The organism is Ruegeria sp. CG8 (genome assembly GCF_056537165.1).
Map to the genome: position 1 here is coordinate 563,681 of NZ_JBQFRA010000003.1, position 40,680 is coordinate 604,360.

A 40,680-nucleotide genomic window follows, 5' to 3' on the forward strand; every position below is an offset into this window, starting at 1 on the left:
CGTTCTGGCGCGCGTCATCTACGGATTCCGCCTGTCGATCCTGTTCACCCTGATCGTCACCGGCGCGGCCAGCCTGATCGGTGTATTTGCCGGCGCGCTGCAGGGCTTTTTCGGCGGCTGGCTGGACCTGATCTTCCAGCGCATCATCGAGATCTGGTCGGCGACGCCCTCGCTTTACGTCATCATCATCATGTTCGCGGTGCTGGGGCGAAGTTTCTGGCTGCTGGTGTTCCTCATGATCCTGTTCTCTTGGACAGGTCTGGTGGGCGTGGTGCGGGCCGAGTTCCTGCGCGCCCGCAATCTGGAGTACGTGCGCGCGGCCAAGGCGCTGGGCGTGGGCAACCTGACCATCATGTTCCGCCACATGCTGCCCAACGCGATGGTGGCCACGCTGACGTTCATGCCCTTCATCGTGACCGGCACGATCGGGGGGCTGGCCAGCCTCGATTTTCTGGGCTTCGGCCTGCCGTCCTCGGCGCCCTCGCTGGGTGAACTGACCCTGCAGGCCAAGCAAAACCTGCAGGCCCCGTGGCTGGCCTTCACCGCCTTTTTCACCTTTGCCATCATGCTGTCGCTGCTGGTCTTCATCTTCGAAGGCGTGCGTGACGCGTTCGACCCGCGAAAGACCTTCTCATGAGCTTGCTGGATGTGAAAAACCTCAGGGTCTCGTTCCGTCAGGACGGGCAGGTGACCACGGCGGTTCGGGGCGTGTCGTTCCATGTCGATCGCGGGGAAACTGTGGCGCTGGTGGGTGAATCCGGGTCGGGAAAATCGGTCACCGCGCTGTCCACCGTGTCGCTGCTGGGCGACAGCGCGATCGTCGAAGGGTCGGTTACCTATGACGGTCAAGAGATGATCGGCGCATCCGAGCAGCGCCTGATGGAGGTGCGCGGCAACGACATCAGCTTCATCTTCCAGGAGCCGATGACCTCGCTGAACCCGCTGCACACGATCCAGAAGCAGATGGCGGAATCGCTGGCCCTGCACCAGGGTCTGACGGGCGACGCGGCGCGCGCCCGGATCGTCGAATTGTTGAACAAGGTCGGTATCCGCGACCCCGAGGAACGGCTGGACGCCTATCCCCATCAGCTGTCCGGCGGACAGCGGCAGCGGGTGATGATCGCCATGGCGCTGGCCAACAAGCCCGACATCCTGATCGCGGACGAGCCGACCACTGCGCTGGACGTGACGATTCAGGCGCAGATCCTCGAACTGCTGGCCGAACTGCAGAAATCGGAAAACATGGGGATGCTGTTCATCACCCATGATCTGGGCATCGTGCGACGCATCGCCGACCGGGTCTGCGTGATGAAGGATGGCGAGATCGTCGAGACCGGCCCCGTGGCCGAGATCTTCGACAACCCTCAGCACCCCTATACCCGCAAGCTGCTGGCGGCCGAACCCACGGGCATACCCGACCCGATCGACCCCGCCGCCGAAGAAGTGGCCCGGACCGAGCATCTGAAGGTCTGGTTTCCGATCCAGCGCGGGTTCCTGAAGCGCACGGTCGGCTATGTGAAGGCGGTGAACGACGCCACACTCAGCGTGCGGGCGGGCGAAACCATTGGGATCGTGGGCGAAAGCGGCTCGGGCAAGACCACGCTGGCGCTGGCGATCATGCGGCTGATCGCCTCCGAGGGCGGGATCACCTTCCGCGGGCAGGATGTGCGCCGCTGGTCCACGCGCGAGCTGCGCCGCTTGCGCAAGGACATGCAGATCGTGTTTCAGGACCCGTTCGGCAGCCTCAGCCCGCGGATGACCTGCCAGCAGATCATTGCCGAGGGTCTGGCGATCCACAAGGTCGACCCGCACCGGGCCCCGCGCGAACTGGTGGCCGAGGTGATGACCGAGGTGGGTCTGGACCCGGCGGCCATGGACCGCTATCCGCACGAGTTTTCGGGCGGGCAACGCCAGCGCATCGCGATTGCCCGCGCCATGGTGCTGCGGCCCAAGCTGCTGGTGCTGGATGAACCGACCAGTGCGCTGGACATGACGGTGCAGGTGCAGATCGTCGAATTGCTGCGCGACCTGCAGAAGAAATATGGACTGGCCTACCTGTTCATCAGCCACGACCTGAAGGTGGTGCGGGCGATGTCACACAAGGTGATCGTCATGCGCAACGGAGACGTGGTCGAGATGGGCGCTGCCGAAGATCTTTTCGTCAACGCCCAGGATGACTATACCCGCGAACTGATCGCTGCGGCAGGCTAGGCGTTGGCCGCTTCGCGCGCCGCCGATTTCGGCACCGGGCCGCGCAGCTCTTCATAGTGGTCGAACTGCAGCTTGACCCAGCCGGTGCCGCGCGTGGCGCTGGCCAGCGTCCGGTGCAGCTCGTCCTCGGCCACGGCGGGCAGCTGGGCGTTGAAGATCTCCCAGCCCGGCGCGTTCGGGTTGCCCTCGAACCCCAGAACCTGCCCCTGAAGCGAGCTGATCGTGGGCACCAGATCGCCCACGAAGGCCGAAGGAACATGGATCTCGGCGTTCAGGATCGGCTGCAAAACGACGGGCTTGGCCTGCGGCAAGGCCTCGCGCACAGCGTTCTTGCCGGCTGTCCGGAAGGCAAAATCGGAACTGTCTACGTTGTGATGCTTGCCGTCATGCAAGGTGACCTTCACATCCACCACCGGAAAGCCCTCGGGGCCCTGCGCCAACGCATCGACCGCGCCTTGTTCGACCGAGGGGATATAGTTCTTGGGCACGGCGCCGCCCTTGACCACCTCGTCGAATTGAAAACCCGATCCGCGCGGCAGCGGCGCGACCGAGATCACCACATCGGCGAACTGCCCCGCGCCGCCGGATTGCTTGCGGTGGCGGTGTCGGTGTTCGACCGTGGCGCGGATGGTCTCGCGATACGCGGTCTCGACCGGAGAGGTTTCGATCTCGATCCCGAAATCCTCGGCCAGCTTGGCGACCACCCGCCGCATGTGCTGCGGCCCTTGCGAGCCCAGAACGGCGTGGCCGCTCAGCTCGTCCTGTTCCAGCGTCAGGCCCGGGTCGATCTCGACCAGCCGGGACAGCGCGTTGGACAGGCGCACGTCGTCGCGTTCATGGGCCGGCGACACCACCTGCCGATAGGCGACCGGATGCGCCGTGGCCCAATCAGGCAGCGGCGTGGAGCCGCTGCTGTCATAGATATTGCCGGGGTTGAGGTGATCGGATTTCACCGCCAGCCCGATCTCGCCGGCCTTCAGCCCGTCGATCTGGGTCTTGGCGTCCAGCGCGGTCAGGTTGCCAACAGTTTCGCCGCCCAGCGGGTCATGCGCCTTGATCCCGTCGCCCAGCCCCCGCAGGACGATGATTTTGCCAATGTGCTTTTTGACGTCGGCGAACCCGGCGATGGCGCGGGCGGCCTCGGGCGCCGCGTCCCGGTCGGCGGCGATGTCGAACTCGGGCGCCTCGTGCCGCAGGGCCTTCATCAGGCGGGTCAGCCCGTTGCCATGGCTGGCCGCGCCCAGACAGGCCGGGATCAACTGATGGTTCTGCAACACCTGCGCGGCCAGGTCATAGATCTCGGCGCTTGGCGGCTGCTTGTCCTCGATCAGCTGCTCAAGCAGGTGGTCGTCGAAATCCGACAGGGTTTCGAGCAGTTCGGTGCGGGCTTCGGCCTCGCGATCGGCCACCGATTGCGGTAATTCGATCAGCGCCGAGGGCTGACCTTCCTGATATTTCCACGCGCGCTCCGAGATCAGGTCGACTGCGCCGACGATGGTTTCGCCTTCACGGATCGGCACCTGTCGCAGGGTGATGTGATGGCTGCAATAGGTCTGCAGCGCGGCGATGATGTCGCGGATGCGGCCGTTGGGGTTGTCCATCCGGTTGATGAACAGAAAGCAGGGAATTCCCGCCTCCTCGACCAGCCGCAGATAGGGGGCACACAGAACCGCCGCGTCCGGGTCCGGCGGGACCACCACCACGGCCGCGTCGGAAATGGCCATGGCGGGTCCGGCATAGGCCAGCGCATCGCCCCCGCCATCCACGTCGATCGCGCACCACGGTTCGTCCAGATAAGAAAAACCGTGCAGATGCACGGTTCCGGACAGGTCGAATGTGGTGGGCCGGCCATCAAGGCGACTGATGGCCTCGACCAGTGTTGTCTTGCCCGATTGGCTGGGGCCGAGGACGGTAAAAACGCGCATGGGTGCTGTCCCTTCGTCAAGTTGCAGAGTGGTTGCACGAAAGGAGCTGTCGAACGCGGATGCGCCGGCGAGTCTGTCTGAATGATGGCCTGCCTCGGCGTCGGGCGGCGTGCCGCCCGCCTTCCGAGTGTGGGGAAAACCCCCCGCGCGCGTCAACCCCCCGCTTTTTTGCATTGTGGCGACTGGCCGGCTTGCAGCATGTCGCCCGTCGTCAGATCGCCGAACTGTGGCCTGCCTTGCTCAGGTCATAAGCGTCGAAGGTCCGGGCGATCATCCGAGCCAAGGCGCGCGCTTCGGGCGGGATGAACAGCCCGTCATCGGTGATTTGCAACAACCCGTCGAAGGCGTCATTGGCGCGCTGGTACATCGCCTTCAGCTCGGCCGCCGAGATGTCGTGGTCGCGCAGGATCTCGGCCGTTTCGATGCGGAAGTCGCACATCAGGGCCTCGATCAGGCGGGCGCGCAGAATGTCCTGATCCTTGAACAGATGCCCGCGCGAGGTCGAGAACCGGCCATCGCGCACCGCTTTGGTATGGACCGACGTGGCTGGGGCGTTCTGCGCATAGCCCTGCGGGAAGCGCGAGATCGAGCTGGCGCCGACACCGATCAGAACCTCGGCCTGATCGTCGGTATAGCCCTGGAAGTTCCGCTTGAGCCGCCCGGCTTTCAGTGCATGGGTCAGCCCGTCATCCTTCGTGGCGAAATGGTCGATGCCGATTTCTTCGTAATTGTCCCACAGGAATAGACGGCGGGCGGTGTCGAACAGATCAAGCCGCTGTTCCGGCGTCGGCAAGGCGTCGGACGGGATCAGCTGCTGGCGTTTCGCCATCCACGGCACATGCGCGTAGCCATACAGGGCCACCCGGTCGGGGTTGAGGGACAGCAGCTTTTGTACGCTTTCGGTCATCCGCGCCTTGGTCTGGTGCGGCAGTCCGTACAGGATGTCGGCGTTCAGGCTGGGCACGCCGCGCTCGCGGATCATGTCGATCGCTTCGCGGGTGGTGTCATAGCTCTGGATGCGCCCGATGGTCTTCTGGATCTCGTCGTCGAAATCCTGAACTCCGATCGAGGCGCGGTTCATCCCGGCCTCGGCTAGCGCATCCAGACGGGCGGCGTCCACCTCGTTGGGGTCGATCTCGACCGAGAATTCCGCGTTGGGTCCAAGTGGGACGATCCCCAGAATATGCGCGGCCAGTTCGCGCATCAGGTCGGGGTTCAACAGCGTGGGCGTGCCCCCGCCCCAATGCAGGCGCGACAGGGTCACCCCGCTGGGCAGGCGCGCGGCCAGCAGGTCCAACTCGGCCTTGAGGACATCGACATAGGCGATGACGGGGTTGTCGGTCTGGGTGCCCTGGGTGCGGCAGGCGCAGAACCAGCACAGCCGGCGACAGAACGGCACATGGACATAGAGCGAGATCGAACTGCCCGGCCGGATGGCGGAGATCCAGTCGCTGAACATGTCGGGCCCCACGTCATTGCTGAAGTGGGGGGCGGTCGGATAGCTGGTATAACGCGGTACCTTCGCGTCAAATAGTCCGAGCTTTGCCAATTGAGGTTTTACTATCATGACGACACCGGTATAGGCTCGACGACCAGAAAACCTTGACCGAGATCAAGTGGACGCGCGCATGACTCTGAACACCCTCGTTGACCACTCCAATTGCGAAGATTGCCCAATTCGGCATCGAGCCGTCTGCGCGCGCTGCGATGCGGACGAGTTGGTCGCGTTGGAAGAGATCAAGTATTACCGCAGCTTCGAGGCCGGTCAGACGATCATCTGGTCGGGCGATCAGATGAATTTCGTGGGCTCGGTCGTGTCCGGGATCGCGTCTCTGACCCAAACCATGGAGGACGGGCGCACCCAGATGGTGGGCCTGCTGCTGCCCAGCGACTTCGTAGGGCGGCCGGGGCGCGACTCGGCGCCTTATGACGTGCAAGCGACCACTGACGTGGTCATGTGCTGTTTCCGCAAGAAACCGTTCGAGGACCTCATGGGCCGCACACCGCATATTGCCCACCGCTTGCTGCAGATGACGTTGGACGAGTTGGACGCGGCGCGTGAATGGATGCTGGTTCTTGGCCGCAAGACCGCGCGAGAGAAGATCGCCAGCCTGCTGTCGATTATCGCGCGCCGGGATGCGTCTGCCAGCCAGAAGGGTTCATCTGGCCCAATCGTCTTTGACCTGCCGCTGACCCGCGAGGCGATGGCCGACTACCTTGGTCTGACGCTCGAGACCGTCAGCCGTCAGATATCTGCGCTGAAAAAGGATGAAGTGATCCTGCTGCAGGGCAAGCGCCACGTGACCGTTCCGGATATCGGCCGCCTGATGGAAGAGGCCGGGGATGATTCGGACGGTGGATTTCTGGTCTAAGCGGTTTTTCTGAGCCACCCGACGACGCGCCCGACCGGTGTCTGCGGTCGGACGGCACGTGGCGACCACAGCTTGAGCCGGTCGGGAAGAGTGACCGTCGTTTCGAACGGAGCCACCAGTCGACCGCTGTCCAGATGCGGCTGGACCAGCGCTTTGTGTCCCATCAACACACCCGCACCGTTCAGCGCTTCTTCGACCGCCAGCGCGTACAAAGAGAAGACCGGTCCGCGGGGTGTGAACGCCCATCCGGGTCGCGCCGCCGCCACCCATGTTTGCCAATCGTCGAACCAGGTCGAATCGGACAGGCAGGTCACATTCGCCAAGTCCTCGGGCGTAGTCAGGCGATGCGCCAAGGCCGGCGCGCAAACCGGAAAGATGGCGTCTTCGGCGATGGGGTCCCCCAAGTCTCCGCCGAAAAACAGGTAGATGTCGAAGGGCGCGCGCTTGAGGTTGGGCGGGGTTTCCTCGGCCGTGAGTGAAACTTCGATCTCGGGCTCTGCGGCTCGAAGTTCGGGCAACCTTGGCGACAGCCACAGCTGTGCAATCGAGGGCAGCGTCACGATGTGCACCACTTGCGGCTGTGCCTGGGCGCGCATGGACAATGTGGCTTGTCCCAAAGTGTCGAAGGCCTTGGTCAGGTCCGGCAACGCCTTCTGTCCCAGCGCGGTCAGGGCAACGCCTCTTGCTGTGCGCTCGAAAAGGGGCGCACCCAGTTCGTCTTCCAACGTTTTGACATGGGCTGATACCGCGCCGGCGCTGACGCCAAGTTCCGTAGCCGCCGCCGAGAATCCGCCCAGGCGGGCTGCGGCCTCGAACGCACGCAGCGCGTTCAGAGGTAGGGGTTTGGGGCGCGGTGGAGCAACGGGCATGGATTTAGGCTCAATTTTTCTAACCCTAATTTTTCGCAAAACTGATTTGCGCGCAAGTCAGGATCTTTGCATCGTTGGCCGCAAAGACGGAGGATCAGATGCAGCACCTTGCTCACCGTGCCTGGGTTCCGGGCCACTGCGAAAACCTTGTTCAGACCATTGCCCGGAAGGTTGCCGACAGCAACTCGGAGGCGATCGAGGCCCGGATCGATGCGCTGATCGCGCGAAACTCGGATATTCATGATGCCGAGTGTTTCAATCTTAACCCGGCGACGAATGTCATGAATCCGAGGGCCGAGGCAGCACTGGCCGCGGGTCTGGGCAGTCGTCCATCTTTGGGCTATCCGGGCGACAAATACGAGATGGGTCTTGAGGCCATCGAGGAGATCGAGGTGATCGCGGCCGAGCTTGCGGCCCGCGTGTTCAACGCGCGATACGCCGAAATCCGAGTGGCATCCGGCGCCTTGGCTAATCTGTATGGCTTCATGGCTCTGACACGGCCGGGCGATACGATCATCGCGCCTCCGGCCGCGATCGGCGGGCATGTCACCCACCATGAGGGTGGCTGCGCAGGGCTTTATGGTCTGCAAACGGTCAATTCACCAGTGGATGCGGACGGGTACAGTCTGGATCTGGCCGCTCTGCGCGACATGGCCAGAACGCACCGGCCCCGGTTGATCACCGTCGGTGGCTCGCTGAACCTGTTTCCGCATCCTGTGTCGGCCGTGCGCGAAATTGCCGACGAAATCGGGGCCAAGGTTCTGTTCGATGCGGCCCACCAATGCGGGATCATCGCCAGCGGGGCTTGGGCGAATCCGTTGGATGAAGGCGCGCATCTGATGACGATGAGCACCTACAAAAGCCTGGGCGGCCCGGCGGGTGGGCTGATCGTCACCAACGACGCCGAAATTGCCGAACGGCTGGACGCCATTGCATTTCCCGGAATGACGGCCAATTTCGATGCCGCGAAATCGGCGGCTCTGGCAATCTCATTGCTGGACTGGGTCGACTTCGGGCCGGCCTATGGACAAGCGATGATCGATCTTGCGCAGGCAATGGCCAGCAAGATGGAAGATCAGGGATTGCCAGTGTTCAAAGGGGCTGGTGGAGCCACCACCTCGCACCAATTCGCGCTGAAGGCCGCCGACTATGGGGGCGGGCAGGCGGTGTCAAAACACCTGCGGCGGGCTGGGTTCCTGGCATGTGGTATCGGTTTGCCGATCGCCCCGGTTGCGGGTGACATGAACGGATTGCGGATCGGAACGCCCGAATTGGTCCGGCGGGGCGTGACGCCCGAACATGCCAGCGAACTTGTGGCCCTGTTCGCCGAGGCGCTGTCTGCGGATGATCCCGCATCGGTCGCGCCCAAGGTGCGGGATCTGCGATCCGGGTTCCAGGGGATGCACTACGTTCGTGCGTGACCCAACGGCCCGGCCGTGTTCTAATGCCTTTGCGTGAAACAATATTCAGGAGCAAGGCATGGAATTCAGTAGCCTATTGGCAATGCTGATCATCGGCGCGATCGCGGGCTGGTTGTCGGGCAGGATCATGAAGGGCCGCGGCTTTGGCGTGATCGGGAACATCATCGTCGGGATCGTTGGCGCTTTTCTCGCCGGAACGATTTTTCCCGCACTCGGGTTTTCCGTCGGCGGCGGTATGGTGTCGTCGATTTTCTTTGCAACGATCGGAGCCGTCATCCTTCTGTTCCTGATCGGTTTGGTCAAAAAGGTCTGACGAAATAACCGCCCCGTCTGGGGCGGATATTCCTTTTGCCGTGCCCGCAGTTCAGTGGGCCAGGAAAACCGGAACCGAGGACTGTTCCAACATGTTCCGGGTCGCACCGCCCAGAATGGCCTCGCGGAACCGCGAGTGACCATAGGCGCCCATCACGATCATGTCGGCTTCGACGTCTGCGGCGTGACGGTTCAGAATGTCGGACACACGTGTCATCGTCTTGCTCAGCACGTCGATTTCGCATTTCACGCCATGGCGGGACAGCATTTGCGACAGCATACCGCCCGGGTCCGAGCGATCAGGGCCGTGACGCGGCGGATCGATCACAACGATCCGGGTCAGTTCGGCCGCTCGCAGGAACGGCAGCGCGCGCCGAATGGCATTCATCGCCTCGACACTCTCATTCCAGCCGATCAGCACTGTCCGAGGGCTTGCGAATGGTTTCGCGTCATCCGGGACCACCAGAACCGGGGCGTGACCCTCGAACATGGCGGCTTCGATGATCGGTTCGGCCTCGGCGCCGCGATCTTTGCCATAGGGCTGCGGCAGAACGACAAGGTCCGAGAAACGGGCCCGATGTGCGACGTGCCGACCCAAGTCGGCGATCTGCGCCACGCCGTTTTCAGCGGACCAGCGTACGCCTGACTTGCCCAGGAAATCCTCGGCAAAGGCAAGCACTTCATCGGCCTCGGCATTTGCACGCTTCAAGGTCTCCTGAAGGATCAGGGCGTTTGCGCCCGCGTAGTAGTAGCCGGTCTGGCTACGGTCGACACCGAGGCACAGCGCTTCGGCATGGCCGTCCTGCGCTTCGGCCAAGGCGACCAACTGGGCCAGAGCCGGCTTGGCAAATTTGGTTTCCGTCATGACGGCGAGAAGAGATTTATAAGCCATTTCGACCTCGTGTTTCGGGTTCTGAAACCTGTGCGACCAGGTAACCCATTCATTTGCTTATGCCTGTCACAGTTTTCAGGCTATTGTCTTGATGCAGATCAAAGCAGCATTGGTTGTGCATGGATCATACAGCAACCAGTCAACGAAAGCTCTATGCGGCACAAGAATCGCCCGGAGCATGGCAAAGGGACGCAATATGTCGAATTACATCAAGCTGATCGCGCTTGGTCTGGTCGTGCTGTTCGCAGCGATCGGATCCAACTATGCGCGGGATTTGGCGTATCAGGTGCACGCGATACTGGTGATGCTCATCGCCGGTGGCCTGTTCATCTGGACGCTGCGAAACACGGATGAGCCGGATATTCTTGTCGATCGTTCGGGTGAGTACATGGATAGCGTGATCCGCTATGGCGTGATCGCAACCGCTTTTTGGGGTGTCGTAGGGTTCTTGGTGGGAACCTTCATCGCGTTCCAGCTGGCCTTTCCGGTGCTGAACTTCGAATGGGCGCAAGGGCTTCTGAACTTTGGCCGGTTGCGCCCGCTGCACACATCAGCGGTCATTTTCGCGTTCGGCGGCAACGCCCTGATCGCCACATCCTTCTATGTCGTGCAGCGCACAAGCGCCGCGCGTCTGTGGGGCGGCAACCTGGCCTGGTTCGTGTTCTGGGGCTATCAGCTGTTCATCGTTCTTGCCGCGACCGGCTATGTGCTGGGCGGAACCCAGTCCAAGGAATATGCCGAGCCTGAATGGTATGTGGACCTGTGGCTGACCATCGTCTGGGTGGCCTATCTGGCCGTGTTCCTGGGGACGATCGTCAAGCGGAAAGAGCCCCACATCTATGTGGCGAACTGGTTCTATCTGGCCTTCATTGTCACCGTAGCGATGCTGCACCTGGTCAACAACATGACCATTCCGGTCAGCATCTGGGGTTCGAAATCGGTCATCGTCTGGTCTGGTGTGCAGGATGCCATGATCCAGTGGTGGTACGGTCACAACGCCGTGGGCTTCTTCCTGACCGCGGGCTTCCTGGGCATGATGTACTACTTCATTCCCAAGCAGGCCGAACGCCCGGTCTTCAGCTACAAGCTGTCGATCATCCACTTCTGGGCGCTGATCTTCCTGTATATCTGGGCTGGTCCGCACCACCTGCACTATACCGCGCTGCCTGACTGGGCCTCGACGCTGGGCATGGTGTTCTCGGTCGTGCTGTGGATGCCTTCGTGGGGTGGCATGATCAACGGCCTGATGACCCTGTCGGGCGCTTGGGACAAGCTGCGTACCGACCCGGTCATCCGCATGATGGTGATCTCGGTCGGCTTCTACGGCATGTCCACCTTCGAAGGTCCGATGATGTCGATCCGCGCGGTGAACTCGCTGTCGCACTACACCGACTGGACCATTGGTCACGTACATTCCGGCGCGCTGGGCTGGAACGGCATGATCACCTTTGGTGCCCTGTACTTCCTGGTTCCGGTTCTTTGGAAACGTGAACGTCTGTACTCGCTGCAGATGGTCAGCTGGCACTTCTGGCTCGCCACCATCGGTATCGTGCTCTACGCCGCGTCGATGTGGGTCACCGGTATCATGGAAGGCCTGATGTGGCGCGAAGTGGATGCCAACGGCTTCCTGGTGAACTCGTTCGCCGACACCGTGGCGGCCAAGTTCCCGATGTATGTGGTGCGTGCGCTGGGCGGTGTTCTGTTCGTCGCTGGTGCGCTGATCATGTGCTACAACCTGTGGATGACCGTCCGGCGGGCTCCGGCCAAAGAGGCCAGCCTGACCGTCGCGGTCCCGGCTGAATAAGGAGGGCCGGAGCAATGGCAATTCTCGACAAACACAAGATCCTCGAGACCAACGCGACCCTCCTGCTGATCTTCAGCTTCCTGGTCGTGACTATCGGTGGCATCGTTCAGATCACCCCGCTGTTCTACCTTGAGAACACAATCGAGAAGGTGGAGGGCATGCGCCCTTACACCCCTCTCGAGATGGCGGGGCGTGAGATCTACATCCGCGAAGGCTGTTATGTCTGCCACAGTCAGATGATCCGCCCGATGCGGGACGAAGTCGAACGCTATGGCCACTACTCGCTGGCGGCCGAGTCGATGTACGACCACCCGTTCCAGTGGGGGTCCAAGCGCACCGGGCCGGATCTGGCCCGTGTGGGTGGCCGCTACTCGGATCAATGGCACGTGGACCATCTGCGTGATCCGCAATCGGTGGTGCCGGAATCCGTGATGCCGAAATACGGCTTCCTGGAAAACCGCAAGATCGACGGCCGGTATATCGGTGACATCATGGCCACCAATGCGGTTCTGGGCACGCCTTATACGGACGAGATGCTGGAAAACGCAGTTGCCGATTTCCGGGCGCAGGCCGATCCGGACAGCGACTATGACGGGCTGCTGGAGCGTTATGGCGAAAACGTCAACGTGCGCAACTTCGATGGTCAGCCGGAACTGACCGAAGCCGATGCGTTGGTTGCATATCTGCAGATGCTGGGAACGCTGGTCGACTTCTCGACCTTCACCCCGGATGCAAGCCGCTAAAGGAGGGTGTGATGGAAGAATACACGATCCTGAGGCAATTCGCGGATAGCTGGATGCTGCTTCTGTTGTTCGCCTTCTTTGTCGGCATCGTCATCTGGGTGTTCCGCCCCGGTGCCAGCAAGGAATACAAGGACACCGCAAACATCCCGTTCCGGCATCAAGACAAACCCGCCACATCCGAGGAGGCGCGGAAATGAGCAAGACACCTGAAAAACAGCCGGGTGATCCCAAGACGACCGGTCACAGCTGGGATGGCATCGAGGAATTCGACAATCCGATGCCGCGTTGGTGGTTGTGGACCTTCTACGCGACCATCTTCTGGGGTGTGATCTACACGATCATGTATCCGGCGTGGCCGCTGGTGCAATCTGCAACCGCCGGTGTGCTTGGCTGGTCCTCGCGCGAGCTGGTTCAGAAGGAGATGGTTTCGTTTGAAGAGGCCAACGCTCCGTGGAACGCCAAGCTGGTCGAGACACCGCTGGATGATATCGCCAAGGATGCCGAGCTGCAGCAATATGCGGTCAACGCCGGTGGTGCAGTGTTCCGCACCTGGTGCGCTCAGTGCCACGGATCGGGCGCGCAGGGCGCAAAGGGTTTCCCGAACCTTCTGGACGACGCCTGGCTGTGGGGCGGCACCTTGGATGACATCGTCACCACGGTCAGCTACGGCATTCGCAACGAAGAAAGCGACGACGCGCGCTACTCCGAAATGCCGGCATTCGGCGAGATCCTCGAGCCCGAGGAAATCACCCAGGTCGTGCAATATGTGATGTCGCTGACCAACGCCCAAACCGACGATGCTGCGGCGCAGGCGGGCAAGGTTGTCTACGACGACAATTGCGCGGCCTGTCACGGCGAAGACGGCAAGGGCGATATCGCGCAGGGCGCACCGAACCTGACGGATGCGATCTGGTTGTATGGCGGCGATGAGAAAACGCTGACCGAAACGGTGGCCTACAGCCGCTTTGGCGTCATGCCCCCCTGGGATACGCGTTTGACCGAGGCGCAGATCCGCGCCGTGTCGGCCTATGTCCACCAGTTGGGTGGCGGTCAATAAGATCCAGGAACACCTTCGGGCGGCGTGCCGCCCGAAGGCCTAGGTGCCGGCTGTTCCATCTGTTCGCGCGTTTCCTGAACAGCCGGCACCGCATTTTCCGAAAATAGTGCTGACAATGGCCCCGGTCCAGCGCGGGCACGCAAACTGATCCTAAAGGTTGCGCGGATCCAACTCGCGGCTCTTGCTGACCCACCAGTGTCCGGCGGGCAGCCATCTTTTCCTTTTTGGCGCATTCGGTTTGGGCGCGTCGCGTAGCTTGGGGGCGTTCAACCGCGTGGCGGTCATGAAGGAAGCAGCGTAGATGTTCAGCATGGTCTTTCTCCTGATGCGATGAACTCGGGTTCCAGCATCGGCTCTTGACCGGATATTTGCGACTCAATTACCGTGTTCAGATGTAAGCAGAGGTTACATATGGACTGGCTGAACCTTCCGCCACTATCGGCGCTACGGGCTTTCGCTGCATTTGCCGAGCACAGAAATATCGTCAAGGCCGGCGATGCGTTGAATGTAAGTCATGCCGCCATAAGCCAGCAGTTGCGGGCGCTTGAGGCGCATATGGGCGTGACCCTGTTGGACCGGTCGGGCAAGACGCTGGTCCTGACGTCGGATGGCGAACACCTGGCGCGCAGCGTTCAGCTGGGGTTTGGCGCCATCCATGCGGCGGTCTCGGACCTGGTGAACGCGGGCGAGGATCGGCCGGTGCACGTTTCGCTGACCTCCTCATTTGCTGCTTCATGGCTGATGCCGCGGTTGCCGATTTTCCGGTCGGATCACCCTGGGATCGATCTGACCTTGGATCCGTCACCGGAACTGGTCGATCTGCGCCCCGGCGGGGTGGATGTCGCGATTCGATACGGGGCAGGCGGTTGGCCGGGCGTCCGATCCGAGATGTTGTTGAAAACCCCGATGGTCATCGTTGCCGCGCCCAGTCTCTTAGGGTCCAGGTCCGAGTGGTCGCCGGCTGATCTGGCCCGTTTGCCGTGGCTGGAAGAGGTGGGCACGACCGAAGCCAGCACATGGCTGGCACAACATGGGGCGGCTATGGACCCCGGCGCCGGACGGACCAGTTTGCCGGGCAATCTGGTCCTTGAGGGCGTGCGCGCGGGGCAGGGGGTCACGGTGACGGTGCGACATTTCGTCGAACGTGATATCGTGGCCGGAAGACTAGTTGAACTTCATGTCGCACCGGACGCCCGAGGCTACCACATTGTGACGGCGCAAACGCCGCAAAGAAAGGCGGTGAAGACATTCGTCGGGTGGTTGAAACGCCAAGCGAACCAGGTGTGACAAAAGGTGTCTGTGCGATGCGCTTTTGACCCATGTCAAAGTTGTCCGGTGTATGATCTGGAACAAGTCGCCCGACCAACAGCAAGATCCGGAGCCATGCCGTGAGCGATCACACCCCAGCCCCCAGCCTTTACGCCGCAAGGGAACCGATCTTTCCACGGCGCGTTTCCGGCAAGTTTCGGAACCTCAAATGGATCATAATGGCCGTCACGCTTGGCATCTACTATGTGACGCCGTGGATCCGATGGGATAGGGGCCCCAGCCTTCCGGATCAGGCGGTGCTGCTGGATCTTGCGAACCGCCGCTTTTACTTCTTCTGGATCGAGATCTGGCCACACGAATTCTACTTTGTGGCCGGTCTGCTGATCATGGCCGGCTTGGGCCTGTTCCTGTTTACGTCGGCCTTGGGGCGGGTGTGGTGCGGCTATGCCTGCCCACAGACGGTTTGGACCGACCTTTTCATTCTGGTCGAGCGCTGGATCGAAGGCGATCGAAACGCCCGCCTGCGCCTTCATCGTCAGAAGAAGCTGGATTTCCGCAAGGCCCGCCTGCGATTGACCAAATGGGTGGTCTGGTTCCTGATCGGTCTGGCGACCGGCGGGGCCTGGGTGTTCTATTTCGCGGATGCGCCGACCCTGGCGCGGGACCTTGTGACCGGCAACGCGCATCCGATCGCCTATACCACCATGCTGGTTCTGACCGGCACGACCTTTTTCTTCGGCGGGTTCGCGCGCGAGCAGATCTGCATCTATGCCTGTCCGTGGCCGCGAATTCAGGCGGCGATGATGGACGAGGACACTCTGGTGGTTGGCTACCGAGAGTGGCGGGGCGAGCCGCGCGGCAAGGGCAAACGGACGGCCGACTCTGAACTGGGCGACTGCATCGATTGCATGGCCTGCGTCAATGTCTGCCCGGTCGGGATCGACATCCGTGATGGCCAACAGCTGGAGTGCATAACCTGCGCGCTGTGCATCGATGCCTGCGACGACATGATGGCCAAGATCGGCAAGCCGCGCGGTCTGATCGACTATATGGCGCTCAGCGACGAAACGCGTGAACGCGCGGGCCAGCCTCCCAAGAACGTGTGGAAGCACATCTTGCGGCCTCGGACGATCATGTATACCGCGCTTTGGTCGCTGGTGGGTTTTGGCCTGCTGTTTGCGTTGTTCATCCGGTCGGATATCGATCTGACGGTTGCGCCGGTGCGCAATCCGACATTCGTGACCATGTCCGACGGTTCGATCCGCAACACCTACGACGTGCGGTTGCGGAACAAACATGGCGAAGACCGCCTGTTCAAACTGTCTCTGGTCGGTGACCCAAGCCTGCAGGTTCAGATTGAAGGAACGGAACTGGATACGGTAAACGTAACTGCGGACACGGCACAGTTGACCCGGGTCTACATCGTGGCTGCGAAAGATACAGCGCCCGCAACGGCGGAAACGACACCGGTCCGGATCTGGGTCGAAGACCTGCAAAGCGGCGAGCGCGCCTACAAGGACACCACGTTCAACGGGCGGGGGAACTGAACCATGGCCGAGCGCAAATTCACCGGAAAGCACGCTCTTGCGGTTTTTGTCGGGGCCTTCGGGGTCATCATCGCCGTCAATCTGGTGCTGGCCTACAAAGCAGTCGCGACATTTCCCGGGCTCGAGGTCAAGAACTCCTACGTTGCCAGTCAGGAGTTCAATGAAAAGCTGCAGGAGCAGCAGTCTCTGGGCTGGGATGCAGACGTGGAAACCAAGGGCGGCCTGCTGATCCTTCGCATCACGGATGCGCAAGGCGTGCCTGTGCGGGTGGCCGAACTGCAGGCCGTGGTCGGCCGCGCAACTCATATGCGCGAGGATTTTTCGCCGGACTTCACCTTTGACGGTGTGGCGTATTCCACCCCGGCGACACTTGGAAAAGGCAACTGGAATGTCCGTATCGTCGCGCGCGATGCGGACGGCGCGGAATTCAGTCGGCGCATTCCGTTGTACATCAAGGGTTAGGCTGATGTCGTCGCAGGTGACATCCGGGACCGCAGCCTGTCCGGGCTGCATCGCGGCTCCGGCGGAACCGGCCAGGCCGGTTCCGGTCGACGTTCAGATCGCGCTGTCACTGCCGGGCATTCATTGCTCGGCCTGTATTGCCAATGTCGAACGTGCGTTGAACGCGCACCCCGGCGTACAGGACGCGCGGGTCAACCTGACGCTCAAGCGCGCTCTGATCAAGGCGGGGCCCGAGGTTCGGGCAACGGATCTGATCCCGGTCCTCGATCGGGCCGGGTACGAGGCGCATGAGCTGGATCCGGGTGCCCTGTCAGCCACGCAATCGGACAAGGCAGGGCGGGACCTTCTGATGCGGCTCGCGGTCGCCGGCTTTGCATCCATGAACGTGATGCTGCTGTCAGTGTCCGTCTGGTCCGGCGCCACCGACGCGACGCGCGACATGTTTCACTGGATTTCGGCGGCCATCGCCCTCCCGGCCATTGCGTTCTCGGCCCAACCGTTTTTTGCCAACGCGTGGAGCGCGCTGCGTGTTCGCCGCCTGAACATGGACGTGCCGATCGTTCTGGCAATCCTGCTGGCCTTGGTCACTTCGCTTTGGGAAACGGCGCTGAGCGGTGAGCACGCCTATTTCGATGCGGCTTTGACGCTGACGTTCTTTCTGCTGGCGGGGCGCTATCTGGATTACCGCACCCGTGCCGCGGCCCGCTCGGCCGCGGAAGAGCTGACAGCCCTCGAGGTGCCGCGCGCCATCCGTTTTGTTGACGGGGCCGAGCGCGAGGTCGCTGTTGCCGAACTGGCCGTCGGTGACCTGATCCTGGTGCGACCAGGGGGGCGGATGCCGGTGGACGGCAAGATCGCGACCGGTGAATCCGAGTTGGACCGGTCTTTGCTGACCGGTGAAACCCTGCCGGTATTCGCCCAGCCGGGAACACAGGTCAGCGCGGGTGAGGTCAACCTGACCGGGCCGCTGACCATTCAGGCAACGGCGGTGGGCGAAGAGACTTCGCTGCACCGCATGGCCGATCTTGTGGCCATCGCGGAATCCGGGCGGTCGCGCTATACGTCCTTGGCGGACAAGGCGGCCAAGCTTTATGCCCCCGGGGTTCATATCCTGTCCGCACTCAGTTTCGTTGGCTGGTACATCTATTCTGGCGATCTGCGCACAGCGCTGAACATCGCCGCCGCGGTGCTGATCATCACCTGCCCCTGTGCTTTGGGGTTGGCGGTTCCTGCGGTCACCACCGCAGCCTCAGGGCGGCTGTTCCGCAAGGGGATGCTGATCAAGGACGCCACGGCGTTAGAGCGGTTGGCCGAGGTCGACACCGTGGTGTTCGACAAGACCGGAACGCTCACATCAGGCGCGCCCCAACTGGTCAACGGTGGCGAACACACATGCCGTGAGATCGAGATCGCTCTGGCCTTGGCACAGGCTTCGGCGCATCCGCTGGCGGTCGCCCTGACCCGGGCCGCTCGGGCCGAGGGGTATACCCCGGCCGAGGTTGAAAACGTCACCGAAATTCCCGGTCACGGGACCGAGGGCCAGTTTCAGGGGCAACTCGTGCGGCTGGGCCGAGCCGAATGGGTGGGCGCGACGGAAGGTGATCACACCGCGGCCTGGTTGGCGGTCGGGGACGATCGCCCGGTCGAATTCCGCTTTGCAGACTCATTGCGCCCCGGCGCTTCCGATGCGGTCGCGGCTTTGCGCGATGCGGGCAAGGACGTCATCCTCATGTCCGGGGACACGACCAACGCCGTGAAAGCTCTGGCCGAGAAGCTGGGGATCGAGACTTGGATCGCGCGGGCGCTGCCGCAGGACAAGGCGCGACACATTCAGAAGCTGGCAGACCAAGGCCGCCGGGTTTTGATGGTCGGTGACGGGTTGAACGACACAGCCGCGCTGGCGGCGGCCCATGCGTCGATCTCTCCGGCATCGGCACTGGATGCGGCCCGCGTGGCTTCGGACATCGTCCTGCTGGGCAATGACCTGTCGCCGATCGCCGATGCCTGCCATACTGCTGTCCGGGCGACGAAGCGCATCCGCGAGAATTTTCAGATTGCGACGATCTACAATGTCATCGCGGTGCCTTTGGCCGTTGCCGGCCTTGCGACGCCCTTGATCGCGGCCTTGGCGATGTCCACATCGTCGATTACCGTATCCCTGAACGCTCTGCGCCTGAGGTGATCCGAATGGAAGTTCTGGCCTATCTGATACCGATTTCGCTGCTGTTGGGCGGTGTTGGGCTGGTGGCGTTCATCTACACGGTCCGCAGCAACCAATATGACGACCCCGAAGGCGATGCCCGACGGATTCTGAGCAACGAGTGGGATGATCGCCCCAAGTCCTGACCGGGTGCAATCGTGATGTCGACGGCCCTTGAAATTGCCGCAATGCCCGGCTATGTCCGGCCCATCCGCTAGCAGAGAGACCAAGCCTAATGGCCACCACAAACCCGATCCAGTTCATTCAGCAAGTCCGTGCCGAAGTTGCAAAGGTCGTCTGGCCGACGCGGCGCGAGGTTCTGCTGACCACGGTCATGGTGTTCATCATGGCGGCTCTGACTGCCGTGTTCTTTGCTCTGGTGGATTTGGGCATTCGCGGCGGTCTGCAACTGATCCTGGGTATGTTCAGCTAAAGCCGACTGCCGGGTCCCGTCGGGTCGCGCCGAGACGCGCCCGCTTCGGGCGCCCGACCGGCACTGCCCCCTTGCACAGCAGGCAATGTCAGAGTAGTTGACGCGGGACCTTTCGGGATGGGCGTGCGGCGATTCGGACTGCGCGCCGCTTTTTATTCCGGAACACGCGGCCGGACCGCGACAAAATTTCAATTCAGGTGCGTCCGCCCGACGCGGCGCGCCAAAGGCAAACAAGGACGACAGGTTCATGGCGAAACGGTGGTACTCGGTCAGCGTTCTTTCGAATTTCGAAAAGAAGATCGCAGAGCAGATCCGCACGTCGGTGGCCGAGCACGGCCTTGAGGACGAGATCGACGAGGTTCTGGTTCCCACCGAAGAGGTGATCGAGGTGCGCCGGGGCAAGAAGGTCACGACTGAACGCCGTTTCATGCCCGGCTACGTACTGGTGCACATGGAAATGTCGGATCAAGGCTATCACCTGATCAACTCGATCAACCGGGTCACCGGTTTCCTGGGTCCGCAGGGCCGCCCAATGCCGATGCGCGACGCCGAGGTGAACCAGATCCTCAACCGTGTTCAGGAAGGTGAGGAAGCACCCAAGCTGATGATCAGCTTCGAGGTTGGCGAGAAGGTCAAAGTCAACGACGGCCCGTTCGAGGATTTCGACGGTATGGTCGAGGGCGTGGACGACGAGAACCAGAAGCTGAAGGTTACCGTCTCGATCTTCGGGCGCGAAACTCCGGTCGAGTTGGACTTTACGCAGGTCACCAAGCAGAGCTGATCATTCCTGCAGGAACTGATCGTGCAGGAATCGAACGCGCCGCCGTAACAGGCGGCGCAACTGTTTCTGGTGCTTGCCGGTAAGGTTTCGCCACAGCCTTGGCCGCTTGCCCTAACTCCTTGCCTGATGCACACTTATGCTTGGTACAGGTATGACCGTTGCGCAGCCGGGCTCATGGGCCAGAGGATTTGCGCGCAGTGATGCTTTGGGAGGACTCTGTCATGACATCCAAGGCTGCAGGCCCCACGCCACCCGACAAGCTGACCCCGCCTCAGCGGACGATGCCTATGGTCAACACGGTCACCGCCGCCGACATCACCGACTCGCTGAAGGCCGGGTTCTCCGACTTTCTGGCGCGTCCCATCATGAGCGGATTTTTCGGACTGTTCTATGCCGTCTTCGGGTTTCTGCTGGTCTGGAGCCTGGTCTGGCTTGGAAAGATTTGGATGATCATTCCTGCCGTCGTGGGATTTCCGCTGGTCGCCCCTTTCGCCGCTGCAGGCCTCTATGAGATGTCGCGTCGACTTCAGGCCGGAGAGGATTTTGGCTGGTCGGAAATACTGACGGTCATGGCCAATCAGCGTAAGCGGGAAATGGGCTGGATGGCCTTCGTTACGCTGTTCGTTTTCTGGGTATGGATCTACCAGGTTCGGCTTTGGTTGGCGATCATCCTGCAGAATGCCTCGTTTTCGGATTTCGACGGTTTCCTGAACACCGTGTTCTTTACCCCCCAAGGCTGGGCTTTCCTGGCAGTTGGCACCTGCGTCGGCGCGTTTCTGTCCGCCGTTCTGTTTTCGGTGACTGTTGTTGCCATGCCCTTGCTGCTGGATCGCGACACCGATTTCGTAACGGCCATGCTTACATCGCTCCGCGTTGTCGCCGAAAGCCCTGTGGTCATGCTTGGCTGGGCGGCCATCATCTCGGTCACTATGCTGTTGTCGCTGGTGCCGGCGTTTCTGGGGCTTGTCTTTACGTTGCCGATCCTTGGGCATACTACTTGGCATCTCTACCAGCGCGCCGTTCAGCCGGAGGCGTCTGCCGATCGATAGCGGGGGCGGAGCCTGCATGCCGACGAACGCCTTGGGAAGGTGGCTTCGCCAGCCATCCGGTTTTCAGTGGCATGCTCTTGCCAACCCATTCGTTCCCCTGTAAACGCCGCCCCTATCGTCTTCGGGCGAGATTCTCTCGTGGGAGATCGCAGGGATCGCGATTCCGGATCGGACCACGCAACATAAAACCGGATGGGACGCGTCCCATTCACGTTGAAAGGAAAACCAAATGGCCAAGAAGCTTGCTGGTACGATGAAGCTGCAGGTTCCTGCAGGTCAGGCGAACCCGTCGCCGCCAGTTGGCCCGGCGCTGGGTCAGCGCGGCATCAACATCATGGAATTCTGCAAGGCGTTCAACGCCAAAACCGCAGACATGGAGCCCGGCGCTCCGTGCCCGACCGTGATCACCTACTATCAGGACAAGTCCTTCACCATGGACATCAAGACGCCGCCCGCGTCTTACTACCTGAAGAAGGCGGCCGGTCTGAAGCCGGTCGGCAAGCGTAACCGCCCCCGTGGCGCGGAGAACCCCGGCCGTGAGACCGTGGCAACCGTGACCACCAAGCAGGTGCGCGAGATCGCCGAAGCCAAAATGAAGGATCTGAACGCCAACGACGTCGAAGGCGCAATGAAGATCATCCTGGGCTCGGCCCGTTCCATGGGCATCGAGGTGAAGTAAGATGGCAAAACTCGGTAAACGTACCCGCGCAGCGCGCGAAGCCGTCGCCGGCAAGGAAAACCTGTCGGTCGAAGAGGCAGTTGCACTGGTCAAGGCCAACGCAACGTCGAAGTTTGACGAAACCATCGAAATCGCCATGAACCTGGGCGTTGACACCCGTCACGCAGACCAGATGGTGCGCGGCGTCGTCGGTCTGCCGAACGGCACCGGCAAGGACATGCGCGTTGCTGTCTTCGCGCGCGGCCCCAAGGCTGATGAGGCGAAAGAAGCTGGTGCGGACATCGTCGGCGCCGAGGACCTGATGGAAAGCATCCAGGCCGGCAACATCGACTTTGATCGTTGCATCGCAACCCCGGACATGATGCCGATCGTCGGTCGTCTGGGTAAGGTTCTGGGCCCCCGCAACCTGATGCCGAACCCCAAGGTCGGCACCGTGACCATGGACGTGAAAGCGGCCGTGGAAGCAGCCAAGGGTGGTGAAGTCCAGTTCAAGGCGGAAAAAGGTGGTGTCGTACACGCAGGCGTCGGCAAGGCGTCGTTCGACGAAGCCAAGCTGGCGGAAAACGTCCGCGCCTTCATCTCGGCCGTTGCCAAGGCGAAGCCGTCGGGCGCCAAGGGCACCTATATGAAGAAAATCGCGCTGAGCTCGACCATGGGCCCCGGCGTGACCGTGGATGTGGCGCAAGCTTCGGGCGAATAAGCCGAAACGTTCTTTCGGAAATTCGAACCCCGGGCGGTCATGCTGCCCGGGGTTTTCTTTTGCTCTCAGATAGCAGGTTCGACTGTGACCTGATTGGGTATTTCGCGCACGCGTGCCTTGTCGGACTCCAGCCTGAGGTCGCGCTCGGCAACGGTCAATGCCTGGTTCGCAGCCGCCCGAGCCGCGGTTGTCATTGCTCCGTCTTGAGTCTGCGTCAGTCGGGTCAGCGCCCTGAGAATGGCCTCGTGGACTTCGACCTTGTCACCGGCATCCCGGGAAATGGCCGCATAAGCGTCACGAAGGAATGTGTCGAACGCGATCTCCGGGGCATGGATTCTCGGGAACTGCGGGTCGGCGGGTTGGGTGGGCCGCGAGCCAAGTGGCAGGAGAACCCGCAGCAACCTCTCGACCATCTGAATTGCCGTCATCGGGTCGTTGATACCCGGCGAGAGCGCGCGCTGTGCGATTTCCGACAGGGTTTGAATGCCAAAGCGGGGGTCTTGATTGAAGCTGCGCTCGGTCCCGATCACGAAGGCTTCCCGGATGGTTTCACCATCCATTTTCCGGGTCGCTCTGGCCAGGGGTTGGCCTTCGGTCACGAACTGCCCCGGCAGCGCCATGATCCAGATCTCGCAGTCGTTCTCTTCGGCGCAGGAATGCAGCATGCCGACATCCACGTGGCGCACGTTCCCAGTCGAACTGGCCCGCACGTCGTGCCCGGTTCGCGGAACATCCGCGGCGGCTTGATATGGAATGGCGCCGAGGCACGGCAGTTCCATGGCTCGGGTCATGGTGTCCCTGGCGTTTTTTTCTATCTTGCGTGCCGTTTCGGAGATGCTGCCATAGCTGGGCAATTGGTCGATCCAGAGCAAGAGCGCCAGTGTCACCAAAAAGATCACCACCAAGGTGAACGCAAGCGCAACGGCGATGGACTGCTGGGTATAGACCCCGGTTTCGACAAGGATCAACGATACGAGCGCGAAGATAAATGCGCCGAGAAACGTGGCCAGCACGTTTTGCGAGACACTGTCTTCTTCGATCACCTGCTGGGCGCGCGGAGAGGACTGGTTCGACGCCCATCGCTGTGCCGCGACCATGATCGACAGAGAAAAGGTCGTCACCGCCAGCATGGACGACGCCAGAATGCCGAGGATCTTTGCCACGGCCTCGGTGCTCAGCCGTTGTGCGAGAAAGTCGGGGACGAAGCCGCCGAGGTAGGTGCCAATCCCCGCGCTGACCACGGCGAGAGCGGCGATCAGGCTGGTACGAACCCATAATTGGCGAGAAATCTGACGAAACAGGAATTGCGGCTTGGAAATGGATTTCAACTTGATCATCCGTTGATCCTGTTCGGGTTTGCGGTCATTGTCTACCGGCTTGGGGTTCGGTCAATTTACCCCTTGGAAACCCCGGCCATCTGCCCTAAAGAGGGCTGCGGAATAAAGCGTGCGATTCGTCGTGCGCTTTATTTCGTTTCGTCCAAGACGGTGGGTGGGTCCTTCCGGCCCCTTAATTCCCTGCCTGAGACGGGTAAGACCAAAGAATTTCGAGGGTCCTGACCCTCGGGCGCATTTTGGCCAATCCCGTAACAACGGACCTGAACGCCGGGGCGCAGCCCTCGGCAAATATGAGCCGGGGTGAAGCATCGCCCCTAACTTGGAGAGAACTGTGGATAGAGCCCAGAAAGAGAAAGTGGTCGAGGAACTCGGCCAAATCTTCGAAAGCTCTGGCGTCGTAGTGGTTGCTCACTACGCCGGTCTGACAGTTGCCGAGATGCAGGACCTTCGCGCACGTGCTCGTGACGCGGGCGGCTCCGTGCGTGTTGCCAAGAACAGGCTCGCCAAAATCGCCCTCGACGGTAAGCCATGTGCGAGCATTGCTGACCTGCTGACGGGTATGACTGTTCTGACCTATTCCGAGGACCCCGTGGCAGCAGCCAAGGTGGCCGAGGACTTCGCCAAGGAGAACCAGAAGTTCGAGATCCTTGGCGGTGCAATGGGCGAGAACGCTCTGGACCGGGCTGGTGTCACAGCCGTGTCGAAAATGCCGTCGCGTGAAGAGCTTATTGCTTCGATCGTGGGCTGCATCGGCGCGCCTGCTTCGAACATCGCCGGTGCAATTGGCGCACCTGCAAGCAACATCGCAAGCATCCTTTCCACCATCGAAGAGAAGGCGGAAGCTGCGTAAGCGGTTGGCACTGAATGATCTGCGTGGGGCACATGCCCTGACGTTGGAACACACACTGTAAACGGAAAGAGCTGATACAATGGCTGATCTGAAGAAACTGGCAGAAGAGATCGTTGGTCTGACCCTGCTGGAAGCACAAGAACTGAAAACCATCCTCAAGGACGAGTACGGCATCGAGCCCGCAGCAGGCGGCGCCGTCATGGTCGCAGGCGCAGCTGGCGATGCCGGCGGTGCAGCTGAGGAAGAGAAAACCGAATTCGACGTCGTTCTGAAGAACGCCGGCGCTTCGAAAATCAACGTCATCAAAGAAGTTCGCGGCATCACCGGCCTGGGCCTGAAAGAAGCCAAGGAACTGGTCGAAGCCGGCGGCAAGATCAAAGAAGGCGTGGACAAGGCAGAAGCCGAAGAGATCAAGGGCAAGCTGGAAGCAGCTGGCGCCGAGGTCGAGCTGGCCTAAGCCTGTCTTTCGGTGCATCGCGGATGCGCCGTGGAATTTGGCTGGGCCCGGAGAAATCCGGGTCCAGCCGAACCTGTCTTAGAAAGGGCCTCAAGTGCTGGGGCGTTTTCTAAGACGCGGTTCGCGGATCGGGAGGCTACCATTCGGGACGGTGGCCACGAATTGATCCGGACGTGTCGTCTCGTATGTGCAAGGCGCCGGGGCCCGACGGTGTTTTTGCCCGCTGAGAACATCGAAAGGTGACATCTGACATGGCTCAATCGTTCCTTGGCCAGAAACGTCTTCGGAAATACTACGGCAAAATCCGCGAAGTCCTGGAAATGCCGAACCTCATCGAGGTCCAGAAATCCTCCTATGATCTATTCCTGCGCTCTGGCGATGCCGATCAGCCGACCGACGGCGAAGGTATCAACGGCGTGTTCCAATCGGTCTTTCCGATCAAGGATTTCAACGAAACTTCCGTGCTGGAATTCGTGAAATACGAGCTGGAAAAACCGAAATACGACGTTGAAGAGTGCATGCAGCGTGACATGACCTACAGCGCGCCGCTGAAGGTCACCCTGCGCCTGATCGTGTTTGATGTCGACGAAGACACCGGGGCCAAATCGGTCAAGGACATCAAGGAACAGGACGTGTTCATGGGCGACATGCCCCTGATGACACCGAACGGCACCTTCATCGTGAACGGCACCGAGCGTGTGATCGTGTCCCAGATGCACCGGTCGCCCGGTGTGTTCTTCGACCACGACAAGGGCAAGACTCACTCCTCAGGCAAGCTGCTGTTTGCCTGCCGCATTATCCCGTACCGCGGCAGCTGGCTGGACTTCGAGTTCGACGCCAAGGACATCGTCTACGCCCGCATCGACCGTCGCCGCAAACTGCCGGTGACCACGCTGCTCTATGCCCTGGGCCTGGACCAGGAAGCGATCATGGACGCGTATTACGACACCGTGTCCTACAAGCTGAACAAGAAGAAGGGCTGGGTCACCCCGTTCTTCCCCGAACGTGTGCGCGGCACCCGTCCCACCTATGACCTGATCGACGCAAAAAGCGGTGAAGTGATTGCCGAAGCCGGCAAGAAGGTCACCCCGCGCGCGGTCAAGCAGCTGATTGACGAGGGCAAGGTTACCGACCTACTGGTGCCGTTCGACCACATCGTCGGCAAGTTCGTCGCCAAGGACATCATCAACGAAGAAACCGGTGCGATCTATGTCGAAGCCGGTGATGAGCTGACCCTGGAATATGACAAGGATGGCGAGCTGATCGGCGGCACCGTGAAGGAGCTGATCGATGCCGGCATCACCGATATTCCGGTTCTGGACATCGACAACATCAACGTCGGTCCGTACATCCGCAACACCATGGCGCAGGACAAGAACATGGGCCGCGAAAGCGCGCTGATGGACATCTACCGCGTCATGCGCCCGGGCGAGCCGCCCACCGTCGAGGCTGCGTCGGCTCTGTTCGACACCCTGTTCTTCGACAGCGAGCGCTATGATCTGTCGGCCGTTGGCCGCGTGAAGATGAACATGCGCCTGAACCTGGATGCTCCGGACACCCTGCGGACACTGCGCCGCGAAGACATCGTGGCCTGCATCAAGGCACTGGTGGAGCTGCGTGACGGCAAGGGCGACGTGGACGACATCGACCACCTGGGCAACCGTCGTGTGCGCTCGGTCGGTGAACTGATGGAAAACCAGTACCGCGTCGGCCTGCTGCGGATGGAACGCGCCATCAAAGAGCGTATGTCGTCGGTCGAGATCGACACCGTCATGCCGCAGGACCTGATCAACGCGAAACCGGCGGCGGCCGCGGTGCGTGAATTCTTCGGCAGCTCGCAGCTGTCGCAGTTCATGGACCAGACTAACCCGCTGTCGGAAGTCACCCACAAACGCCGCCTGTCGGCGCTTGGCCCGGGTGGTCTGACGCGCGAGCGTGCGGGTTTTGAGGTGCGCGACGTGCACCCGACCCACTATGGCCGGATGTGCCCGATCGAAACGCCGGAAGGCCCGAACATCGGTCTGATCAACTCGCTGGCCACCTTTGCCCGCGTGAACAAGTACGGTTTCATCGAAACCCCCTATCGCGTCGTGAAAGGCGGGCAGGTGACCGACGAGGTCCACTACATGTCCGCGACCGAGGAGATGCGTCACACCGTGGCCCAGGCCAACGCGACGCTGGATACGGATGGCAAGTTCATCAACGATCTGGTCTCGACCCGTCAGGCCGGTGACTACACGCTTGCCCCGCGCGAGAACGTGGACCTGATCGACGTTTCGCCGAAGCAGCTGGTCTCGGTTGCGGCCTCGCTGATCCCGTTCCTTGAAAATGACGACGCCAACCGCGCTCTGATGGGCTCGAACATGCAACGTCAGGCGGTTCCGCTGCTGCGGGCCGAGGCGCCGCTGGTCGGTACCGGGATTGAGGAAAAGGTTGCGATCGACTCGGGTGCTGCGATCCAGGCGAAACGTGCCGGCATCATCGACCAGGTTGATGCCCAGCGTATCGTTATCCGGGCCACCGAAGATCTGGAACTGGGCGACGCTGGCGTTGACATCTATCGTCTGCGCAAGTTCCAGCGTTCGAACCAGAACACCTGCATCAACCAGCGTCCGCTGATCAAGGTGGGTGACACCGTCCAGAAGGGCGAGGTCATCGCTGATGGCCCGTCGACCGATATGGGTGAACTGGCCTTGGGCAAGAACGTGGTCGTCGCGTTCATGCCGTGGAACGGTTACAACTACGAAGACTCGATCCTGATCTCGGAACGTATCGCACGTGACGACGTCTTTACCTCGGTCCATATCGAGGAATTCGAAGTCGCCGCCCGTGACACCAAGCTGGGTCCGGAAGAGATCACCCGCGACATCCCGAACGTCGGTGAAGAAGCGCTGCGCAACCTCGACGAGGCGGGCATCGTTTACATCGGTGCGGATGTTGAGCCGGGCGATATTCTGGTAGGCAAGATCACTCCGAAGGGCGAAAGCCCGATGACCCCGGAAGAAAAGCTGCTGCGCGCCATCTTTGGTGAAAAGGCATCTGACGTGCGCGATACCTCGCTGCGCGTGAAACCGGGCGATTACGGTACGGTCGTCGAAGTCCGCGTCTTCAACCGTCACGGTGTCGAGAAAGACGAGCGTGCGCTGCAGATCGAGCGTGAGGAAGTCGAACGTCTGGCCCGTGACCGGGACGACGAGCTGGCGATCCTTGACCGCAACATCTATGCGCGTCTCAAGTCGATGATCCTGGGCAAAACCGCCGTCAAGGGGCCGAAAGGCGTCAAGGCGGGCTCGGAGATCACCGAAGAGCTGCTCGAGTCGCTGACCCGCGGTCAGTGGTGGCAGCTGGCGCTGGAAGACGAGAAGGACGCCCAGATCGTCGAGGCTCTGAACGAGCAGTACGAGGTGCAGAAACGCGCCCTGGATGCCCGTTTCGAGGACAAGGTCGAGAAGGTCCGCCGTGGCGACGACCTGCCGCCGGGCGTGATGAAGATGGTCAAGGTCTTCATCGCCGTGAAGCGCAAGCTGCAGCCGGGCGACAAGATGGCCGGCCGTCACGGGAACAAGGGTGTGATCTCGAAGGTCGTGCCGATGGAGGACATGCCGTTCCTTGCGGATGGTACTCCGGTAGACTTCTGTCTGAACCCTCTGGGCGTGCCGTCGCGTATGAACGTCGGTCAGATCCTTGAAACCCACATGGGTTGGGCCGCGCGCGGTCTGGGTCTGAAGATCGACGAGGCGCTGCAGGAATACCGCCGCTCGGGCGACCTGACGCCGGTTCGTGACGCGATGAAACACGCCTATGGCGAGGATGTCTACGAAGAGGGCATCAGCGGCATGGACGAAGATCAGCTGATCGAAGCGGCCAGCAACGTGACCCGCGGTGTTCCGATCGCAACCCCAGTCTTTGACGGCGCCAAAGAGGCCGACGTCAACGACGCGCTGATCCGCGCCGGTTTCTCGGAAAGCGGTCAGTCGATCCTGTTCGACGGCCGCACCGGCGAGCAGTTCGCGCGTCCGGTGACCGTGGGCATCAAGTACCTGCTGAAACTGCACCACCTGGTGGACGACAAGATCCACGCGCGTTCGACCGGGCCGTACAGCCTGGTGACCCAGCAGCCGCTGGGCGGCAAGGCGCAGTTCGGTGGTCAGCGCTTTGGTGAGATGGAGGTCTGGGCTCTGGAAGCTTACGGCGCCGCCTACACCCTGCAGGAGATGCTCACCGTGAAATCGGATGACGTCGCCGGCCGGACCAAGGTCTATGAGTCGATCGTCAAGGGCGAGGATAACTTCGAGGCGGGCGTACCGGAATCGTTCAACGTTCTGGTTAAAGAAGTCCGTGGCCTCGGCCTGAATATGGAACTCCTGGATGCGGAGGTTGAGGAGTAAGGGCGCTGCCCTTTCTCCCGTCCCCCCTTCCGCAAGATTTGAGGTAACAAATGAACCAGGAAATCACCAACAACCCGTTCAACCCGCTGACGCCGCCCAAGGTTTTCGACGAGATCAAGGTCTCGTTGGCGTCGCCCGAGCGGATCCTGTCTTGGTCCTATGGCGAGATCAAGAAACCCGAAACCATCAACTACCGGACGTTCAAGCCCGAACGTGACGGCCTGTTCTGCGCCCGTATCTTTGGCCCGATCAAAGACTACGAATGTCTGTGCGGCAAATACAAGCGGATGAAGTATCGCGGCGTCGTCTGCGAGAAATGCGGTGTGGAAGTCACCCTGCAGAAGGTTCGCCGCGAGCGTATGGGCCACATCGAACTGGCCGCGCCCGTCGCTCACATCTGGTTCCTGAAATCGCTGCCGTCCCGCATCGGTCTGATGCTGGACATGACGCTGCGCGATCTGGAACGCGTTCTGTACTTTGAAAACTACGTCGTCATCGAGCCCGGTCTGACGGACCTGACCTACGGCCAGATGCTGACCGAGGAAGAGTACATGGACGCGCAGGATGCCTATGGCATGGACGCGTTCACCGCGAATATCGGTGCCGAAGCCATCCGTGAGATGCTGGCCCAGATCGATCTGGAAGCCGAAGCCGAGCAACTGCGCGCTGATCTGGCCGAAGCCACCGGCGAGCTGAAGCCCAAGAAGATCATCAAGCGTCTGAAGGTTGTTGAATCCTTCCTCGAGTCCGGCAACCGGCCCGAGTGGATGGTGATGACCGTGATTCCGGTCATTCCGCCGGAACTGCGTCCGCTGGTTCCGCTGGATGGTGGCCGTTTTGCAACGTCGGATCTGAACGATCTGTATCGCCGTGTCATCAACCGGAACAACCGTCTGAAGCGCCTGATCGAACTGCGTGCACCTGACATCATCGTCCGCAACGAAAAGCGGATGCTGCAGGAATCTGTTGATGCTCTGTTTGACAACGGCCGTCGTGGCCGCGTGATCACCGGCGCCAACAAGCGTCCGCTGAAATCGCTGTCGGACATGCTGAAAGGCAAGCAGGGCCGCTTCCGTCAGAACCTTCTGGGCAAGCGCGTCGACTTCTCGGGCCGTTCGGTCATCGTGACCGGTCCGGAACTCAAGCTGCACCAGTGTGGTCTGCCCAAGAAGATGGCGCTGGAATTGTTCAAGCCGTTCATCTACTCGCGCCTTGAAGCCAAGGGTCTGTCTTCGACCGTGAAGCAGGCGAAGAAGCTGGTCGAGAAAGAGCGTCCCGAAGTGTGGGATATCCTCGACGAGGTGATCCGCGAACACCCAGTCATGCTGAACCGTGCGCCGACACTGCACCGTCTTGGCATTCAGGCGTTCGAGCCGGTCCTGATCGAAGGTAAAGCCATCCAGCTGCACCCGCTGGTCTGTTCGGCCTTCAACGCCGACTTCGACGGTGACCAGATGGCCGTTCACGTCCCGCTGAGCCTTGAGGCGCAGCTGGAAGCGCGTGTTCTGATGATGTCGACGAACAACGTTCTGTCGCCTGCAAACGGCGCTCCGATCATCGTTCCGTCGCAGGACATGATCCTGGGTCTCTACTACGTGACCCTGGAACGCGAAGGCATGCCCGGCGAAGGCAAGGTCTTTGGTTCGATCGACGAAGTCCAGCACGCGCTGGACGCGGGCGAGGTGCACCTGCACTCGAAAATCACCGCGCGGATCACCCAGATCGACGAAGAAGGCAACGAGGTTCAGAAGCGTTTTGAAACCACGCCGGGCCGTGTTCGCTTGGGGGCTCTGCTGCCCAAGAACAACAAGGCACCGTTTGAACTGGTCAACCGCCTGTTGCGGAAGAAAGAAGTGCAACAGGTGATCGACACCGTCTACCGCTACTGCGGCCAGAAAGAGTCGGTGATCTTCTGCGACCAGATCATGTCGATGGGCTTCAAGGAAGCTTTCAAGGCCGGTATTTCGTTCGGCAAGGACGACATGGTGATCCCCGAGGACAAGTGGGGCATCGTGGACGAAACCCGCGAACAGGTGAAAGACTTCGAACAGCAGTACATGGACGGCCTGATCACTCAGGGCGAAAAGTACAACAAGGTTGTCGATGCCTGGTCGAAGTGTAACGACCGCGTAACCGAAGCCATGATGCGCACCATCTCGGCCGTGGCCAAGGATGAGGGCGGCGCTGACAAAGAGCCAAACTCGGTCTACATGATGGCGCACTCCGGTGCGCGTGGCTCGGTAACCCAGATGAAGCAGCTGGGCGGTATGCGCGGCCTGATGGCCAAGCCGAACGGCGACATCATCGAGACGCCGATCATCTCGAACTTCAAGGAAGGTCTGACCGTTCTTGAATACTTCAACTCGACCCACGGTGCCCGTAAGGGTCTGTCGGATACCGCTCTGAAGACGGCGAACTCGGGCTACCTGACCCGTCGTCTTGTTGACGTGGCGCAGGATTGCATCGTGCGCGAGGTTGATTGCGGAACCGACCGTGCGATCACGGCTGAGGCCGCGGTCAATGACGGTGAAGTCGTCGCGTCGCTGGCGGAACGCGTTCTGGGCCGTGTGGCCGCAGATGACGTTCTGCGTCCGGGAACCGACGAGGTCATCGTCGCCGCCGGACAGCTGATCGACGAACGCATGGCCGATACGATCGACGAGGCCGGTGTTGCCTCGATGCGCATCCGCTCGCCTCTGACCTGTGAGTCCGAGGAAGGCGTCTGTGCAACCTGCTACGGTCGTGACCTTGCACGCGGGACCATGGTGAACACCGGTGAGGCTGTCGGCATCATCGCCGCGCAGTCGATCGGTGAACCGGGTACGCAGCTGACGATGCGGACCTTCCACATCGGTGGTGTTGCGCAAGGTGGTCAGCAGTCGTTCCAGGAAGCGAACCAGGACGGTGTCGTTGCCTTTGAGAACCCGCAGATTCTGGTCAATGCCGCCGGCGAAAGCCTGGTCATGGGCCGGAACATGAAGCTGGTGATCAACGACGAACACGGCGAAGAGCGCGCCAGCTTCAAGCTGGGCTACGGTTCGAAGCTGTTCGTCAAGGAAGGCACCAAGGTCAAGCGCGGCGACAAGCTGTTCGAGTGGGACCCCTACACCCTGCCGATCATCGCCGAGAAAGCCGGTACCGCAAAATACGTCGACCTGGTTTCGGGCATTGCTGTCCGCGACGAGACCGACGATGCAACCGGCATGACCCAGAAGATCGTGATCGACTGGCGCGCCGCCCCCAAAGGCAGCGATCTGAAGCCCGAGATCATTCTGGTGGACGACAACGGCGAGCCGGTCCGAAACGATGCGGGCAACCCGGTTCACTATCCGATGTCTGTGGACGCGATCCTGTCGGTCGAAGACGGTCAGAAGATCGAAGCCGGTGACGTTGTTGCGCGTATTCCGCGTGAAGGCGCCAAGACCAAGGACATCACCGGTGGTCTGCCGCGTGTGGCCGAACTGTTCGAAGCGCGTCGTCCGAAAGATCACGCAATCATCGCGGAAGCCGATGGTTACGTGCGCTTTGGCCGCGACTACAAGAACAAGCGTCGCATCAGCATCGAGCCGGTCGACGAGTCGCTGGAGACGATCGAGTACATGGTGCCCAAGGGCAAGCACATCCCGGTGCAGGAAGGCGACTTCGTGCAGAAGGGTGACTACATCATGGACGGCAACCCGGCTCCGCATGACATCCTGTCGATCATGGGTGTCGAGGCGCTGGCTGACTACATGATCAACGAGGTGCAAGAGGTCTACCGCCTGCAGGGTGTGAAGATCAACGACAAGCACATCGAAGTCATCGTGCGCCAGATGCTCCAGAAGTGGGAGATCTTGGACTCGGGCGACACCACCCTGCTGAAGGGCGAGCATGTCGACAAACAGGAGTTCGACGCGGCCAACGAGAAGACCATCGCACGCGGTGGTCGTCCGGCCCAGGGCGAGCCGATCCTTCTGGGGATCACCAAGGCATCGCTGCAAACGCGTTCGTTCATCTCGGCGGCGTCGTTCCAGGAAACCACCCGTGTGCTGACCGAAGCTTCGGTTCAAGGCAAGAAGGACAAGCTGGTTGGCCTGAAAGAGAACGTCATCGTCGGCCGTCTGATCCCGGCCGGTACCGGTGGTGCGACACAGCGTGTTCGCCAGATCGCGCAGCAGCGTGACAATGTCGTCATCGAGGCACGTCGCGAAGAGGCCGAGGCCGCAGCCGCGCTGGCCGCTCCGATGATGGATGATGACATGGTCGGCGATGAGCTGGACTCGCTGGTGGAAACTCCGGAAAGCCGGGAATAATATCGGCGACGAGAAACTCAGAAAGGCCCTGCGGTTCCGCGGGGCCTTTTTTGTTTCGGCCGGTGCCGGAAGCGGCCAGGGTTCGATCCAAACACTGTGATTTCAAATGGAACTGCTGCATACTCAAAAATCAGAATGTGGTAATGGAATTGCTCCCGTCATCACTGTTTGGAACTCAACACGGGTCTTGATCGGATGCTCATAGTCCTTGGATTGTATTTTGGCGTGATTTGGCTGGTCTTCTCCAAGTTCAGCCTGCTGCCCTGGAATGGCTTCTGGAAGACCGTTTCATACGGTGGGGCCGCCGTCGTCGCGTTGGTTGTCATCGGCGCACTCAACCACACGGCGCCTACGGGGCCTGTGTCGGTTCTGGGTGTTCAGACAAGCATTGTGCCTAATGTCTCCGGAACGGTCGTCGAAGTTGCCGTTGAGCCGAACCAGAAGGTCAACGAAGGCGATCTCTTGTTCAGAATCGATCCCGAGTTCTACGTGCTCGAGGTAGCGCGGCTGGAGGCATCTCTGGAAGCCGCCCGGTCGGCAGCGGACCAATTGACCACGGATCTGGCGGCTGCCGAAGCCGATATCGCTTCATTGACCGCGCAACTTGTTTTTGGGCAGCAGCGGCGGGATGACATCGTTCAACTGGAAGAGCGTGGCGCATCCACCACCTTCAAACTGCAGGAAGCGGTCGCGACGATCGAACAGCTCACTGCAAGCATTCGTGCAGCAGAAGCGCGAAAAGCGGGGCTGGAGCGCCGGATTGCAGCTCAGATCGACGGTGAGGATGTGGCGGTCGTGGAGGCCGAACAGGCGCTTGCGCAGGCCGAATGGAACCTCAAGCAGACGGAAGTCTACGCGCCGGGCGACGGGATCGTCAGTGCGGTCACGCTGCGCCCGGGCAATCGCGCGACAACCTTCCAGGGCGCATTGACCTTCATAGATCCGACGAACCACGCGTTGGTGGCCTCGCTGCCCCAATCCAGCCGTTCCAATGTCGGCCTTGGCGATGAAATACGTGTGGCGCTGCGAACCCAGCCGGGATCCGAGATCACGGGAACTATTTCGGGGTTTCCGCCGGCCCTGTCTGAGGGCGCATTGGATCTCCGCTCCGGTTTACCTTCGATGCGCGAACTTGTCGGGATCACCAGCTTTCCGGTCCTCATCGAACTTCCTGGCGATGTACCTCTGAAAACACTTCAATTCGGGGCGTCGGGCACCGCGCTTGTGATGACCGACAAGGCCGGGCCGATTTCGCCACTTGCAGAGATACTGTTCTGGGTCACGCAGAAGCTGAACTACCTGTAGGCGGCAACGCAGAAACCCACCCCATGGCAGTGATCAGGTACAATTGCGATCGGACCAAACAAAATCGAATTGGCCGTATCACAAGTTGACAATCTGCTCAGGTGAGATGCCAATGCCGGGACCAGATTGAAACCGGGCCATGGCAATGACACCGAACGTCAAAGGCGCCCTGCTGATGATGGGCAGCATGGCCGCATTCACTGTGAACGACACGCTGGTCAAAGCGGCTGGTCAGGAGGTGCCACTGTTCCAACTGGTGGCTCTGCGTGGGTTGTTGGCGACCATCCTGGTTTTTGCGTTGGCGCGGCATCTGGGGGCATTGCATCTGCGGTTCGGGCGGAACGACCGCTGGTTGGTGGCTTTTCGTTGCGTGGCGGAATTGTCGGCGACGTTCTTCTTCCTCACGGCTTTGATGCACATGCCGCTGGCCAATGTGACCGCGGTTCTGCAAGCCCTGCCGCTGACCGTAACCCTGGGTGCGGCCCTGTTCTTTTCGGAACAGATCGGGTGGCGGCGGATCATGGCCATTGCATTGGGGTTTGCAGGCATGTTGCTGATCGTGCGACCGGGTCCGGACGGATTCAGCATCTATGCCATGTATGCCTTGATTGCCGTCATCTGCGTGACGGCTCGGGATTTGATCACCCGCCGAATGTCGCCCGAGGTGCCGTCGATGGTCGTCACTTTGGCAACCTCATTGACGATTACCACCGGTGCGGCAATTGCCTCGGTCTTCCAGGGTTGGGTGCCGATGACGGCCGGGTCGGGGATGTTGATTGCCTCGGCAGCAGTTTTCGTCCTGCTGGGGTATCTCTTCAGCGTCATGGTGATGCGCGTTGGCGAGGTCAGCTTTGTCGCGCCGTTCCGATACTCGAGCCTGATCTGGGCCTTGGGTCTGGGATGGGCGGTATTCGGAGATTGGCCTGACCGGATCACTATGCTGGGTGCCGCGCTGGTGGTCACCGCGGGCCTGTTCACCCTCTTTCGCGAGCGGGCACTTCAGGCGTCCGAATAGACGCGTCGGACCACCGCCGGATCAATTGCAAACCGGGTTTCGAACTGCTTTGCCAGAGCGGGGGTCAACGGTTCCAGCTTGGCCTTGCTTGTGCGGGTGTTGGGTGAATCGTTGAACCCGTTGAGAGTGCGCACCCACATCGGCGGTTCGTTCTGACTGATGACTGGCATGAAGTTGCCGATCTTTTGGTGGGCAAAGTTCATGATCGTCAGCTCACAACCGCCGCGCACATACATCCCAAAACCAACACCCAGCAGGGACCGGTGAACCGGCGTGGCCTGGATTCCGCTGGCGTCGAACCGGGCAAGAAAGCCGTGATTGAAATCGATGGCAACCATCTTGTTGCGCCGCACCAGCCCTTCGGCTTCCTGAACCGCGCGGCGCAGCAATTCGACGAAATCCACCGCAATCGCATCGTCGTCATCATGACGGAATTGCAGGCATGGCAGGTCAGGGTTCAAGCGTGCCCGGTTCAGGACGTCCTTCATCACAGAGCGATGCCGGCCGGGTTCCCGCGAGACGATTTGCACTTGTTTCATGCCCGAAGTCAGGTCGTTCAGACGATCGCGGGCGACCCGAGGCAGGCAGGTCCCGGTCACGATCACAAACTGAAACCGCGGATCCGTCTGGGCGCGCAGGGCGGGCAGGGCGCAGGTCTCGAACAGGCGGAACCGCTCGTCCAGACGCCGGGGGTCATACAGATAGCGCCGGCGCGCTTCGACCGACGCGTGCATGGTCTGGAACCCGCCGACGGCCGGGTAGGAGAAACGGCACAGACCAATGACTTGCATCTTCACTTCCGGTAGGAATACACCAGTGCGGACTATGCCCCGAGGGATGTGACACCGCAACCGATGTCGCTTCCGCCGCGACGCACGGCTGCAAGGCGGGCGGGCATCTGCCGGGGCTGTTGACAGTCGGGCCGACTCCCCCTATACGCCCGTCATCTCGGTACCGGGGGCCGCCCCAAAACCGATTTCAGTATTGAACTGGTCAAGGCCCGGACAATTTTGCAGTTCGCGCCCTCTGATAACCAACCGCGACGTTCACCTCGGAATGGGAACGCTCGCGGGTTTTGCGCTTGTGGACGCATTGGCGCAGCGAAGTTAGCCGCACGCAACGCGCGTGCATGTCATGTGTGTTGCAAAACGGGGAAGAAACCGGAATGCCAACTATTCAACAGCTGATCCGCAAACCGCGGCAGCCCAAAGTAAAACGCTCGAAGTCCATGCACCTGGAGCAGTGCCCGCAGAAGCGCGGCGTTTGCACCCGCGTGTACACCACCACGCCGAAGAAGCCGAACTCGGCTATGCGTAAGGTTGCCAAAGTGCGCCTGACCAACGGTTACGAAGTCATTTCGTACATCCCGGGTGAAAGCCACAACCTGCAAGAGCACTCGGTTGTTCTGATCCGTGGCGGCCGTGTGAAAGACCTTCCGGGTGTCCGCTACCACATCCTGCGTGGTGTTCTGGATACCCAGGGCGTCAAAGACCGTAAGCAACGTCGTTCTAAATACGGCGCGAAGCGTCCCAAGTAAGAAGGAGAGGCTGATATGTCACGTCGTCACGCCGCCGAAAAACGCGAAGTCCTGCCTGACGCCAAATTTGGCGACAAGGTCCTGACCAAGTTCATGAACAACCTGATGATCGACGGCAAGAAGTCGGTCGCAGAGCGTATCGTCTACAACGCCTTCGACCGCGTTGAGAGCAAGATCAAGCGCGCTCCTGTCGAGGTGTTCCACGAAGCACTCGACAACATCAAGCCGTCGGTCGAGGTTCGCTCGCGCCGGGTTGGTGGTGCAACCTACCAGGTTCCGGTCGAAGTGCGCCCCGAGCGCCGCGAAGCTCTGGCCATCCGCTGGCTGATCACCGCCGCGCGCGGCCGCAACGAAAACACCATGGAAGAACGCCTCGCCGGCGAACTGCTGGACGCCGTACAGTCCCGCGGTACAGCCGTTAAGAAGCGCGAAGACACCCACAAGATGGCCGAGGCGAACAAAGCCTTCAGCCACTATCGTTGGTAATCCCAGAGGCTTATCCAAATGGCACGCGAATATCCGCTCGAACTATACCGTAACTTCGGTATCATGGCGCACATCGATGCAGGCAAGACCACCTGCTCGGAGCGTATCCTGTATTACACCGGCAAATCCCACAACATCGGTGAGGTGCACGATGGTGCAGCCACTATGGACTGGATGGAGCAGGAGCAGGAACGCGGCATCACCATCACTTCGGCTGCGACCACCACCTTCTGGGAGCGCACCGAGGACGGTCAGACCGCCGATACCCCCAAGCACCGCCTGAACATCATCGACACCCCCGGCCACGTTGACTTCACCATCGAAGTCGAGCGTTCGCTGGCGGTTCTCGACGGTGCCGTCTGCGTTCTGGACGCAAACGCCGGTGTTGAACCCCAGACCGAAACCGTGTGGCGTCAGGCTGACCGCTACAAAGTTCCGCGCATGGTCTTCGTCAACAAGATGGACAAGATCGGCGCCGACTTCTTCAACTGCGTTCGCATGATCGAAGACCGCACCGGCGCGCGCGCCGTCCCTGTCGGTATCCCGATCGGTGCAGAGAACGAGCTGGAAGGCCTGATCGACCTGGTCACCATGGAAGAATGGCTGTGGCAGGGCGAAGACCTGGGCGCAAGCTGGGTCAAAGCTCCGATCCGCGACAGCCTGAAGGACATGGCTGAAGAATGGCGCGGCAAGATGATCGAAGCGGCCGTCGAAGAAGACGACGACGCGATGATGGAATACCTGGAAGGCAACGAGCCCGACATTCCGACCCTGCGCAAACTGCTGCGCAAGGGCACCCTGGCGCTGCACTTCGTGCCGGTTCTGGGTGGTTCGGCGTTCAAGAACAAAGGTGTTCAGCCGCTGCTCAACGCCGTGATCGACTATCTGCCCAGCCCGCTGGACGTTGTCGACTACATGGGCTTCAAACCCGGTGACGAGGAAGAAGTCCGCAACATCGCGCGTCGCGCTGACGATGACATGGCCTTCTCGGGCCTGGCGTTCAAAATCATGAACGACCCCTTCGTTGGCTCGCTGACCTTCACCCGGATCTACTCGGGCGTTCTGAACAAGGGCGACTCGATCCTGAACTCGACCAAAGGCAAGAAAGAGCGCATCGGTCGTATGATGATGATGCACTCGAACAACCGGGAAGAGATCGAAGAAGCGTTCGCAGGCGACATCATCGCTCTGGCGGGTCTGAAAGACACCACCACCGGTGACACCCTGTGCGATCCGAAGGATCCCGTGGTTCTGGAAACCATGACCTTCCCCGATCCGGTGATCGAGATCGCGGTCGAGCCCAAAACCAAGGGTGACCAGGAAAAGATGTCTCAGGGTCTGGCCCGTCTGGCCGCCGAAGACCCGTCCTTCCGCGTGGAAACCGACCTGGAATCGGGTCAGACCATCATGAAGGGCATGGGCGAACTTCACCTGGACATCTTGGTCGACCGTCTGAAGCGCGAGTTCAAGGTCGAAGCCAACATCGGTGCGCCGCAGGTGGCCTATCGTGAGACCATCTCGATGCCGATCGAACACACCTACACCCACAAGAAACAGTCGGGTGGTTCGGGTCAGTTTGCTGAGGTCAAGCTCGAGATCACTCCGACCGAACCGGGCGAAGGTTATTCGTTCGAAAGCCGCATCGTTGGCGGTGCCGTTCCGAAGGAATACATCCCGGGTGTCGAAAAAGGCATCCAGTCCGTCATGGACAGCGGCCCGCTGGCCGGCTTCCCCGTGATCGACTTCAAGGTTGCCCTGCTGGACGGTAAATTCCACGACGTCGACTCGAGCGTTCTGGCGTTCGAAATCGCGGCGCGGATGTGCATGCGCGAAGGTCTGAAAAAGGCCGGCGCGAAACTGCTGGAGCCGATCATGAAGGTCGAAGTGATCACCCCGGAAGAGTACACCGGCGGTATCATCGGCGACCTGACTTCGCGTCGGGGCCAGGTCTCTGGGCAAGAGCCGCGCGGCAACGCGATTGCGATCGACGCATTCGTGCCGCTGGCCAACATGTTCGGCTACATCAACACTCTGCGTTCGATGTCGTCGGGCCGCGCCCAGTTCACCATGCAGTTCGACCACTATGATCCGGTTCCGCAGAACATCGCGGAAGAGATCCAGGCAAAATACGCATAACCGAAAAATAGAGGGAGCCTGCTGCCCGGGCTCCCTTCATTTCCGAAAAAGGAGGCCATCATGGCAAAGGAAAAGTTTGAGCGTACAAAACCGCACGTCAACATTGGCACGATTGGCCACGTTGACCACGGCAAGACGACGCTGACCGCAG

The 40,680-nt window shown here is 60.9% G+C and carries 36 protein-coding genes (1 of these 36 running past the window's edge); 29 read left to right on the plus strand and 7 right to left on the minus strand.

Annotation, left to right across the window (positions count from 1 at the left end):
• Both ACR0EF_RS12955 and ACR0EF_RS12960 read left to right on the plus strand, forming a co-directional pair.
• On the plus strand, positions 1-637 hold the 3' portion of the coding sequence (locus tag ACR0EF_RS12955; protein ID WP_170373000.1) for an ABC transporter permease. It extends 470 nt beyond the left edge of the window; only the last 637 of its 1,107 coding nucleotides appear in the window; its start codon lies off the left edge, out of view; the stop codon is at positions 635-637.
• Complete coding sequence (locus ACR0EF_RS12960; protein ID WP_170369989.1) at positions 634-2,211, plus strand: ABC transporter ATP-binding protein; 1,578 nt, start codon at positions 634-636, stop codon at positions 2,209-2,211. Before ACR0EF_RS12955 ends, ACR0EF_RS12960 begins: the two co-directional genes overlap by 4 nt.
• Here the strand turns inward: ACR0EF_RS12960 and ACR0EF_RS12965 are convergent.
• Positions 2,208-4,136: an elongation factor G gene (locus tag ACR0EF_RS12965; RefSeq protein WP_170369987.1), complete on the minus strand. Its 1,929-nt coding sequence runs from the start codon at positions 4,134-4,136 to the stop codon at positions 2,208-2,210. The genes ACR0EF_RS12960 and ACR0EF_RS12965 overlap by 4 nt on opposite strands.
• Before the next feature lie 211 nt (positions 4,137-4,347).
• On the minus strand, positions 4,348-5,703 hold the full coding sequence (gene hemN, locus ACR0EF_RS12970; protein ID WP_170373001.1) for an oxygen-independent coproporphyrinogen III oxidase: 1,356 nt from the start codon (positions 5,701-5,703) through the stop codon (positions 4,348-4,350).
• A gap of 61 nt (positions 5,704-5,764) precedes the next feature.
• Between hemN and fnrL the strand changes: the two genes are divergently transcribed.
• A complete protein-coding gene (gene fnrL, locus ACR0EF_RS12975) occupies positions 5,765-6,508 on the plus strand; it encodes a transcriptional regulator FnrL (protein WP_170341416.1) in 744 nt (247 codons plus the stop codon).
• On the opposite strand, the gene ACR0EF_RS12980 is transcribed toward fnrL, so the two are convergent.
• The gene (locus ACR0EF_RS12980) at positions 6,505-7,377 is read right to left on the minus strand and encodes a LysR family transcriptional regulator (RefSeq protein ID WP_170342389.1); all 873 of its coding nucleotides are present in this window, start codon (positions 7,375-7,377) and stop codon (positions 6,505-6,507) included. The two genes, fnrL and ACR0EF_RS12980, sit on opposite strands and share 4 nt — an antisense overlap.
• 98 nt (positions 7,378-7,475) lie before the next feature.
• Between ACR0EF_RS12980 and ACR0EF_RS12985 the strand changes: the two genes are divergently transcribed.
• On the plus strand, positions 7,476-8,798 hold the full coding sequence (locus ACR0EF_RS12985; RefSeq protein ID WP_170342391.1) for a serine hydroxymethyltransferase: 1,323 nt from the start codon (positions 7,476-7,478) through the stop codon (positions 8,796-8,798).
• 58 nt (positions 8,799-8,856) lie between these two features.
• The gene (locus ACR0EF_RS12990) at positions 8,857-9,111 is read left to right on the plus strand and encodes a GlsB/YeaQ/YmgE family stress response membrane protein (protein ID WP_093964328.1); all 255 of its coding nucleotides are present in this window, start codon (positions 8,857-8,859) and stop codon (positions 9,109-9,111) included.
• Between the two features lie 51 nt (positions 9,112-9,162).
• On the opposite strand, the gene ACR0EF_RS12995 is transcribed toward ACR0EF_RS12990, so the two are convergent.
• Positions 9,163-10,002 (minus strand): universal stress protein, encoded by an 840-nt coding sequence (locus ACR0EF_RS12995; RefSeq protein ID WP_170373002.1) that lies wholly within the window; start codon positions 10,000-10,002, stop codon positions 9,163-9,165.
• A 196-nt stretch (positions 10,003-10,198) separates the two neighbouring features.
• Here ACR0EF_RS12995 and ccoN point away from each other — a divergent pair, with 196 nt between their 5' ends.
• From ccoN to ccoP, 4 genes are read left to right on the plus strand one after another with little or no spacing between them, the layout of a single operon-like run.
• The gene (gene ccoN / locus ACR0EF_RS13000) at positions 10,199-11,806 is read left to right on the plus strand and encodes a cytochrome-c oxidase, cbb3-type subunit I (RefSeq protein WP_170373003.1); all 1,608 of its coding nucleotides are present in this window, start codon (positions 10,199-10,201) and stop codon (positions 11,804-11,806) included.
• 14 nt (positions 11,807-11,820) lie between these two features.
• A complete protein-coding gene (ccoO, locus tag ACR0EF_RS13005) occupies positions 11,821-12,549 on the plus strand; it encodes a cytochrome-c oxidase, cbb3-type subunit II (RefSeq protein WP_093964330.1) in 729 nt (242 codons plus the stop codon).
• A gap of 11 nt (positions 12,550-12,560) precedes the next feature.
• A complete protein-coding gene (locus ACR0EF_RS13010; RefSeq protein ID WP_093964331.1) occupies positions 12,561-12,746 on the plus strand; it encodes a cbb3-type cytochrome c oxidase subunit 3 in 186 nt (61 codons plus the stop codon).
• On the plus strand, positions 12,743-13,606 hold the full coding sequence (gene ccoP / locus ACR0EF_RS13015) for a cytochrome-c oxidase, cbb3-type subunit III (RefSeq protein WP_170373004.1): 864 nt from the start codon (positions 12,743-12,745) through the stop codon (positions 13,604-13,606). The genes ACR0EF_RS13010 and ccoP overlap by 4 nt, the downstream gene beginning before the upstream one ends.
• Before the next feature lie 150 nt (positions 13,607-13,756).
• On the opposite strand, the gene ACR0EF_RS13020 is transcribed toward ccoP, so the two are convergent.
• Positions 13,757-13,918 carry a hypothetical protein gene (locus tag ACR0EF_RS13020; RefSeq protein WP_170364352.1) on the minus strand — a complete coding sequence of 54 codons (162 nt, stop codon included), beginning with the start codon at positions 13,916-13,918 and terminating at the stop codon, positions 13,757-13,759.
• 99 nt (positions 13,919-14,017) lie between these two features.
• Between ACR0EF_RS13020 and ACR0EF_RS13025 the strand changes: the two genes are divergently transcribed.
• From ACR0EF_RS13025 to rplA, 10 genes are all read left to right on the plus strand, one after another.
• Positions 14,018-14,893 carry a LysR family transcriptional regulator gene (locus ACR0EF_RS13025; protein WP_170342403.1) on the plus strand — a complete coding sequence of 292 codons (876 nt, stop codon included), beginning with the start codon at positions 14,018-14,020 and terminating at the stop codon, positions 14,891-14,893.
• A 101-nt stretch (positions 14,894-14,994) separates the two neighbouring features.
• The gene (gene ccoG / locus ACR0EF_RS13030; protein ID WP_170369979.1) at positions 14,995-16,422 is read left to right on the plus strand and encodes a cytochrome c oxidase accessory protein CcoG; all 1,428 of its coding nucleotides are present in this window, start codon (positions 14,995-14,997) and stop codon (positions 16,420-16,422) included.
• 3 nt (positions 16,423-16,425) lie between these two features.
• On the plus strand, positions 16,426-16,884 hold the full coding sequence (locus tag ACR0EF_RS13035) for a FixH family protein (RefSeq protein WP_170364356.1): 459 nt from the start codon (positions 16,426-16,428) through the stop codon (positions 16,882-16,884).
• Between the two features lie 4 nt (positions 16,885-16,888).
• On the plus strand, positions 16,889-19,066 hold the full coding sequence (locus ACR0EF_RS13040; protein WP_170369977.1) for a heavy metal translocating P-type ATPase: 2,178 nt from the start codon (positions 16,889-16,891) through the stop codon (positions 19,064-19,066).
• A 5-nt stretch (positions 19,067-19,071) separates the two neighbouring features.
• Positions 19,072-19,230 carry a cbb3-type cytochrome oxidase assembly protein CcoS gene (ccoS, locus tag ACR0EF_RS13045; RefSeq protein ID WP_093964337.1) on the plus strand — a complete coding sequence of 53 codons (159 nt, stop codon included), beginning with the start codon at positions 19,072-19,074 and terminating at the stop codon, positions 19,228-19,230.
• An 89-nt stretch (positions 19,231-19,319) separates the two neighbouring features.
• A complete protein-coding gene (gene secE / locus ACR0EF_RS13050) occupies positions 19,320-19,517 on the plus strand; it encodes a preprotein translocase subunit SecE (RefSeq protein WP_093964338.1) in 198 nt (65 codons plus the stop codon).
• A 247-nt stretch (positions 19,518-19,764) separates the two neighbouring features.
• Complete coding sequence (nusG, locus tag ACR0EF_RS13055; protein ID WP_093964422.1) at positions 19,765-20,298, plus strand: transcription termination/antitermination protein NusG; 534 nt, start codon at positions 19,765-19,767, stop codon at positions 20,296-20,298.
• A gap of 221 nt (positions 20,299-20,519) precedes the next feature.
• Positions 20,520-21,347, plus strand: coding sequence for a DUF2189 domain-containing protein (locus ACR0EF_RS13060; protein WP_170373005.1), 828 nt, complete (start codon positions 20,520-20,522; stop codon positions 21,345-21,347).
• Positions 21,348-21,576: 229 nt separating this feature from the next.
• On the plus strand, positions 21,577-22,026 hold the full coding sequence (gene rplK / locus ACR0EF_RS13065; protein WP_093964340.1) for a 50S ribosomal protein L11: 450 nt from the start codon (positions 21,577-21,579) through the stop codon (positions 22,024-22,026).
• Position 22,027: 1 nt separating this feature from the next.
• Positions 22,028-22,726, plus strand: coding sequence for a 50S ribosomal protein L1 (rplA, locus tag ACR0EF_RS13070; protein ID WP_093964341.1), 699 nt, complete (start codon positions 22,028-22,030; stop codon positions 22,724-22,726).
• A 65-nt stretch (positions 22,727-22,791) separates the two neighbouring features.
• Here rplA and ACR0EF_RS13075 read toward each other — a convergent pair whose 3' ends face one another.
• Positions 22,792-24,063, minus strand: coding sequence for a DUF2254 domain-containing protein (locus ACR0EF_RS13075; protein WP_170373006.1), 1,272 nt, complete (start codon positions 24,061-24,063; stop codon positions 22,792-22,794).
• Positions 24,064-24,394: 331 nt separating this feature from the next.
• On the opposite strand from ACR0EF_RS13075, the gene rplJ reads away from it, so the two are divergent.
• From rplJ to ACR0EF_RS13105, 6 genes are all read left to right on the plus strand, one after another.
• Entirely contained in the window at positions 24,395-24,913 is a 519-nt protein-coding gene (rplJ, locus tag ACR0EF_RS13080; protein ID WP_093964423.1) for a 50S ribosomal protein L10, read from the plus strand.
• A gap of 79 nt (positions 24,914-24,992) precedes the next feature.
• Complete coding sequence (gene rplL, locus ACR0EF_RS13085; protein WP_093964343.1) at positions 24,993-25,370, plus strand: 50S ribosomal protein L7/L12; 378 nt, start codon at positions 24,993-24,995, stop codon at positions 25,368-25,370.
• Positions 25,371-25,621: 251 nt separating this feature from the next.
• Positions 25,622-29,758, plus strand: coding sequence for a DNA-directed RNA polymerase subunit beta (gene rpoB, locus ACR0EF_RS13090; RefSeq protein ID WP_170341436.1), 4,137 nt, complete (start codon positions 25,622-25,624; stop codon positions 29,756-29,758).
• A 50-nt stretch (positions 29,759-29,808) separates the two neighbouring features.
• The gene (gene rpoC / locus ACR0EF_RS13095; RefSeq protein WP_170341438.1) at positions 29,809-34,050 is read left to right on the plus strand and encodes a DNA-directed RNA polymerase subunit beta'; all 4,242 of its coding nucleotides are present in this window, start codon (positions 29,809-29,811) and stop codon (positions 34,048-34,050) included.
• A gap of 168 nt (positions 34,051-34,218) precedes the next feature.
• Complete coding sequence (locus ACR0EF_RS13100) at positions 34,219-35,355, plus strand: HlyD family secretion protein (protein ID WP_170373007.1); 1,137 nt, start codon at positions 34,219-34,221, stop codon at positions 35,353-35,355.
• 145 nt (positions 35,356-35,500) lie between these two features.
• On the plus strand, positions 35,501-36,370 hold the full coding sequence (locus tag ACR0EF_RS13105) for a DMT family transporter (RefSeq protein ID WP_170373013.1): 870 nt from the start codon (positions 35,501-35,503) through the stop codon (positions 36,368-36,370).
• Here the strand turns inward: ACR0EF_RS13105 and ACR0EF_RS13110 are convergent.
• Positions 36,355-37,161, minus strand: a complete 807-nt coding sequence (locus tag ACR0EF_RS13110; protein WP_170373008.1) for a putative rhamnosyl transferase — start codon at positions 37,159-37,161, stop codon at positions 36,355-36,357. The genes ACR0EF_RS13105 and ACR0EF_RS13110 overlap by 16 nt on opposite strands.
• Positions 37,162-37,535: 374 nt before the next feature.
• On the opposite strand from ACR0EF_RS13110, the gene rpsL reads away from it, so the two are divergent.
• The 4 genes from rpsL to ACR0EF_RS13130 form a co-directional block, all read left to right on the plus strand.
• Positions 37,536-37,907: a 30S ribosomal protein S12 gene (gene rpsL / locus ACR0EF_RS13115; protein ID WP_005980675.1), complete on the plus strand. Its 372-nt coding sequence runs from the start codon at positions 37,536-37,538 to the stop codon at positions 37,905-37,907.
• A gap of 15 nt (positions 37,908-37,922) precedes the next feature.
• A complete protein-coding gene (rpsG, locus tag ACR0EF_RS13120; RefSeq protein ID WP_093964348.1) occupies positions 37,923-38,393 on the plus strand; it encodes a 30S ribosomal protein S7 in 471 nt (156 codons plus the stop codon).
• A gap of 18 nt (positions 38,394-38,411) precedes the next feature.
• Entirely contained in the window at positions 38,412-40,529 is a 2,118-nt protein-coding gene (fusA, locus tag ACR0EF_RS13125) for an elongation factor G (RefSeq protein ID WP_170360942.1), read from the plus strand.
• Positions 40,530-40,589: 60 nt separating this feature from the next.
• A partial coding sequence (locus tag ACR0EF_RS13130; RefSeq protein WP_215675807.1) for a GTP-binding protein occupies positions 40,590-40,680 on the plus strand: 91 nt, incomplete at its 3' end.

Bases quoted from the DNA above. Each gene is read 5' to 3' on its own strand.
- rpoC (WP_170341438.1), top strand. From the start codon at position 29,809: ATGAACCAGGAAATCACCAACAACCCGTTCAACCCGCTGACGCCGCCC.
- ccoN (WP_170373003.1), top strand. From the start codon at position 10,199: ATGTCGAATTACATCAAGCTGATCGCGCTTGGTCTGGTCGTGCTGTTC.
- ACR0EF_RS13020 (WP_170364352.1), bottom strand. From the start codon at position 13,918: ATGCTGAACATCTACGCTGCTTCCTTCATGACCGCCACGCGGTTGAAC.
- ACR0EF_RS12985 (WP_170342391.1), top strand. From the start codon at position 7,476: ATGCAGCACCTTGCTCACCGTGCCTGGGTTCCGGGCCACTGCGAAAAC.
- ACR0EF_RS13105 (WP_170373013.1), top strand. From the start codon at position 35,501: ATGACACCGAACGTCAAAGGCGCCCTGCTGATGATGGGCAGCATGGCC.
- rpsL (WP_005980675.1), top strand. From the start codon at position 37,536: ATGCCAACTATTCAACAGCTGATCCGCAAACCGCGGCAGCCCAAAGTA.
- ACR0EF_RS13025 (WP_170342403.1), top strand. From the start codon at position 14,018: ATGGACTGGCTGAACCTTCCGCCACTATCGGCGCTACGGGCTTTCGCT.
- ccoP (WP_170373004.1), top strand. From the start codon at position 12,743: ATGAGCAAGACACCTGAAAAACAGCCGGGTGATCCCAAGACGACCGGT.
- ACR0EF_RS13075 (WP_170373006.1), bottom strand. From the start codon at position 24,063: ATGATCAAGTTGAAATCCATTTCCAAGCCGCAATTCCTGTTTCGTCAG.
- fnrL (WP_170341416.1), top strand. From the start codon at position 5,765: ATGACTCTGAACACCCTCGTTGACCACTCCAATTGCGAAGATTGCCCA.
- secE (WP_093964338.1), top strand. From the start codon at position 19,320: ATGGCCACCACAAACCCGATCCAGTTCATTCAGCAAGTCCGTGCCGAA.
- rplL (WP_093964343.1), top strand. From the start codon at position 24,993: ATGGCTGATCTGAAGAAACTGGCAGAAGAGATCGTTGGTCTGACCCTG.
- ACR0EF_RS12995 (WP_170373002.1), bottom strand. From the start codon at position 10,002: ATGGCTTATAAATCTCTTCTCGCCGTCATGACGGAAACCAAATTTGCC.
- ACR0EF_RS12980 (WP_170342389.1), bottom strand. From the start codon at position 7,377: ATGCCCGTTGCTCCACCGCGCCCCAAACCCCTACCTCTGAACGCGCTG.
- ccoO (WP_093964330.1), top strand. From the start codon at position 11,821: ATGGCAATTCTCGACAAACACAAGATCCTCGAGACCAACGCGACCCTC.
- ACR0EF_RS13010 (WP_093964331.1), top strand. From the start codon at position 12,561: ATGGAAGAATACACGATCCTGAGGCAATTCGCGGATAGCTGGATGCTG.
- nusG (WP_093964422.1), top strand. From the start codon at position 19,765: ATGGCGAAACGGTGGTACTCGGTCAGCGTTCTTTCGAATTTCGAAAAG.
- ACR0EF_RS13040 (WP_170369977.1), top strand. From the start codon at position 16,889: ATGTCGTCGCAGGTGACATCCGGGACCGCAGCCTGTCCGGGCTGCATC.
- ccoS (WP_093964337.1), top strand. From the start codon at position 19,072: ATGGAAGTTCTGGCCTATCTGATACCGATTTCGCTGCTGTTGGGCGGT.
- ACR0EF_RS13110 (WP_170373008.1), bottom strand. From the start codon at position 37,161: ATGCAAGTCATTGGTCTGTGCCGTTTCTCCTACCCGGCCGTCGGCGGG.
- ACR0EF_RS13035 (WP_170364356.1), top strand. From the start codon at position 16,426: ATGGCCGAGCGCAAATTCACCGGAAAGCACGCTCTTGCGGTTTTTGTC.
- rpoB (WP_170341436.1), top strand. From the start codon at position 25,622: ATGGCTCAATCGTTCCTTGGCCAGAAACGTCTTCGGAAATACTACGGC.
- rpsG (WP_093964348.1), top strand. From the start codon at position 37,923: ATGTCACGTCGTCACGCCGCCGAAAAACGCGAAGTCCTGCCTGACGCC.
- rplA (WP_093964341.1), top strand. From the start codon at position 22,028: ATGGCAAAACTCGGTAAACGTACCCGCGCAGCGCGCGAAGCCGTCGCC.
- hemN (WP_170373001.1), bottom strand. From the start codon at position 5,703: ATGATAGTAAAACCTCAATTGGCAAAGCTCGGACTATTTGACGCGAAG.
- ACR0EF_RS12990 (WP_093964328.1), top strand. From the start codon at position 8,857: ATGGAATTCAGTAGCCTATTGGCAATGCTGATCATCGGCGCGATCGCG.
- ACR0EF_RS12965 (WP_170369987.1), bottom strand. From the start codon at position 4,136: ATGCGCGTTTTTACCGTCCTCGGCCCCAGCCAATCGGGCAAGACAACA.
- ACR0EF_RS12960 (WP_170369989.1), top strand. From the start codon at position 634: ATGAGCTTGCTGGATGTGAAAAACCTCAGGGTCTCGTTCCGTCAGGAC.
- rplK (WP_093964340.1), top strand. From the start codon at position 21,577: ATGGCCAAGAAGCTTGCTGGTACGATGAAGCTGCAGGTTCCTGCAGGT.
- fusA (WP_170360942.1), top strand. From the start codon at position 38,412: ATGGCACGCGAATATCCGCTCGAACTATACCGTAACTTCGGTATCATG.
- ACR0EF_RS13060 (WP_170373005.1), top strand. From the start codon at position 20,520: ATGACATCCAAGGCTGCAGGCCCCACGCCACCCGACAAGCTGACCCCG.